General features: G+C 45.1%; 59 protein-coding genes, 2 pseudogenes and 1 riboswitch (1 of these 62 running past the window's edge). Of the genes and pseudogenes, 41 read left to right on the top strand and 20 right to left on the bottom strand.

From position 1 onward, the window contains the following. Positions 1-617, top strand: partial view of a hypothetical protein gene (locus ABT56_RS19665; protein WP_047880619.1) — the 3' portion only. The gene continues 550 nt to the left of window position 1, outside the view; only the last 617 of its 1,167 coding nucleotides appear in the window; its start codon lies beyond the left edge, outside the window; its stop codon occupies positions 615-617. 268 nt (positions 618-885) lie between these two features. Then, complete coding sequence (locus tag ABT56_RS19660) at positions 886-1,917, top strand: DUF1176 domain-containing protein (protein ID WP_047880618.1); 1,032 nt, start codon at positions 886-888, stop codon at positions 1,915-1,917. A 91-nt stretch (positions 1,918-2,008) separates the two neighbouring features. On the opposite strand, the gene ABT56_RS19655 is transcribed toward ABT56_RS19660, so the two are convergent. Next, a complete protein-coding gene (locus ABT56_RS19655; RefSeq protein ID WP_047880617.1) occupies positions 2,009-3,397 on the bottom strand; it encodes an MATE family efflux transporter in 1,389 nt (462 codons plus the stop codon). An 85-nt stretch (positions 3,398-3,482) separates the two neighbouring features. Here ABT56_RS19655 and ABT56_RS19650 point away from each other — a divergent pair, with 85 nt between their 5' ends. Continuing rightward, positions 3,483-4,388 (top strand): AraC family transcriptional regulator, encoded by a 906-nt coding sequence (locus ABT56_RS19650; protein ID WP_047880616.1) that lies wholly within the window; start codon positions 3,483-3,485, stop codon positions 4,386-4,388. Between the two features lie 60 nt (positions 4,389-4,448). Here ABT56_RS19650 and ABT56_RS19645 read toward each other — a convergent pair whose 3' ends face one another. Next, positions 4,449-4,799 carry a hypothetical protein gene (locus ABT56_RS19645; RefSeq protein WP_047880615.1) on the bottom strand — a complete coding sequence of 117 codons (351 nt, stop codon included), beginning with the start codon at positions 4,797-4,799 and terminating at the stop codon, positions 4,449-4,451. 366 nt (positions 4,800-5,165) lie between these two features. Between ABT56_RS19645 and ABT56_RS19640 the strand changes: the two genes are divergently transcribed. Beyond that, positions 5,166-7,187, top strand: coding sequence for an alpha-amylase family glycosyl hydrolase (locus ABT56_RS19640; protein ID WP_047880614.1), 2,022 nt, complete (start codon positions 5,166-5,168; stop codon positions 7,185-7,187). 100 nt (positions 7,188-7,287) lie between these two features. Beyond that, entirely contained in the window at positions 7,288-7,623 is a 336-nt protein-coding gene (gene cutA / locus ABT56_RS19635; RefSeq protein ID WP_047880613.1) for a divalent-cation tolerance protein CutA, read from the top strand. Between the two features lie 56 nt (positions 7,624-7,679). Here cutA and ABT56_RS19630 read toward each other — a convergent pair whose 3' ends face one another. Next, positions 7,680-8,528: an enoyl-CoA hydratase/isomerase family protein gene (locus ABT56_RS19630; protein WP_047880704.1), complete on the bottom strand. Its 849-nt coding sequence runs from the start codon at positions 8,526-8,528 to the stop codon at positions 7,680-7,682. A 395-nt stretch (positions 8,529-8,923) separates the two neighbouring features. On the opposite strand from ABT56_RS19630, the gene ABT56_RS19625 reads away from it, so the two are divergent. The 13 genes and pseudogenes from ABT56_RS19625 (at position 8,924) to ABT56_RS19570 (ending at position 19,482) form a co-directional block, all read left to right on the top strand. Beyond that, entirely contained in the window at positions 8,924-9,406 is a 483-nt protein-coding gene (locus ABT56_RS19625) for a GNAT family N-acetyltransferase (protein ID WP_047880612.1), read from the top strand. A 23-nt stretch (positions 9,407-9,429) separates the two neighbouring features. After that, positions 9,430-9,594: pseudogene (locus ABT56_RS23745) on the top strand (DMT family transporter); the annotation flags it as partial. Between the two features lie 206 nt (positions 9,595-9,800). Beyond that, positions 9,801-10,748, top strand: a complete 948-nt coding sequence (locus ABT56_RS19620) for a YbgA family protein (RefSeq protein ID WP_047880611.1) — start codon at positions 9,801-9,803, stop codon at positions 10,746-10,748. Beyond that, the gene (locus tag ABT56_RS19615) at positions 10,738-11,568 is read left to right on the top strand and encodes a MerR family transcriptional regulator (RefSeq protein ID WP_053062580.1); all 831 of its coding nucleotides are present in this window, start codon (positions 10,738-10,740) and stop codon (positions 11,566-11,568) included. The genes ABT56_RS19620 and ABT56_RS19615 overlap by 11 nt, the downstream gene beginning before the upstream one ends. Continuing rightward, positions 11,565-13,037, top strand: coding sequence for a deoxyribodipyrimidine photo-lyase (gene phrB / locus ABT56_RS19610; protein ID WP_047880610.1), 1,473 nt, complete (start codon positions 11,565-11,567; stop codon positions 13,035-13,037). Before ABT56_RS19615 ends, phrB begins: the two co-directional genes overlap by 4 nt. Before the next feature lie 47 nt (positions 13,038-13,084). Further along, complete coding sequence (locus ABT56_RS19605; RefSeq protein WP_047880609.1) at positions 13,085-13,516, top strand: nuclear transport factor 2 family protein; 432 nt, start codon at positions 13,085-13,087, stop codon at positions 13,514-13,516. 1 nt (position 13,517) lies between these two features. Next, a complete protein-coding gene (locus ABT56_RS19600) occupies positions 13,518-14,288 on the top strand; it encodes an SDR family NAD(P)-dependent oxidoreductase (protein WP_240478362.1) in 771 nt (256 codons plus the stop codon). Next, positions 14,285-15,589, top strand: coding sequence for an NAD(P)/FAD-dependent oxidoreductase (locus ABT56_RS19595; protein WP_047880608.1), 1,305 nt, complete (start codon positions 14,285-14,287; stop codon positions 15,587-15,589). Before ABT56_RS19600 ends, ABT56_RS19595 begins: the two co-directional genes overlap by 4 nt. Before the next feature lie 3 nt (positions 15,590-15,592). Continuing rightward, on the top strand, positions 15,593-16,393 hold the full coding sequence (locus ABT56_RS19590; protein ID WP_047880607.1) for a DUF1365 domain-containing protein: 801 nt from the start codon (positions 15,593-15,595) through the stop codon (positions 16,391-16,393). Positions 16,394-16,479: 86 nt separating this feature from the next. Continuing rightward, positions 16,480-17,718: an SAM-dependent methyltransferase gene (locus ABT56_RS19585; protein WP_047880606.1), complete on the top strand. Its 1,239-nt coding sequence runs from the start codon at positions 16,480-16,482 to the stop codon at positions 17,716-17,718. Between the two features lie 55 nt (positions 17,719-17,773). Beyond that, positions 17,774-18,415, top strand: coding sequence for a DUF2878 domain-containing protein (locus ABT56_RS19580; protein WP_053062579.1), 642 nt, complete (start codon positions 17,774-17,776; stop codon positions 18,413-18,415). Then, positions 18,393-18,926: a chalcone isomerase family protein gene (locus tag ABT56_RS19575; protein WP_053062578.1), complete on the top strand. Its 534-nt coding sequence runs from the start codon at positions 18,393-18,395 to the stop codon at positions 18,924-18,926. Before ABT56_RS19580 ends, ABT56_RS19575 begins: the two co-directional genes overlap by 23 nt. Positions 18,927-18,942: 16 nt before the next feature. Next, on the top strand, positions 18,943-19,482 hold the full coding sequence (locus ABT56_RS19570) for a DUF3833 domain-containing protein (RefSeq protein WP_047880605.1): 540 nt from the start codon (positions 18,943-18,945) through the stop codon (positions 19,480-19,482). A gap of 32 nt (positions 19,483-19,514) precedes the next feature. On the opposite strand, the gene ABT56_RS19565 is transcribed toward ABT56_RS19570, so the two are convergent. Next, positions 19,515-21,254 (bottom strand): DUF2813 domain-containing protein, encoded by a 1,740-nt coding sequence (locus tag ABT56_RS19565; RefSeq protein WP_047880604.1) that lies wholly within the window; start codon positions 21,252-21,254, stop codon positions 19,515-19,517. A gap of 247 nt (positions 21,255-21,501) precedes the next feature. Here ABT56_RS19565 and ABT56_RS19560 point away from each other — a divergent pair, with 247 nt between their 5' ends. Continuing rightward, a complete protein-coding gene (locus ABT56_RS19560; RefSeq protein WP_047880603.1) occupies positions 21,502-21,894 on the top strand; it encodes a VOC family protein in 393 nt (130 codons plus the stop codon). A 117-nt stretch (positions 21,895-22,011) separates the two neighbouring features. On the opposite strand, the gene ABT56_RS24090 is transcribed toward ABT56_RS19560, so the two are convergent. Together ABT56_RS24090 and ABT56_RS19550 are read right to left on the bottom strand one after the other, a co-directional pair. Continuing rightward, positions 22,012-22,791, bottom strand: a complete 780-nt coding sequence (locus ABT56_RS24090) for a hypothetical protein (protein ID WP_157037927.1) — start codon at positions 22,789-22,791, stop codon at positions 22,012-22,014. Between the two features lie 66 nt (positions 22,792-22,857). After that, positions 22,858-23,385 carry a CbrC family protein gene (locus ABT56_RS19550; RefSeq protein WP_047880601.1) on the bottom strand — a complete coding sequence of 176 codons (528 nt, stop codon included), beginning with the start codon at positions 23,383-23,385 and terminating at the stop codon, positions 22,858-22,860. A 357-nt stretch (positions 23,386-23,742) separates the two neighbouring features. On the opposite strand from ABT56_RS19550, the gene ABT56_RS19545 reads away from it, so the two are divergent. Next, positions 23,743-25,500, top strand: a complete 1,758-nt coding sequence (locus ABT56_RS19545) for a bifunctional metallophosphatase/5'-nucleotidase (RefSeq protein WP_047880600.1) — start codon at positions 23,743-23,745, stop codon at positions 25,498-25,500. 200 nt (positions 25,501-25,700) lie between these two features. On the opposite strand, the gene ribB is transcribed toward ABT56_RS19545, so the two are convergent. Together ribB and ABT56_RS19535 are read right to left on the bottom strand one after the other, a co-directional pair. Then, entirely contained in the window at positions 25,701-26,378 is a 678-nt protein-coding gene (ribB, locus tag ABT56_RS19540; protein WP_047880599.1) for a 3,4-dihydroxy-2-butanone-4-phosphate synthase, read from the bottom strand. Between the two features lie 177 nt (positions 26,379-26,555). Then, a riboswitch (FMN riboswitch) is annotated at positions 26,556-26,724 on the bottom strand. A 138-nt stretch (positions 26,725-26,862) separates the two neighbouring features. Then, on the bottom strand, positions 26,863-27,822 hold the full coding sequence (locus ABT56_RS19535; protein WP_047880598.1) for a hypothetical protein: 960 nt from the start codon (positions 27,820-27,822) through the stop codon (positions 26,863-26,865). Between the two features lie 327 nt (positions 27,823-28,149). On the opposite strand from ABT56_RS19535, the gene ABT56_RS19530 reads away from it, so the two are divergent. From ABT56_RS19530 to ABT56_RS19485, 10 genes are all read left to right on the top strand, one after another. After that, on the top strand, positions 28,150-28,332 hold the full coding sequence (locus ABT56_RS19530; protein ID WP_047880597.1) for a hypothetical protein: 183 nt from the start codon (positions 28,150-28,152) through the stop codon (positions 28,330-28,332). Between the two features lie 158 nt (positions 28,333-28,490). Continuing rightward, positions 28,491-28,772 carry an HlyU family transcriptional regulator gene (locus ABT56_RS19525; RefSeq protein WP_047880596.1) on the top strand — a complete coding sequence of 94 codons (282 nt, stop codon included), beginning with the start codon at positions 28,491-28,493 and terminating at the stop codon, positions 28,770-28,772. Positions 28,773-29,197: 425 nt separating this feature from the next. After that, a complete protein-coding gene (gene pntA, locus ABT56_RS19520) occupies positions 29,198-30,754 on the top strand; it encodes a Re/Si-specific NAD(P)(+) transhydrogenase subunit alpha (RefSeq protein WP_047880595.1) in 1,557 nt (518 codons plus the stop codon). Positions 30,755-30,766: 12 nt separating this feature from the next. Then, positions 30,767-32,164 carry a Re/Si-specific NAD(P)(+) transhydrogenase subunit beta gene (gene pntB, locus ABT56_RS19515; protein WP_047880594.1) on the top strand — a complete coding sequence of 466 codons (1,398 nt, stop codon included), beginning with the start codon at positions 30,767-30,769 and terminating at the stop codon, positions 32,162-32,164. 176 nt (positions 32,165-32,340) lie between these two features. Continuing rightward, a complete protein-coding gene (gene vxrA, locus ABT56_RS19510) occupies positions 32,341-33,780 on the top strand; it encodes a sensor histidine kinase VxrA (RefSeq protein WP_047880593.1) in 1,440 nt (479 codons plus the stop codon). Further along, positions 33,755-34,417 (top strand): response regulator transcription factor, encoded by a 663-nt coding sequence (locus ABT56_RS19505; RefSeq protein WP_047880592.1) that lies wholly within the window; start codon positions 33,755-33,757, stop codon positions 34,415-34,417. Before vxrA ends, ABT56_RS19505 begins: the two co-directional genes overlap by 26 nt. A gap of 31 nt (positions 34,418-34,448) precedes the next feature. After that, a complete protein-coding gene (locus tag ABT56_RS19500; RefSeq protein ID WP_053062577.1) occupies positions 34,449-35,294 on the top strand; it encodes a DUF2861 family protein in 846 nt (281 codons plus the stop codon). 257 nt (positions 35,295-35,551) lie between these two features. Further along, complete coding sequence (locus tag ABT56_RS19495) at positions 35,552-36,772, top strand: NnrS family protein (protein WP_240478361.1); 1,221 nt, start codon at positions 35,552-35,554, stop codon at positions 36,770-36,772. 92 nt (positions 36,773-36,864) lie between these two features. Beyond that, positions 36,865-37,050 carry a YoaH family protein gene (locus ABT56_RS19490; RefSeq protein WP_047880590.1) on the top strand — a complete coding sequence of 62 codons (186 nt, stop codon included), beginning with the start codon at positions 36,865-36,867 and terminating at the stop codon, positions 37,048-37,050. A gap of 193 nt (positions 37,051-37,243) precedes the next feature. Continuing rightward, on the top strand, positions 37,244-37,762 hold the full coding sequence (locus ABT56_RS19485; protein ID WP_047880589.1) for an HD domain-containing protein: 519 nt from the start codon (positions 37,244-37,246) through the stop codon (positions 37,760-37,762). 82 nt (positions 37,763-37,844) lie between these two features. Here the strand turns inward: ABT56_RS19485 and nadE are convergent, their stop codons facing one another. Continuing rightward, on the bottom strand, positions 37,845-38,681 hold the full coding sequence (gene nadE / locus ABT56_RS19480) for an ammonia-dependent NAD(+) synthetase (RefSeq protein WP_047880588.1): 837 nt from the start codon (positions 38,679-38,681) through the stop codon (positions 37,845-37,847). A 181-nt stretch (positions 38,682-38,862) separates the two neighbouring features. Between nadE and ABT56_RS19475 the strand changes: the two genes are divergently transcribed. Both ABT56_RS19475 and ABT56_RS23415 read left to right on the top strand, forming a co-directional pair. Continuing rightward, positions 38,863-39,387 carry a nicotinate-nicotinamide nucleotide adenylyltransferase gene (locus ABT56_RS19475; RefSeq protein WP_047880587.1) on the top strand — a complete coding sequence of 175 codons (525 nt, stop codon included), beginning with the start codon at positions 38,863-38,865 and terminating at the stop codon, positions 39,385-39,387. Between the two features lie 20 nt (positions 39,388-39,407). Further along, a complete protein-coding gene (locus tag ABT56_RS23415; RefSeq protein WP_157037925.1) occupies positions 39,408-39,908 on the top strand; it encodes a hypothetical protein in 501 nt (166 codons plus the stop codon). Positions 39,909-39,981: 73 nt separating this feature from the next. Here ABT56_RS23415 and ABT56_RS19465 read toward each other — a convergent pair whose 3' ends face one another. Further along, positions 39,982-40,683, bottom strand: a complete 702-nt coding sequence (locus ABT56_RS19465) for a hypothetical protein (protein ID WP_047880586.1) — start codon at positions 40,681-40,683, stop codon at positions 39,982-39,984. Positions 40,684-40,956: 273 nt separating this feature from the next. Between ABT56_RS19465 and ABT56_RS19460 the strand changes: the two genes are divergently transcribed. After that, complete coding sequence (locus ABT56_RS19460) at positions 40,957-42,069, top strand: 1-acyl-sn-glycerol-3-phosphate acyltransferase (RefSeq protein ID WP_047880585.1); 1,113 nt, start codon at positions 40,957-40,959, stop codon at positions 42,067-42,069. Between the two features lie 21 nt (positions 42,070-42,090). On the opposite strand, the gene ABT56_RS19455 is transcribed toward ABT56_RS19460, so the two are convergent. Then, positions 42,091-42,645: an OmpA family protein gene (locus tag ABT56_RS19455; RefSeq protein ID WP_047880584.1), complete on the bottom strand. Its 555-nt coding sequence runs from the start codon at positions 42,643-42,645 to the stop codon at positions 42,091-42,093. 112 nt (positions 42,646-42,757) lie between these two features. Continuing rightward, the gene (locus ABT56_RS19450; protein WP_047880583.1) at positions 42,758-43,690 is read right to left on the bottom strand and encodes a LysR family transcriptional regulator; all 933 of its coding nucleotides are present in this window, start codon (positions 43,688-43,690) and stop codon (positions 42,758-42,760) included. A gap of 224 nt (positions 43,691-43,914) precedes the next feature. Here ABT56_RS19450 and chrA point away from each other — a divergent pair, with 224 nt between their 5' ends. Next, positions 43,915-45,060, top strand: a complete 1,146-nt coding sequence (chrA, locus tag ABT56_RS19445; RefSeq protein WP_047880582.1) for a chromate efflux transporter — start codon at positions 43,915-43,917, stop codon at positions 45,058-45,060. A gap of 300 nt (positions 45,061-45,360) precedes the next feature. Then, on the top strand, positions 45,361-45,660 hold the full coding sequence (locus ABT56_RS19440; protein WP_047880581.1) for a hypothetical protein: 300 nt from the start codon (positions 45,361-45,363) through the stop codon (positions 45,658-45,660). Positions 45,661-45,701: 41 nt separating this feature from the next. Here the strand turns inward: ABT56_RS19440 and ABT56_RS19435 are convergent, their stop codons facing one another. The 4 genes from ABT56_RS19435 to ABT56_RS19420 all read right to left on the bottom strand — a co-directional run bounded on the left by ABT56_RS19435 (position 45,702) and on the right by ABT56_RS19420 (position 48,898). Beyond that, positions 45,702-46,241: a YceB family lipoprotein gene (locus ABT56_RS19435; RefSeq protein ID WP_047880580.1), complete on the bottom strand. Its 540-nt coding sequence runs from the start codon at positions 46,239-46,241 to the stop codon at positions 45,702-45,704. A gap of 150 nt (positions 46,242-46,391) precedes the next feature. Further along, positions 46,392-46,622, bottom strand: a complete 231-nt coding sequence (locus tag ABT56_RS19430) for a hypothetical protein (RefSeq protein ID WP_205626107.1) — start codon at positions 46,620-46,622, stop codon at positions 46,392-46,394. A 240-nt stretch (positions 46,623-46,862) separates the two neighbouring features. Next, positions 46,863-47,738, bottom strand: coding sequence for an RNA polymerase sigma factor RpoS (gene rpoS / locus ABT56_RS19425; protein ID WP_047880578.1), 876 nt, complete (start codon positions 47,736-47,738; stop codon positions 46,863-46,865). A 452-nt stretch (positions 47,739-48,190) separates the two neighbouring features. Continuing rightward, complete coding sequence (locus ABT56_RS19420; RefSeq protein WP_240478360.1) at positions 48,191-48,898, bottom strand: class I SAM-dependent methyltransferase; 708 nt, start codon at positions 48,896-48,898, stop codon at positions 48,191-48,193. A gap of 1,403 nt (positions 48,899-50,301) precedes the next feature. Between ABT56_RS19420 and ABT56_RS19415 the strand changes: the two genes are divergently transcribed. The 4 genes from ABT56_RS19415 to ABT56_RS23410 are packed head-to-tail and all read left to right on the top strand — an operon-like array spanning position 50,302 to position 52,470. Beyond that, positions 50,302-50,841 (top strand): hypothetical protein, encoded by a 540-nt coding sequence (locus ABT56_RS19415; RefSeq protein WP_047880576.1) that lies wholly within the window; start codon positions 50,302-50,304, stop codon positions 50,839-50,841. Positions 50,842-50,886: 45 nt separating this feature from the next. Further along, the gene (locus ABT56_RS19410; RefSeq protein WP_047880575.1) at positions 50,887-51,534 is read left to right on the top strand and encodes a glutathione S-transferase family protein; all 648 of its coding nucleotides are present in this window, start codon (positions 50,887-50,889) and stop codon (positions 51,532-51,534) included. Between the two features lie 57 nt (positions 51,535-51,591). Then, a complete protein-coding gene (locus tag ABT56_RS24605) occupies positions 51,592-51,714 on the top strand; it encodes a hypothetical protein (protein ID WP_276203191.1) in 123 nt (40 codons plus the stop codon). A gap of 15 nt (positions 51,715-51,729) precedes the next feature. Next, positions 51,730-52,470 (top strand): alpha/beta hydrolase family protein, encoded by a 741-nt coding sequence (locus ABT56_RS23410; RefSeq protein WP_053062575.1) that lies wholly within the window; start codon positions 51,730-51,732, stop codon positions 52,468-52,470. 59 nt (positions 52,471-52,529) lie between these two features. On the opposite strand, the gene ABT56_RS19400 is transcribed toward ABT56_RS23410, so the two are convergent. From ABT56_RS19400 to ABT56_RS19390, 3 genes are all read right to left on the bottom strand, one after another. After that, positions 52,530-53,918 carry a tyrosine-type recombinase/integrase gene (locus ABT56_RS19400; protein ID WP_169753952.1) on the bottom strand — a complete coding sequence of 463 codons (1,389 nt, stop codon included), beginning with the start codon at positions 53,916-53,918 and terminating at the stop codon, positions 52,530-52,532. A gap of 998 nt (positions 53,919-54,916) precedes the next feature. Continuing rightward, positions 54,917-55,222, bottom strand: a complete 306-nt coding sequence (locus ABT56_RS19395) for a hypothetical protein (RefSeq protein WP_047880573.1) — start codon at positions 55,220-55,222, stop codon at positions 54,917-54,919. A gap of 119 nt (positions 55,223-55,341) precedes the next feature. After that, a complete protein-coding gene (locus ABT56_RS19390; protein ID WP_047880572.1) occupies positions 55,342-55,752 on the bottom strand; it encodes a hypothetical protein in 411 nt (136 codons plus the stop codon). Positions 55,753-56,333: 581 nt separating this feature from the next. On the opposite strand from ABT56_RS19390, the gene ABT56_RS24085 reads away from it, so the two are divergent. Together ABT56_RS24085 and ABT56_RS19385 are read left to right on the top strand one after the other, a co-directional pair. Further along, positions 56,334-56,678, top strand: a complete 345-nt coding sequence (locus ABT56_RS24085) for a hypothetical protein (protein WP_157037924.1) — start codon at positions 56,334-56,336, stop codon at positions 56,676-56,678. 132 nt (positions 56,679-56,810) lie between these two features. After that, on the top strand, positions 56,811-57,092 hold the full coding sequence (locus ABT56_RS19385) for a hypothetical protein (RefSeq protein WP_047880571.1): 282 nt from the start codon (positions 56,811-56,813) through the stop codon (positions 57,090-57,092). A gap of 179 nt (positions 57,093-57,271) precedes the next feature. Here ABT56_RS19385 and ABT56_RS24270 read toward each other — a convergent pair. After that, a pseudogene (locus tag ABT56_RS24270) lies at positions 57,272-57,671 on the bottom strand (transposase family protein); the annotation flags it as partial.

Raw genomic sequence — 57,671 nt, 5'->3', positions numbered from 1 at the left:
ATCTCCATAAATGGAATATTCCAGCGAATGCCGGGGCCGTGATTGGTTACTCGGTTGTGATTACGGCCTTATGCGAATGGTTCTATCTCTCTACGGATGTGCATTTCGAGGTGCTCCTGCCTGCATTTGTTTTGGGCTGTATGATGCGATCTCAGCATGAGTCAGCTAAAGACCAAAAAATATCAACGGTCATCGCCTGCATGTTCATGGTATTGGTTGGTTTAAGTTTGCCGCAGATCTTCGGCAGTGTAACTGTGGGTGAAACAAGCAGTATCACAAGCGCCATGCCTGCAATGGGGATGGGGGAAATTGTATTCCACGTGTTGATGATTTCTATCGTTTCTAATATAGGCAAGATGTTCCCGCTGCTTTGTTACCGCAGCGAAGCAACCGTGAAAGAGCGATTGGCGTTGTCAATTGGCATGTGGCCAAGGGGCGAGGTAGGGGCTGGGGTACTGATGATCAGTATTGGTTACGGCTTCGGTGGCCCGATTGTCACGATCAGTATGTTGTCCCTTGCATTGAATCTTGTTTTAACAGGGTTCTTTATTGTGATGGTTCGTAATCTGATCTTTAGTGAAAATAAAGGAGAAGCGTATGCGAGATCGAGAGCTTAAGATTCTAGCGGCGGTAATTGTAATATTTTTGATTTCTTTGGTCGTAGGTCGTACTGCTGTTGCTTGAATAATGGTAGAGAAAGCTGGTAAGGATAAAGGATATTCTTGCCAGCTTTTGATGTATTTATACGCCAAAATGAGAGAGATAGTTTTGGTTTTAATGAGAACGTATTTTTACTATTAAGTGACTATTTTGCATTTAATTAGCTGATCTGAAAGATCTAACTTGCTAGAATCACGTTAAATTAACATGAGTAGTTTAACAACAATGAAGTTATTACATTCAGCGACTCTGGCTCTGTGTATTGGAGCTAGTTCGGCAGCTGCGTTTGATGGTGAAAACTTTTATCATAAAGATTGGGTGCTTACTTGTGATAATACGGGAACATGTCGAGCCGCAGGTTATGCAGAAGAAGAAAGTGAGAATCCGATAGCGGTGATGTTTACCCGTAATGCAGGTGCAGCAACACCAGTTACGGCTAAATTCTATATTGGGGCTTATAGCGAATCTGAACCCAAACAGATAAATTTATATATTGATGGTACCGAAATGGGGCCTATCGATATGAAACATGAAGGCAAGTTGAGTGAGATGCAGGTACACGCCCTGCTTTCTGTTGTGACGAAAGATGCGGTGATAGAGTTTGGTGATGCTAAAACTCGGTGGGAACTGTCTGGGAGCGGGGCGAGTGCAATATTCCGGAAGATGGATGAGTACCAAGGTCGTCAAAGTACGCCGTTTGCTATCGTGACGAAAGGCTATCGACCAGAGTCGCAGGTATTGCCGGCTGAACCGGCCCCCGTTGTTGTAAACCGGGCAATGAAAGGTGAGCTCAAGTCAATTGAGGTGGGTTCTCCGTTATATACCAAGATGCTGCCATTGTTGCGCGCCGGTTTTGATAACGATGAGGGTGACTTTGAATGCCCAAGTCTGTTTGAGGAATCCCCGGAAATCAGCATGGTGCAAATTACGCCTGAGCAAAAAATTTACGCGGCATCGTGTTGGATGGCAGCATACAACTGGGCGATGGCTTATTGGTTGGTGAACGACAATACACCTGACAAACCCTTGCTATTGCCGGTTGATGGCAATGAGTATATTGACGGTACAATCACCGCAACGCATAAAGGACGAGGCATTGGTGATTGTTGGAGTGCGAATAGCTGGGTGTTTGATGGCAAGCAGATGGTTCATACCAAAGACATGCATACCGGTATTTGTCGCTTGATTGTTGGCGGGGTTGATCCCATGCCGACCAAGGTGTCGACGGTTATTTCACCTGCCGAAGCAGAAAACTAATTATTATCGCTTTTCCAGAGAGAAAGAGTTGATACTTTCGTATTAGAAGGAAAAAGGCTGACGAGGTTTGTCGCCAGCCTTTTGGTTGTGATTATGCGCAGGTTGCTGGTTGGGGTTGGATCGTTAAGTTATTGAGCCAGCGTTTTTTCAGGTAACGATTAAAACAAAGGCCTAATTTAACGACTTCTTCAGTCAGTATGGTGAAGTAAACCCAGCCAAAGTCCCAATGGCCAACGAACGCGCCATAAGCTGTTAGCGGAATGCCGACCATCCACATCGCGATGAAATCCATACGCAGACAAAACAAGTTTTCCCCGCCAGAACGCAAAATCCCGTTGATGATGATCATATTGAGCATTTTCAATGTGATCCCTATGCTCATGACAACCATTGCTGGTTGGGCATAAGGGCGCAGACTGCTGCTATCGAGGTTTAGCCATGCCAAGACGAATTGATGGTTGAGGTACAGGCATAAACTCATACCCAAGCCGATGATCACGACGAATTTCAAGAAAAACCGAGTCATGGCCTGAGCCGTGTCGAACTCATCTCTGCCAAGAGATTGGCCGATCAATACCGAACAAGCGACGGATATGCCCATGAAGGTGGCATACAGCAAAGATTCGAATGGGCCAATCATACTGAATACAGCCAGTTCTGTGGTACCCATATGGCCAAAGATGATTTGGTAGGTCAGGGTACCCAGCGCCCATAGCAGCGTGTTCAGTGACTGCGGGATCGCCAGCTTGCGGTAGGTCATCCATAAGGTCTGGTGGCGGCGGATAGATTCGCTGGTCAGTAGCCAGTGACGGCGTTTGCTCAGCACTACCCACATCATTACAACCTGTGCAAATCGAGCAATCGTGGTCGCCAATGCCGCACCGGCCACCCCCATTGCCGGAAAGCCCAGATAGCCTTTGATCAAAATGAAGTTAAGGCAGATGTTGATGGCAATGGTAATAGCGCCTAGCACTAATGGAGTCATTGCATCACCACTTGAGCGCATGCTTGATTCTGCGGTAATGATGATATGGGTCAAAATCAAAACAGGAAAACTGTACCAAAGGTATTGCGCACCTTGGTTGATCACCGCAAAATCATTAGTCTGTAATTGCATGATTTGCGAGGCAAATACAGTAATTGCAAAGGTAACCGGTACCATGATGGCCAAGCCGAATTTCATGGCCTGCAATGTGACGGTTTTTGCGTGTACTTTGTCATAGCGTCCCCAGTATTGGGAAACTAGCACACCATTGGCGGAAGCGAGTCCTGCCATGATCATAATGGCGACAAAGTGCCATTTTGAGGCAATACCCACCGCAGCGGTAGCTGATTGACCATAGTCACTGACCATTAGGACATCGGCAAGCGCCAAAATAGACACAAGCGCACTTTGAATTGCAACGGGAAATGCCAGCTTGGCAACACGTGAGAACATCCTTTCTGGTAGCGCGTTTTGTTGGGTTGTGTTTGTTGTCATTGATTAGCCCTCAAGTGAACTGCCAGCTGGTGGAAATCAGCATGGATTTGCCGGGCAACTATAGCGAAGCAGGGAATGAATCGACATGTTAAAAATCCCAGAAAACCTGTGCGAATCGGTCACGCTGGGTATTAGGCTAGAAATACCGATTACCCATTGGCAAGAGGTTGTTTATCTAGCTGAAGCGTGCAAGGAACGTTTTCTTACTCAGTCTGAATTGCCGGAATTAACTGAGAATGAGTTTTTTATGGCGGGTTTGGCTGATTTGGCCGAAGGCTACGAGATAGAGCGGGTTGCCACCGACTCACATACGCTCATTTTTACACTGGATGGAATGGGAAAACTCACAACGAGCCAGCGGGAATACGCTTTGTTGCCCGGCACGTTGGCTGTATTGCCTGCGGGCTTACCGTTTCGGTTTGAGCTGGCAGAGCCTGGTGGACTATGGAAAATGGCCTGGGTACTGTTGCAAGACAGCAAAAAATGGCAGCCTATCGCTGTTGGTGGTCAGCGGGTAGAGCATAGCTATCAGTGCGAGCGGGTATGGTCTGTAATGAATTTACTTCACAGCGAAGTGGGAGGTCGGGCGAGTTACCGAAAACTCTTTGCGAGTGAATTGTCACGTCTGTTGCTGGGAACAACCTCATTGGCCCCTTCGAATTCGCAGTTACGGGTACAAAGTCTGTTTAATGAAGTTGAATCACAGCTGCATTTGAACTGGACCGTGAAAGGTATTGCAGAGCGCTGCTTTTTAAGTACCGAACAGCTTAACCGAATAACCCGCCAGTTATACGGCTGTTCCACCCAGCAGCGCTTGATTATGCTGCGAATGGAAAAAGCAGTCGATTTGCTTTGCTATAAGGAATGGTCGGTCAGTATGGTGGCCCAGCGATTGGGTTATCAGGACCCATTCAATTTTACCCATCGCTTTCGTCATTATCACGGCTGCTCGCCCCGCGAATACCGTAAAAGGCTATTTGCTGACAGTTAAACGAAAAACAGCGGCATCTTTGCCGCTGTTTGTGTATAGCTAAAGCGAGAAGCTTATTGCTTAGCTGCGTTTTGGCTGCTGGTAAGTACGGCCAGCGGCTTGGTATACGTCTTTGGCTTTGATTTCGAATTGGTCGTAGAAGAACCATGCAACGAATTTGATCACGTCATCACCGACGTTCATGATCCACTCGGCGTATTCTTCTTCTTCGCCGTTGTCATTTTCTTGCATTGAAACGTGGTAGATACGTTGCTCGCCTTCAATTTCAGCTAGTTGGAACTGACCGGCTAGTGAGTTGGCAGCTTCTACGATAGCTTCGTCTTCTTGTTGTTTTAGCAGGGCAAGTGCTTCTGGCAGGCCTGCTGTCTCGCATAGTGATTTAACGAGTGTTTCAAATTCATCGTGTAGCATTGTGTGACCTTCATACGGTGCATGATTTTCGGCTATTGTAGCGGCAAATTATAAATTTGTATGTAGTCGCACATTTTTTATTCTTTGCTGGAAGGATGAGCTAAGAGTTTGAATATGCTAACGGTTTGCGGAAAAGAAAACTGTTAGGCCCTGATGGATATTTTGCGTCTTGTCGCGTTTGGTAGGGATGTTTTCCCTAGATACATTTTCCGGTCTTTGGTTCGGACTTTCTACGCCCCTAATCTCCACCCCCTTGGCAATAAATGGGGGAGGGTCTGATGGCGGGGTATCAAGCATATGCTTGCTGGGTTACCTCTCTACAATACCTTAGAAAAAATACAACGAGGAGATTGCAACGTGAAACGGATGCTTCCCAGCCTACTGGCCCTAGCTATTACAACCACCTTATCTGCATGTAGCCATACCGAACCGAACCCGTCAGAAAATACAGGACAGTTAGCCGCTGGCAGCTATGCCTGTGATCCCGTAGTGGCAGAGAAATCAGATAACCTTCGTATTTATCAAGTCATGGTCGAGAGTTTTGTTGATGGTGATCCGGCAAGAGGTCATGGAACGGGTTATGGAACCAGCCATCACAATGGTGATTTGCAGGGGATTATCGATTCGCTGGATTATATTGAATCGCTTGGGATGAATGCCATCTGGCTAACCCCTATTTTTGACTCTGTACCGGTTGATGGTCAGGATCATTGGGCAGATCGTCTGGACGCAACTGGGTATTTTGCCACGAATTATTTTGCCATTGATCCTCGGTTCGGCACGATGGAGCAAGCTCGCCAGTTGGTGGAAGAAGCCCATGCTCGTGGGTTATATGTGTTTTTCGACGGTGTGTTTGGCCACCATAAAGGAAATGTCATGCCGTCGCCGCAGGGGCGCTTGCCTGTCGGCAAGAGCAACCCGGTGAGCTATCCTGATAGCCTGCCGTTTTACCAAGAAGTGGCAACCTATTGGATTAACGAGCTGAAGATTGATGGTTGGCGATTGGATCAGGCTTATCAAGTACCGACTGATGCATGGGAAGTGGTTCGTAAAAGAGTCGATGAGGCATCCAAGGCGGTGACTTATACCAACAACAAGGGTGAGTTGGTCAATCCGTTAGGCTACATGGTGGCCGAAATTTGGAATAACGAAAATACCATTACCGAAACAGGCTATGGGACGGATTCGCGTCCGGCGCTGTGTTCGGCATTTGATTTCCCTGTCCGTTACCGTGTTGTTGAGACATTCGCGGTCAATGAAAACGCCATTGGTGGTAAAGGCGGCCAGTGGCTTGACGAAGGGATGAGGCTGCATAGCCTGTATCCGTCTCACGCCAAGCCGAATCTAATGCTGGGTAATCATGATCTAGTGCGTTTTGGCGATTTGCTGCAACGCGGCAATATTGCATCACCGGAACAGCCAGAATATTGGCAGCGCCATAAGGCTGCGATTTCTTTCTTGGCGGCCTATACCGGGCCTGTAACGCTCTACTATGGTGATGAGATTGGTGATCAGCTTGAAGGCTATGCGGCCAAGGTCAAGGAGGATTGTGCGGTAAGGGGACTTTGCGATGATCACGTTGCCAGAACCAGTGCCAATATCGATGGGGTGACAACGTCACTTAGTGCCGAGCAGGCGGATCTTAAGCGTTATGTCACCGCTGTTATGTCGCTGCGAGCTAAGCACCCGGCATTGTACAGTGGTGAGCGTGTCAACGTGCTTGCCAATGATAGTGTCTATGTTGATCACAAACAGGCAGAGAATGAAGCGCTGATTTATATGGTCAGCACAACTGACCAACCAGAGACTATAGCTCTTCAGCAGGCCGAAATTGGCTCTAAGGGGACATTGGTTGACTTGTTAACTGGCGAAGCATTTGTGGCGGATAATGGTCAATATTCAATTCCATTATCAGGCTATGCTGCACGTTTCTTGCATATTGTTACTCCGACGGCTGAGGGCGTGGTACCGCGTGAGGCTGCGGTGGTATCGCTAACAGGCCAAGGTTTCTTGGCTCAATGTGATAACCCGACCGTTGATGAAGCAGGACCGGTTGACGACACATTGTATGTGGTGGGTGATTTTGCCGATGCTGGATGGTCACACAAATCTCAACGGGCTTACCAATATAAAGGTAACAATACCTATCAGGTTGTTGTCGACGAGAAAGCCGGGGCATACCGGATGCAATATGCGACGAAAAGTTGGTCACCACAGTTTACCGCTGAAGGGTTAGCATTAACACCGGGTCAGGCTGGTAAGCTAGTGAAAGGCGGTTATGGGAAAGACACCGCAGTAACTTTGCCGGAGGCGGGGCGCTATGTATGGAGTCTTACATTTAGTGATAGCGGTGCACCACAGCAGGTGATGGTTTCTAAGTGCCAATAAATAGCGGTAATGAATTATTGATCTCGAAATAGATGGCGAGATAATAATATAAGAATCAAGGGAGCGAATGCTCCCTTTTTGTTGGCCGAGGGAAAAGTCTATGGAAAATGTGTCGCCATACTGCGTGGTGTTGACCACGTATGCTGATGAGAATGTTGGCAAGGCAATGATTACATCATTATTGGAGAAAAGACTCGCTGCTTGTATTCAGGTGCAGTCAATCGACAGCTATTACCACTGGCAAGGTGAGGTTGCCTGTGATCAGGAAAAATTGGTCATCATCAAAACAACCTGTGATGCCTATCAGGCCGTTGAAGCGGATATTCTCGCCAACCACAATTATGACACCCCACAAATTGTTCAGTTGCCTATTACGGCGGGCTATCAGGATTATTTGACGTGGATTGGCACCGAGTGTGCTGGGAAAATATCATAACCTCAAGGAAGGCAACGTAAGGGTTGCCTTCGTCTATGGCTAAGAGGGAGATAAGGTTAGTCTTTGACATTCTGAATATCGATAACCAGTTTTTCCCAGTTGTGCTGATTGTCCATATCAAATTGGGCACCTTGGGCATCTGCGTATGCAAAGCGCTTTATTGCAGGAGTTTTGCTAGTGGCCTGATAGAGCCAGTATGCCTCTGCCTTTAAGGCTTCATCAATCGGTTTATCGATGGACTCATAAACCGTTTGCTTACAGGCATTAATGGATTCTGCGGGAAATTGGGCAATACGCTTAGCAAGATTTTCCACATAAGGGCCGATTTCGTCAGCCTCTAGGGCTTTATTGATAGTACCGTAGGCCTCGGCTTCTTCTGCGGTAAAATCCCGCGCGCTGAGAATAATTTCAAGGGCGCGTCCTAACCCTACTTGTCTTGCCATTCTTGATGCACCTCCGCCACAAGGAAGGATGCCCATACCCACTTCCATTTGCATGAATTTGTATTTGCCTTTGACTGCGAAGCGCATGTCGCAGGCTAGGGCAAATTCGTGGCCCCCGCCGCGTGCGTAACCTTCGATTTTTGCAATGGTTGCTTGTGGTAGGCGGCTTATGCGTTCCAGTACCGCTTGTAAATCGAGCAAACAGGCCTCTTCTCGTGAGACGGCATCCATCGACATGTCTTTTAATAAATCGGTGTCGTAATGGCAGACCCATATATCAGGATGGGCAGATTGGAAAACCACGACTTTGACATTACGGTCGCGTTCTAGACGTAATGCCAGACTGTTTAGGTCAGCCAGCATCTCTTGGCCTTGCACATTGACTGGTGGAAAGTCGATGGTCACCCAGGCTACACCATCAAGTATATCTACGTTGAAGGTTGTAAAGTTCTTGTACGCCATTTTTCCATCCTCTAGTTGGCTGTTTTGCAGACGTGCGACGCGCATAGCGTTGTCACTCTGAATACTGATTTAGCCTAGTTGAAGAGTGGGGAATGGGTTATATGGAAAGGTAAAAACTAAAGGTTGAAATGACTGAGAGTTGGTTGCTGGCAAGATAGAATGAATGATTTCAGTCTGTTGATGGTACGTTAGTAAAGCAGAGTTTAAATTGTTGGTTTATTCTCCTTGATTTTATGCATGAATATTTAGAATCAAGTGATTAGACTTGTAGTCGGTCAGCGAGTAATAGTGAATAAAAGATATTATTGTATTGATATCTTTTATATAACTTATTGATATTAAATTATTTTTAGGATTGCGCCTATCTGGGTGTCAAGCGTGATTGAGCGAGAGGGATAAGAGTAGTGATTAGGCCCATAAAGAAAGAAGATGATGCCATTGTGTGCGATATCATCAAACAAGTCGGGGCGGAGTATGGTGCGATTGGTGAAGGTTTTGGCCCTTCTGATCCCGAAGTACTGTGCATGAGCCAACATTATGGCAATTTTTCCAGAAGTCAGTATTTAGTTGCACTTGTTGAAGGCAAGGTTGTGGGCGGCTGTGGTATTGCGTCATTCAGTGGTAGTCAAAGTACTTGTGAGCTGAAGAAGTTGTTTATTTTGCCAGAAGGTCGGGGGCTCGGGTTGGGCCGTAGACTTGCCACGCAATGCCTTGAGTTTGCTAAGGCAGAGGGCTTTGAACGGTGTTACCTCGATACCTTGAAAAGTATGACATCAGCAATTGCGCTGTATGACGCATTGGGCTTTGTTCATCTTGATGGGCCATTGTTAGGTACGGAGCATAATGGATGTGATGTTTGGATGTTAAAGGAACTGTGAATAGTATTTGGTGAGGGAAAACCATGGGATACATCTATTTGGCAATAGCTATCATACCGGAGGTTATCGCGACGGGGTCACTGAAATTATCGGAGGGTTTTTCAAAATTTACGCCAAGCATCGTGGTGATTGTCGGCTATGGTATTGCTTTTTATTTTTTGTCATTGGTGCTTCTACCAATAGTTATATGATTTCTCTTCTGTTTTAATCGTTCTTATCGTATTTGACTCATTTTATCGCATGTGCAAATGGCTGTTTATGTCTACTTACTAGTTAGAAAATAAGTACATTTGTGCGCCATATCACTTTGTACAAAAAAAATTTTTGTACAAAGTGATCTTTATGCCTAACCTAATTGTACAAGAGATGTATTTTGTACAAGGTGAGGTGGAGCATGGCAATTCAAGTAGGGATCAGTGCATGTGTACTTGGTGAGCGAGTACGTTTTGACGGCGGCCACAAGCAGAATCGGTTTGTGGTCGATGAGTTGTCTAATTATGTGACGTTTAAGCCCGTATGTCCTGAAGTTGGTATTGGGATGACAGTGCCACGACCTGTTATTCGCCTTTTACAACTGCCTTCCGGTGAAGAACGCTTGGTGGAAACTAAGCGGCAAGATATTGATCACACCGATAAAATGAATGCATTCACCGATAAAATAGTCGGGCAGTTTGATGAACTGTGTGGTTATGTCGTCTGTGCGAAATCGCCAACATGTGGTATGGAGCGGGTCAAACTCCATATTGCAAACAACAATACGGTCCCTGGGGGAACTGTTGGGGTTTATACCAAACGCCTAATGGCCAAAATGCCTTGGTTACCTGTTGAAGAAGACGGTCGGCTGAATGATCCTGTGCTTCGTGAGAATTTTGTTTTTCGCATTTTCACACTGAATGATTTCTATAAAAGTGTGCGTGACAACCTTTCTGCCAAAGCGTTCGTCGAGTTTCATTCTCGCTATAAGCTAGTTTTGATGGCGCATAGCCCATCTGCTTATAAGTCATTAGGACAGATGGTCGCCAATATTAAAGATTGGGATCTTGATGACTTTTATTACGAATACCGTCAGTTGTTCATGGATGCGGTTAAAGAGCGGGCTAGCAGAAAGAACAAGACCAATGTCTTGATGCATTTACAAGGTTATTTCAAACGTTCGCTGACCAAAGAGCAAAAAGCCGAACTGGCCGAGCTTATCGACAGTTACCGTTCTGGTAATCAGCCTATTTTGGCGCCAATGGCACTGATTAAACACTACTTGCGCGAATACCCAGATCCCTATCTACAAATCCAAACATTTATTGACCCATATCCAGAGGAGTTAAAACTGCGTTATGGACTCTGAAAAAGCCTTTTATGCGATTAAAGATGTGTCTGAAATTACAGGCGTAAATTCTGTCACATTACGAGCCTGGCAGAGGCGGTATGGCTTGCTAAATCCCAAGCGTACCGAAAAAGGGCATCGTTTGTATTCAGAGCAAGATATTGCCCAGATAAGACATATCCTTAGTTGGCTTGATAAAGGTGTAGCAATAAGCAAGGTAAGGCCGCTCTTGGAACAGTCGCTTAGTAGTGATTTCGATGGGGGCGACCATGATAGTGATAATGATGTTGAACAGGCACTGCAGTTGCTGGCTAATCTCGATGCTCAGGCCTTGGATCGGCTGCTTGCCCAGCAGATGAAAGAATACCCGCTGGATGTTTTTGAGCAGCGTATTGCTGCGAAGATTGAAGCTGTTATTGCGCAGGAAGAAAATCCTCTCGCTAACATTCAGCTTTCGCTATGGCGAGGTATTTTGAGTGAACGGTGTATGGCGGTGTCATCGGGGGCCCGTCGGCGAAATAAGCGACCTTGTTTGCTGGTGAGTTTTGATCCTGTGCCTAGTTACAGATTATGGATCCGTCTGCTTAAGTTGGTTGAGTCTGGTTACAACGTCACAATACTAACGTCATTATCAGGAAAAATATTGGCTTTGCAGAGTTTGCTTAATCAATGGAAAACGCCCTTGCTGGTTGTTGATGGTGACAACAAGTTAACCCGAGAAACATTACAGCAATTGGTGCAATGGACGGAGTCTGGTCAAACGGAATTGTCACTGAGCGGAAGTATTTGCTCTATTCACCCTGAATTAATGAATGATCCTAGCTTGGAGGTTGAACAATGAGTGGAACCGGAATTATTTGGTTCAGGGCTGACTTGCGGTTAGTAGACAACACGGCATTACTCGCAGCTCGTGAGCAATGTGAGAATTTGGTGGCTGTATATTTACCAACACCGATGCAATGGCATGAACACCATGTAGCTCCAATTCAAGTTGATCTTATTCATCGCCGTTTAGCGGTATTGAAAGATTTATTGGCAGATTTAAATATTCCATTAGTGGTACGTGAAGTCGCTGATTTTTCAGATGTACCGTTGGCGATTACACAGTTAGCAGGTGAATCTGGTGCCCATAGCGTTTTTTGCAACAAGCAGTATGAGAATGATGAGCAGCTAAGGGATAAAAACGTCAAAAATGCACTTTCACCCTTGAATATTCAATTTCATTGTTTCGATGATAGTTGCATCGTTAATCCTGGTGACGTTGTCACTCAGGCTGGTGAGGCTTTTAAGGTCTTCACGCCATTTCGCAAAGCATGGTTGAGTTATTTGTACCGTGCGGGTCTTCAGGTGCAGCCGCCACCAGCGAAAGTCGATAGCAATGCGTTGATGACGCTGTCTGATGGTGATATTCCAACCTTTACCTATCCAAAGGTGAACAGTATTGATTGGCCCGTCGACGAAGAGGCGATCCGCCAGCGTCTGCTGACATTCTGTGAAACTAAAGTGGCACTATACCACCAACAAAGGGATATTCCGTCTATCGATGGGACAAGTTGTCTTTCCCCTTACTTGGCCACGGGGTGCTTGTCAGCGCGGCAGTGTCTATCGGTGCTGTTGAACTATGCGCCAAATTGTTTGATATCTCCTGATAGCGGTGGTTTTGCTTGGCTTAATGAGTTGGTATGGCGTGAGTTTTACCGTCATTTGCTGGTGGCTTATCCGAAGCTGGGTAGAAATCAGCCTTTTGTCTCTTGGACTAACAATGTGCTGTGGCGTGAATCCGATGAGTATTTGCAGGCGTGGCAGCAGGGACGTACGGGATACCCAATTGTCGATGCGGCGATGCGTCAGTTGAAAGCAACAGGATGGATGCACAATCGACTTAGAATGATAACGGCTAGTTTTTTGACTAAGGATTTGTTGATCGACTGGCGGGCTGGAGAGCGGTGGTTCATGTCTCATCTTATTGACGGGGACTTTGCATCTAATAATGGTGGTTGGCAGTGGGCGGCATCGACAGGGACCGATGCACAGCCGTATTTTCGGGTATTCAATCCGACGACTCAGGGAGAACGGTTTGATCCTAAAGGGGAATTTATCCGTACATGGGTGCATGAGTTAAAAGACGTACCGGATAAATATATCCATACTCCGCATTTATGGCCGGAGGCTGCCCGTAACAATGACCCAGTGTTGTTCGACTCGCCGGTTTGTTTGGACTATCCGTTGCCAATTGTTGATCACAAGGCTGCGAGAGTATGCACTATCGAAGTGTTTAGGATAGCGAAAGAGATGGCTGATCGGATTTAGAAGACTTTGGCTTGTGATAGCACAAATGCAATAGCAAGGAGCAAAGAATGTCGTATCAACCCAAGGAGCTAACGGAAAAATTTGTTCAGGCGTACCGTTCGTTGAGTAAGGAAAATGTTGCCATGCTTGAGGATGTTTACCACCAGGATGTGGTATTTGAAGATCCCGCACATCGAATGGAAGGTTGGCAAAATCTCGAAGGCTACTTTGACCGTCTTTTTGAGAATGTGAGTAGCTGCGCATTTGATATTCACGAAACAGTTGAGCAAGGTAATGTCGCCTATGTTCAATGGACGATGCATTTTAGCCATCCTCGAATCAGCAATGGGGAAATACGACAGGTAAAAGGGTGTTCGCGATTGGAGTTTGCCGAAGGAAAAGTGCAGTGCCATCGCGATTACTTTGATATGGGTGAGATGATTTATGAGGGTATTCCGTTACTTGGTAATGTAGTGCGTCATTTGAAGGCGAGGTTATGACATGGTTGGAATGGGCTCGGAACAACAAGTAGCTAATGGAACTAATTCAGTATTGATCACTGGAGCCAGTTCGGGGATAGGACGTCAGTTGGCGTTGGATTACGCCCAGGAAGGCTGGCAGGTTTATGCCTGCGGTCAGAGTTCCGAGCGGCTGGCATTATTAGAAGCCGAATCCAACCGGATCACGACACTTCGCTTTGATGTTTCTGATGGTGAGCAAGTCGCAACGGCGTTGGCGGAACTGGATCCTTTGCCCTCGGTGTTGATCCTCAATGCCGGTACTTGTGAATACATTAACCATGGCCAAATAGATGTTGCCTTGTTTCGTCGTGTATTTGAAACCAATGTGTTTGGCTTGCTCAATTGTATCGAGGCCATGCAGGATCGATTTAATGCATCGACCCATTTGGTATTGGTGGGTTCGACGGCTTCCTATTTACCGTTGCCTCGTGCTGAGGCTTATGGTGCATCCAAAGCGGCATTGGCCTATATCGCTAAAACGCTAGATATAGATTTGGCGGCTAAAAGCGTGACGGTGTCACTAGTTAGCCCTGGTTTTGTCAAAACACCATTAACGGATAAGAACGATTTTGCAATGCCGATGTTGGTGTCGCCTGAGTATGCATCGGAAAAGATTCGCCGCGGCATTAAGGCAAAGAAAAAAGAGATTCATTTTCCGCCCAAGTTCAGCCTTTTTCTTAAATCACTCGCGCTGTTGCCGTTGTCATGGCAATTGGCTGCTGTTAAACGACTTACAGGGAAGACCGTATGAAAATAGCGATCATAGGAACAGGGATATCTGGATTGACCTGTGCCCATTATCTACATAAGCATCATGATATTACGGTGTATGAAGCTAACGACTATGTTGGGGGACATACCGCAACGGTCGATGTTAACGTACCAAGTGGCAAGTATGCAGTAGATACCGGGTTTATTGTCTTCAATGACCGTACCTATCCAAATTTCGAACGTTTGATGGCAGAGATTGGCATTGCAGGCCTGCCTACTGAAATGAGTTTTAGTGTTCATAATGATGCTACTGGGCTGGAGTACAACGGTCACAATTTGGCCTCGATGTTCGCCCAGAAGCGCAATTTGGTAAATCCATTATTCTACCGATTTATTTATGACATTCTGCGTTTCAATAAATTGGCCAACAAGGTTGATTTGGCAACAGAACAGTCCCGGACACTGGGGGATTTTTTAAGTCGCAATCAATTCAATGACTATTTCAGTGAAAATTATATTTTGCCCATGGGGGCAGCCATCTGGTCTTCGACGTTGTCCGATATGCGTGGCTTCCCGTTGGAATTCTTTATTCGTTTCTTCCGTAACCACGGATTACTTGAAGTGACTAACCGACCGCAGTGGTACGTGATACCCGGCGGGTCTCGCGAGTATGTCAAAAAGTTGATCATGCCATTCAAAGATAAGATCCGCCTGTCTAGCCCAGTTACGGGCGTGCAGCGCCTGCATGGTCAGATAGGGGTAACGTCGGCGGGAGAGATGGAGTGTTACGACCAAGTGATCTTTGCCACTCATAGCGATCAGGCTTTGAAGATCTTGGTCGATCCCAATGAACACGAGAATGCGGTATTAGGCAACATGACTTATCAGAACAATGAAGTCGTGTTGCATACGGATACCACTATGCTGCCGCAGTCGCGAGCGGCTTGGGCATCTTGGAATTATTATCTTGATGCTGGTCAGCAGCGTGATAAGAAGCTATCTAGCGTTACCTACAACATGAATATCCTCCAAGATATTGAATCGAAAGAGACTTTCTGTGTCACGCTAAATCAGACTGAGGCTATTGATCCGGCCAAAATTTTACGGCGTTTTGTCTATGCCCATCCAGTCTTTACCTCTGAGAGTATGTTGGCCCAGCAATCGCGAGATTTGATCAACGGAAAATCGGGGATCTGGTATTGCGGTGCGTATTGGTATAACGGGTTTCATGAGGATGGGGTGCGCAGCGCACTGGATGTCGTAAATGGTTTGCGTACTTTGGCTGATACACCTCAGGCCGATCTTGCTGTTACTTCTGAGCTTCAACGGCAACAAGGCTGAGTTATGAGCGATCTAAGTGAAATGAATAGTGCGTTGTTTGTCGGAAGCGTGCGCCACCGTCGATTCAGTCCAGTGAAACACGGCTTTAGCTACCCAATGTTCATGCCGATGGTTGATCTTGATGAGTTGCCCCAGCTCGAGCGAAAGGTAATAGGCTTTGGTACCCGCTGGTGGCATTTTGCTCGTTGGCGAGCAGCAGACTATATGGCTGTTGACGGGGCGGCTGTATCGGCACTTGAAGTAAAACAGCGAGTGAAAGAGATGGTTGCCCGTTTGACCGGCGAACAGATAGAAGGGCGAATAACGTTGTTGTGTCAGCTACGCTATGCCGGTATCTATTTCAGTCCGCTCAATCTCTATTACCTTTATGATGAAACGAATACTTGGCGTTGGGTATTGGCTGAGGTAAGTAATACCCCGTGGAATGAGCGGCATTACTATGCCATCCCTGCAACAGACCAGTGGCCCGAACAATATTGGCAGCAGAGCAAGCAATTTCACGTATCTCCTTTTAATCCTATGACACAGCGCTATCAGTGGAACTTGCAGCCACCTGGACGGCGACTACTGGTACATCTTGATATTTGTGATCGAGCAGATGGTAGCAAAGTACTTGATGCGACCATGGCGATGAAGCATTCGTCTTTCACCACCGATCAGTTGGCGCGTCTATTGCTTGCCACACCGATACAAACGGTAAAAATATTGGTTGGCATTTACTGGCAGGCGTTGAAACTTTGGCTCAAGAAAGTGCCGTTTTATGGTCATCCGGATAGTGTGGTGGATTCGAGCAAAAAAACATAAGACGAGCGATAAGAGATAATAGATAGGCTCTAATAGATAGATTCGGGCGAGCAACCTGAAGAACAACAAAAGCAAAGGGTGATGTTATGTTTAAGAGTGAAGCGGATCGTTCAGGGAAGTGGGTGACGCAAACTGAGCAGGTCGCTAGGCGAGTCGTGTTTGGTTTCTTGGCATATATCCAAGGCGCGGGACTCACCATTGTGGAAAAAGACCGAGATACGCATTTTTTCGGCGACAGGGAAGCTGCTTGCCAAGCCCAACTTATTGTCAATGAATCTGCATTTTATCGTCGGGTCCTTAATGGCGGCAGTATCGCCGCCGGTGAAGCTTACATGGATGGCTGGTGGGATTCGCCAGATCTTACTCAGGTTGTCAGAGTGATTGCGATGAACTTGCCTATGCTTGACAAGCTGGAGCAGAAGGTCAGCTGGTTGGGGGCGATCAAGGATAAATGGCTGCATTGGTCACGCCGAAACAGCAAGGAAGCCGCCAAACAAAATATTCTGGCCCATTATGATTTGGGCAACGATTTTTATCGCACATTTCTGGATCCGAGCATGCTTTACTCCGCGGGGATCTATGCGACACAAGATACGACCTTGGCTGATGCCCAGTATGCCAAAGTCGACCGCCTGTGCCAGTTACTTAATTTGAGCGAGCAAGACCATTTGCTAGAAATTGGTACGGGTTGGGGGGCATTGGCTATTCATGCGGCCAAGCATTATGGCTGTCAGGTAACCACTACCACTATTTCAGATGAACAGTATGCATGGGCCAAAGCGCGGGTTGAAGAAGAAGGCTTGCAGGATCGAATTACCCTGTTGCTCAGTGATTATCGTGATCTGGAAGGGAAGTACGACAAGATAGTGTCTGTCGAAATGGTTGAGGCTGTGGGGAAGGAATATCTGACGACCTATTTGAAGAAATGCCAGTCTTTACTCAAACCTGATGGCTTATTGGCGCTTCAAGCCATCACGATTGCCGATCAACGTTATGATAGCTATAGCAAAGGGGTGGATTTCATACAGAAACATATTTTCCCCGGTGGTTTTCTTCCTTCAGTCAATGTGCTTTCCAGCCAGTTTACCCAACATACAGATTTTGTTATTCGGGACTTGAAAGATATCGGGCTGGATTATGCGCGTACCTTGTCAGATTGGCACCAAGGGTTTAATCGCAGTATTGAAATGTTGAAACAACAAGGCTTTGATGATCGATTTATCCGTATGTGGCGTTATTACTTATGTTACTGCGAAGGTGGCTTCCTTGAGAGAACGATAAGTACAGTTCAACTTGTAGCCAGCCGAAGCCAGTGGCGTAGTTAGGGCAAGGCAGGACACAGCCTGTAAAGACGAACCCAATAACGAGGCGTAACCAACGATGGCAGGCTATTCATTCCGAGATCAACAGGTTGAAGCATCGCATGCGAATAGTCAGTCGCCAAAGGCGCAAGGCTCTGTTGCTACTTCACCCATCCTATCAGAAACGGCGACATCATCAGTATTGAGCACCAAGGCTGTGGTTGTTCTTGGCCTTGTATTCAACCTCTACTGGGCAGCTGCCGTTTTGGGGCAATCACAATGGGTGGTTGCTTTGGTGATTATGTTGGTAACCGCGTGGGCACTGTTTCCCGGCAGCGCACGTTTTTCGTTGCTTCTCGGCGGGATAGGTATCGGGATGGATTTTATGCTGATCCAAGCCGGGGTTTTGGCGTTTGATGCGGAAGGAATGCCCTTGTGGTTAGTACTGCTATGGCTGGGTTTTGCGTCATTTGTCTGGATTATGCGTAGTCGGTTGCTTGTTATGCCGTATTGGCTGCTTGGACTGATTGGTTCGCTTGGCGGAGCAATGAGTTATTTGGCTGGCTATCGATTTGATGCGGCGTCTTTGCCATACGGTATTGAGCTAAGTGGTCTTGTCCTTTTACTGTGCTGGGGGCTGTTTACCTTCGTCGCTATAGGCTTACTAACAACGGTTAACCGTCTATTCGGAGGGCGATATGCAAAACCATTCCGTTTTTAAATCATATAAATCAGCCCTTCTTGGGATTGTGGTTGCCGGGCTAATGGGTGTCAGTAATAGTGCATTTGCATCAACGCCGTGGCAGTCATGGCCGGCGGTGGGCGAGGCACAACTAAAGTGGGGGCCGTGGGTTATTTACGATTCAGAATTGCGCACACCCAACGGAACCTATCGTAATGATGGATTACCTCTGGCCTTGGTGATCAAATACCAGCGTAACATTGATAACGATGATCTTATTGATGCAACCGATGATCAGTGGGTTCATCTCGGGATCACCAAATTCAAACGCGATAAATGGCTGCGTAAATTAGCGACAATTTGGCCGGATGTTCGCAAGGGGGATAGGCTTATTTTCGTCTATGACGGCCAACAAGGTACATTCTACCGTGATAATCGGCAGATTGGGATTGTGAAGGATCATGAAATGGCACGCTCATTTGTTCATATCTGGTTGTCACCGCAAACGGCCTATCCAGACATTCGCAACCAACTGATAGGCAGACGCTAGTTGCTTTGGAGACGGCATGGCAAGATTGAGCAGACCCATCTTGATATCTTTGGTGTTTATTATGGGATTATTCGGGTGCACGGCATCGATAGAGGATTATCAAGGCACGAAGCCTGATTTTGATTTATTTGGATATTTTGACGGTCGAGTCAAGGCATGGGGAATGCTGCAAGACCGGAGCGGTAAGCAAACCCGGCGGTTCAATGTCGATATTGTCGGAGCAGTTGATGGAAATGTTCTGACGTTAACAGAAGATTTCGTCTTTGATGACGGAGAGCAACAACGTCGGATTTGGGTGATCACCCATCAGGGAAATGGGCGCTATAGCGGTACAGCTGATGACGTTATAGGAGAGGCTCAAGGTAAGATTATCGGGAACGCTCTTAATTGGCGTTATGTACTCAGAGTGCCGGTTGGTGATAGTAGCTATGACATCACATTCAATGATTGGATGTATCTGCAAGACGAAACCCACTTGTTCAATACTGCAGAAATGACCAAGTGGGGTTTTCATGTCGGTCAGGTAACATTGTTTTTTGAAAAGCAGGATAAATAGGTGTTACCGGTATTAATTTGTATTGGTTTTAACTAGATCTGACTGACTCCGCGAGACATAGCAACCACACGTTTTAGAACCCAGCGTAATAGTAACGGAATCACATCGATATCATGCTCGTCAATGTAAGCAATCATTGCAAGAGCGACATCCGGTTTTGCTTGACGCTTAAGTGCCCGATGAATGATTTTCTTCGGGCTAACAGGAGAGTGCTCCGGAATGCCGGCCAAACTTCGGAATAATGACTCGAAGCCGTTGAAAAACAAGAAATGTTCAATATCAGCCTTAGGTAACAAGGTGATCCTATGGCGTTCTGATTCGTTACCCAGCATTCGTCTTGCAGTATCCGCGTATTTTTTCCCTGCCATATCACCATCGGCAATCATGTGCCATTCAATCCCAAGGTTGCGGGCAACTTTGATTAGCGGGCGCAATCCACTTTGTGCGAATTCGATAATTTGAACCCCTTCTGCGGCAAGGTTATAGCCACAGAGGCGAGCCAGTTCATTGAATAACCATACTTCGGTTTCGCCTTCAACTAATAGCCATGCTCTTGCAAAAAGTGCGCTTGGGCGGTGAAGCCGAATATGAAAGGCAACGCGTCTGGCTTCATCTTTACCCAGAACTTGTGGATTAAGGCTGTAGACCAGTGTTTTGTTCGGGTGGCGGATCAGCTTTTTGACGCTATCAATAGGTACAACAGAGCAGAGATCTGGACTGTTGGTCGTAAGGATCTTTTGCATCGGCATGTTAACGATAAAGCTCCACGCCTGATGGAGAAACGTGGGGTGAAGTCGGCCTTCCGGATCTTCTAGGATCATGATTGGGCGGCTGATCCGTTTCAGTTCAACCGGGCCTCGAGCGCGGATGAAGGCATTGAGCAGCCCCATTAGGATTAAGCGCCCTTGTTTGCTCATTTCTCGTTGGCTGAGTTGTTCGAGCGGATTGACCGCATATTGAGCCCTTTCCGGAAAGTGGGCCCGATCAAAGTGGCGGGGCTGGCTTTGTGGCGTAAAGGCAAAATAGTGATCGACCAGAGAACGCAGGGCATTGATGCTGCTTTTTATCTCAGCTTGGCTAACATGGCCGGGTTTGGTCATTAATCGGCGGCAGGTATTATCGAGTCGCCGTTGGATACGTACATTTTCGGCCTGTTTTTTTTCAGCAGCTTGTTTTTCTAGGGATAGCTGTTCGTGCCCGTTACCGTTTTTGCCATTACTCTTGCTATCGGCTTTGTCGTGAGAGTGGGTAGGCGATTTATGCTGGTGGCTGTAGTCGCGAAGCCGCCGGGCATCACGGATACGTACGACAGGGTGAAGGATCATGAGCTGTTTGGCGAGTTTGTCGGTATCGTCACATGGGATCCTGTCGCCTTTGGTATCTAGAAAGTAGCGTTCGGTGATTATTCTATCACCCTCAATTGTACTGGCGATTCGGTAGTATAGTGCTTTGGTTTCGGCGTGGGTGGATTGCCACATTCGGCTAAAACTGCGGTAACGGCGCGCTTTGTGTTCACCGGGATAGTCTTCTTGCCAGTAGAGTACGATTTGCAACTGGTGCATTTTTGCATGGCCAGCACTGTAGTCGATATGAAAGTCGTCAAAGTGAAAGTTATGGAAAGAGGCATCCGGAGACAGTGCAATATCCAGCGCGTCGAGCAGTGAGGATTTCCCCCAAGCATTCTCACCAATCAAAACAGTCAGTGCGTCCAGAGAAAGAGAGAGACGTTTTATACCCCGAAAGCCGGATATTTCAATTCGTTCTAGCTGCATATATACCTCACTCGCCTGTAACCTTGTTTAAGCCTACAGTACAAAGCGGCGTTGAATCACATTCAGTATCACATTATTGAAAATGAAAGGGTTTTGGATACATGGGACGAGACGATAGCGCGTGGTGGAACTGCTTGTTGCAGTAACAGGGAGTTGCTATAGTCTGCGAACTAAAATTCGCAGTATCCCGGTGTGCGTGTAGCTGTTTTATGGTACCGCTCGGGTATGTTCAACCTGGAGATGTCAGATGGCTAAGATCATTCATTCTATGGTACGTGTGGGCGACCTAGATAAATCATTGAAGTTTTACAAGGAAGCATTGGATCTGGATGTTGCAGAGCGTCTCGATTTCGACGGTTTCAGCTTGGTATATCTACGAAACGAAGAGAACGATATGGAGCTCGAGCTGACGTGGAACGAAGGGACTGAGTCCTATACCCACGGAAGCGGTTATGGCCATATTGCCGTAGCCGTTGACGACCTAGAAGCCGAGCATACGAAATTGGCCGGTTTGGGGTATGAACCAGCAGAAATCAAAGAATTCTTCCGTGAAGGTCAACTGTTGGCCAAATTCTTCTTTGTTGTTGACCCTGATGGCTACAAAATTGAGTTCCTTCAGCGTCATGGGCGTTATCAGTAAGCCGAGGCGTGCTGAATAAGAAAGAAAAAAGCCATCCAATTTCAGTTGGGTGGCTTTTTTCTAGATGATTGACGCTGAGTTGGCTGGTTTCGGTAATATTCTTATTTGGTAATAGCGCTATTTGCAATATTTCACATCAGCCTGGTAGAAAAAGGCCTTGACGTTGTTATAGCCCAAGCTGAATGCATTTTTTTCGCTATTTGCTTTCTGGATACTTCTTAAATCCAAGGATGTCATCAGCATTAGGTTATCAATACTTTCGATACTCTCCACGTTGTAGTCTGATGTTCGCTGAAGAAAATCAAACTGGTTGAATAGCCATATTCGCTCTTCGCCATCGCGTCGCCATTGTTCTTTTTTCACATCATAGATTGACACTGAGTAGTGGTAGTCGTGTTTTTGCTTGCTTATTAGTTGGTAGGGGAAATGCTTGATGGCTTTATTGTTGCTAAATGGAGCAGGTTCGCTTGGCGGCCATTTTTCCTGAGGGCTTGGGGAGCTAACGTAAGGCTTTTCTGGCTGATCATTGAAATATCGATAGTAGCTTGCTGCCATTTCGCCAGAAACGGTACGGATTGTTTTGTCAAATAGTGAATCATTTTGTAGGTATGCGAGTAGTCCTGGGTCGTTTTTCTTTATACAGACAAAATAGTCATATATAGGAAACGAGGAGAGTTCATATATCCGCCGAGTATCCAAGTCTACCTTTTCGTAACGGGGAATGGGTTTAACACTTGCTGTTACTGTGATTGGGACGAGTAATAGCAATAATATCAGCCGTGATGGGCTCATGGTGTATCCTCCCGGTGGGCCATATTCCAATGGATATGAAACAACAATAGACCCAAGGAGGATAACGCCGGATAGAATATCTTCGGTTGTTGATGCCAACCACATACAAGGGAGAGGCTTTCAGTCGCACGGAGTAGAAATCGTGCGAGAGGGCAAGGTTATTTGCTCGGGCTATGAGAAGTCTATTGAGTAGATAAATTTTCCACATATAGGGCATTTGAATTTATAGATGGCAGGATCACCACCTTTTTCATAATGCTGAACGATCGCTTCCCATAATTTTTCATCCAGCATCTGTTCGGTGAGAAATTGCTGCAAACTGTCATTGTCCCATTTTTCTAGTTCATGTTTTTCTGCATCGCCATGAAATTCACAGGCAGTATCGCAATGTGTCTGCCAAATCTCCTGTTGCCAAGAAACGAATCCCGGCGTTCTTTCGCAGATTTCAATAATAAGCGCCATTGGAATGCCAGCTTCGAGCAGCGGATAATCGTCGACGAAAGAACCATCATATTTTTTAGCGGCAGATCCGTCTGATATACACCACGGGCAAATATCCGTGACATTGTCACGTGAATAGAAACTCGCGGTGTAGATATATCCTCGCGCTTTACCGCAACATTGGCAGGCTTTGTCGCTTTTCTTAATCGCGCCAGTGGCAATGGGATCGGGATGAAATCTGAATTGAGGTAGTGTCATGGGTGGTATTCTGCTTATTGGTAAGAGGGAACAGATCTGGGTAAAGACGGGAGATAGGATACTGGATACGTCTAGCTTTGTTAAGCTGGAGTCATCTGATAACCATCACTGTCTTGATGCAATGTAAGATTTAATTTCAAGAGGAAACCTGAGTTTTGTCATGATGTGTTGTATGATGAAATCTCAATACCTAGAAACGTCATGTTTTCTTCTTAGTAAGTTCGTATTAACCAGCGAGAAGATCTGTTTTTCGAAGTTATTCGAGGTATTAGCGTAGATTCGAGTTGGCTTCCCCGCACAATGTGCTGGAGGGGGAAGTGAACTAGCATTTTAGGATAATGGAGTACTTTCAGCATTATGACACACCATCGTCCAGCGAAGTTAACGATCGCCCATATTAACGACACGCATTCACATTTCGAGCCGTCGTCGATCTCACTACAGTTGCCCAGCGACGTCATTGAACCAGAGATGTCGGTATATGCCAGTTGTGGTGGATTCTCTCGCGTTTCTTCAGCTGTAAAGGATATTCAGCGCCAAGCTTTGTTGCAGTCACGGAGCTTTGTCTTTCTCCATGCCGGTGACTGTTTTCAGGGCACACTGTATTTCTCCCTGTATAAGGGGGTAGCTAATGCCGAGTTGCTCAATGCGATAGGCATTGATGCGATGGCTCTTGGTAACCATGAGTTGGACATGGGCAATGAGCCTGTCGCTGATTTCATGGATCAAGTTAACTTTCCGCTGCTTGCCGGCAATTGGGATCTTTCCGGTGAGCTGGTGGGTAAAGCTAACCCGCTATCACGTAAAAACAATGTATTGGCATATGATGCCGAGCAGCAATGTGCCAGATCTTGGATACACGATGTAGAGGGTGAACCCGTAGCGGTGTTTGGTCTGGCCATTGAGAATATGGCTGGTATTGCCAATCCGGATCCGGATACGTTTTTCCACAATGTTACCGATGTTGCCAAGCGAACCGTAACCGCCTTGCACCGTGCCGGCATTAATAAAATTATTGTACTTAGTCACCTAGGTTATGAGCGTGATTTGGAATTGGCCGAAGAGGTCGATGGTATCGGTGCGATTATTGGTGGCCACAGCCATACAATGCAGGGTGATTTTACTAACCTTGGTTACGGCGTCACTGATTCTTATGCCCGTATGGTCAAAGGGACTTGCGTCGTACAGGCGGGCTGTAATGCATTGGCCTTAGGTCAGCTGCATATTGATTTTGCCGCAGACGGTAGCGTTGAGTCTGTATCGGGGACAAACCAGCTCTTGCTGGGACGGCAGTTCACTCTGGACGCCAGCAGAAGCGAGCACCTTGATGTGCTGAGCCACGATAAAGTGAAAGCCTATCTTAAACAGCAGCCAAATGTTCGATTCTGTATTAAAGATCCCTATATCGAAAATATTCTCAACGAGGAATACCGGCCTGCCGTACGTAAGCTACAAACAGAACATATTGCCGATGTTATGAGCCCATTGCGTCATACGCGCATTCCCGATGCCAAAGGGGCAAGTCAGATCGCGCCGCATGTCGTTGACAGTTTTGTCTGGCAGGGTCGCCAGTTAGGCTTTGCGGTTGACTTTGGTATTCATAATGCTGGTGGCGTGCGCTCATCGTTGAATCCCGGGCCGCTGACCGCCGCAGACATTTCTGGCCGGTTGTTGCCGTTTGCCATCGGCTTGATGGTTTATCCGGTAACTGGCGCGCAAGTAAGGGCGGCGCTTGAAGGTGCGATCGATAATGCCATCGATAATGGCGTTGAAGGCACGGGGGACGGAAGTTACCCTTATACATCCCACTTACGCTTTGTCTATCGCTGCTGTGCAGCACAAGGCCAGCGGATTGAGCAGCTAGAGTATCTTGTTGGCTCGGAGTGGCGGGAGGTTGACGATGGTGCGACATATCTTTCGGTATCGTCGGGCTACACGGCCACAGGCAAAGAGGGCTATCATGCTTTGCTCAATGGGGAAGAGCCTCAACCCCTGAATGTCACAATGGCAGAGGCATTTTCTGCCTATGCGGCTCACAAGCAGCAATTAGATGTTCCACCAGCCAATCTGTCGCAGTTTATTCCTTGTGTGTGTCACGAGGAAGGGGTCGCTTAAGCCCATTACCATTAATAGACAGGAACTAGAAAAACCGCCGGTAGTTGATGCTATCGGCGGTTTTTATATTAGACATTTTTATCTTGAGCCTTTTTATTTTGCTCATTTTTATTCTAAGAGAGCAAAGGTGAATGCTAAGGATGAAAAAAGCCGGGTGTGCGGCCCGGCTTGTTATAAGATTCCCGTTGTGTGCCTATGGCTTATGCCGTAAGGCTATTGTCGCTTTCGCTGTTGGCCACTTCGTTGGCAATGCGGTAAGCAGCAAGATCTTCAATGGTCAGTACGGGCATATTATGTGTTTCGCCGAACGTGATGACTTCAGGAAGGCGAGCCATAGTGCCATCTGGGTTGGTTAGCTCACAAAGCACACCATAAGGTTTGTAGCCAGCCAAACGCATCAAATCGATAGTCGCTTCGGTGTGGCCGCGGCGGGCAAGAACACCGTCAGGGTTTGCTTTTAGCGGGAAAACGTGGCCTGGACGGTTGATGTCAGAAGGCTTGGCTCCGTCGGCGATGGCTGTTTTGATTGTTGTAACGCGGTCAGCGGCAGATACGCCGGTAGTTACGCCCTTGGCTGCCTCGATAGTGACGGTGAAGCCTGTTTGGTTGGCACTGGTGTTGTTTTCCACCATCATAGGCAATTCAAGCTGCTGGCAGCGTTCTTCGGTCAGGCATAGGCAAACAATACCTGAACACTCACGGATCATCAGCGCCATTTGCTCGGCGGTAAGGGTTTCTGCAGCATAAATGATATCGCCTTCATTTTCGCGATCTTCATCATCAACAACAAGAACACCACGGCCTTCACGAAGGGCGGCAAGGCCAGCTTCAACGCGTTCGAATGCATTACCGTAAGGTGAGAGTAGAGACTGATTCATGGTAAAAAACTCCAAATACAATATCGTTACCAGAATCAGGGCATGGAATGTCAGCAAAAGCGGCTGCTATCAGCAAATATGCAGATGCAGTACGGTATTCGAAAAACAGCCGATACGACACCGCCTGCAAATAATGCAAGCTGAGCGTATACCGGTGTTATAAACACAGATTATCGCTGAAATCCTCTTTCATCCGGACTATAACCGTCGGCTCTGGAATCAAACATGGCATGACCGTGTTCTGGACCAGATCTGCTGACCTTGCAATATCAACTGCAAGCGCTCGCGGGCTTTCCCTGTTGGGACTACCGCCGGTGGGGAGTTTCACCCCGCCCTGAGAATTCTTTGCGACTATAGGAAATTCCAGAAAGCCGTGCAAGGTAATTAATTAAATTATGGATAATTATTTGATGCCAGGCGCCGATTGTCCGATTTGTATCCGGTATAAAGCACGAGAGTGCTGCTTATTGTCGATAAGTCGGTGTCATTGTTTTGTGTTGTCGCTTTGCAGTGGGTTGCGCGGTGGGTTGGGAGTATCGGGTAGTCTTATTGCTAGCCAGCGGACAAACAAGGGGAATGCATATGTTGTCGGCTGGATAGCACCAAGTAGGATCAAGAAATCGGGCCCAAGGTAAGTACCTGCAATGGTGAATGTCAGTAATACATTGCGATTGCCGGTGGTGATGGCTGCCAGTAATGCAGCTTGTTTTCCTTGTTTTGCATAACAGATTAAACCTGTGAGGAAGAACATTCCGCATAGTATTAATCCGATTCCGAAATACTGTAGGGCATCAAAGGCGGATTGGTCGAAGATCTTGCGAAAGGGCTCGATAAGGCCGAATGGGAAGGCAAAGACGAGCAGTATGGTTATATGAGCGAGTTTACCGTGAACGCGTTTGAGGGTCTCAGCTGGGACAAGGCGGTAAACACAGGCCGATAGCAACATCGGACTGACAATAAAGACAACCAAGCGAATAGCATAACTATGAACGTCAAGGGCGAAGCTATCATCGCTAAACAACCATAGGTTAACGTAGATAATAGCTGGCATCAGCAGCGTTGTGGCTATTGTCATCGCCATTGCTTCTAGCGCATCCAGTCCGATGGAGCGTGCGATTGCTGGCGTGGCAAATAGCGATCCAGTTGCGGCGACACCTGCGACGGCCAATAGCATGGTATCTGATGAGCCCAATAGCGTAGCTATGCTGCAACTTATTAATGTCATCCCTGCGCTATGAAAGAGAGCAAAGCCCCATACCTGAGTTGTGGCGAGTCGTTTGATTAAGGTTTTTTGATCTATTCCCAATAGCGTGAACAGCATCAGGAAAAACAAGATATAAGGGAGAAACGGAAACATTGCTGCTGCAGCGTTGGGCAGCATAAAACCGGCGAACGCTGAGGCAATCAATAAGCTGGATGAATGTCGGGTAATCATACTGAGCATAAATGTGATTACTCTTGAATTTCCGCAATACAGTAAGTGTTAATCCATTGTTACCCTTGATGGAATAGTAAAGCAAGTAAAACCAGTATTATGCAAGTCATGGTTATTTATGCATTAAGTGTGCTGTTTGGTGCATGAATTTTCATTACAAAGGCGTTGTTTGTTGTTATTTTGTGATTGCTACATTTTGCATAAGAAAATCTAATTTTGTTGCTGAAATATTGTCAGTTCTGCGTGTGATTTGAGCGAGTTAAAATAATAGCCAGTTGATAAAGCACTTAGGCTCGATGCCAATTCACATTGGCCAGAAAATACAGAGAGGCAGTCATGGCACAGGCAATGAATTTTGACACACCAGTTGTTATGGATAAAAAAGCCTATGCAGTTAGCGTCAAAGGACTGATTGCTCACGCATTGGATATTTTGTTCAGCGTAAAGAAAACCCCATCATATTGTGACGTTAAGGATCTACCGGTCCATTTGCAAAAAGATATCGGCGTCTATCGCTAATTCCGCTGAACCTAAGCAACATACAAAGACGCTGGTCTTGGCCGGCGTTTTTTGCATTGAAAAGAGTCACAAAACAAAATGCGTCGTTAAGGGTAGTTTACTTTCCTGTGAATATGGCATGATGTACGCGATATAGATGATTGATTGGAGATGCCATTGTGGGATTTTTCTCAAAGCTCTTTGGTTTTGTAAAATCTGAACCGGAAATCGTGAATGTAGAGGCTGTCGAGTACGAAGGTTATTTGATATACCCAGAGCCTAAGTCAGAAGGCGGGCAATACCGTATAGCCGGACGTATTTGCAAGCAATTGGACGGTGAACTGAAGACCCATGTTTTCATTCGTTCGGATCTGATGGGTTCGAAGCAGGATGCCGAAACTTTCATGATTAACAAAGCTAAAATGTTCATCGATCAGAACGGCGACAGCATGTTCCGATAACCGCTACATTGAGCATGGTCTCCCAAGTCATGCTTGATACTTGGGATGATCACATCGTCAAGGAATGATGATGGAAACTGAAATGGCCACATCCCCAACGCAGCATTCCCCATCAATATTGTCATTCCTTGTGATTCAAACGTTCGTTTATCTAATTAGATCACTGTTTTTGGTTGTTTATAAGGACAGAATATAAATATTAGTGATTTGTGTATGTTTTTATGCATAGGTTGTTAATTCTCTTTGTGGTTTGACCTCTGATCAGGCGTTTGAAACGTTATTTATTTACAGTTAGCTGGCAACATTTGCTGTGAATAACAGAGCGCGAATAGAATTATTTTGTATTTTTCCTACAAAAGGCTTGATATTACGCGTCTGGTTGGATAAAAAATTGTTACTTATTTGCCAAAATTTAGGGAATAATGATGCAAATTGGTGTACCTCGAGAAATACTCGCTAACGAGACGCGAGTAGCTGCAACGCCGAAAACGGTAGAGCAGTTGTTAAAAATGGGCTTCAGTGTTGCGGTTGAGCGCAATGCGGGTCTGCTTGCCAGTTTTGATGATGCCGCTTATGAAGCTGCTGGTGCCACTGTGGTATCAACGGAAGAAGTGTGGGCGTCTGATCTGATTTTTAAAGTTAATGCACCGCAGGTCAATGAGGAAACCGGCGTTGATGAGTTCGACCTGATCAAAGAAGGGGCGAGTCTGGTGAGCTTCATCTGGCCTGCACAAAATGCAGACTTGCTTGAAAAGCTCTCTACCAAGAATATTAACGTCATGGCGATGGACTCGGTGCCACGTATTTCTCGTGCTCAGGCGCTAGATGCACTAAGTTCGATGGCAAATATCGCGGGTTACCGTGCCGTTGTTGAAGCTGCCCATGAGTTCGGCCGTTTCTTCACCGGCCAGATCACCGCGGCGGGTAAAGTGCCACCAGCCAAGGTAATGGTAGCTGGTGCTGGTGTTGCTGGTTTGGCTGCAATCGGTGCGGCAGGTAGCCTTGGTGCGATTGTTCGGGCCTTTGACGTACGACCTGAAGTAAAAGAGCAGGTAGAGTCAATGGGTGCTGAGTTTCTTGAAGTTGATTTCAAGGAAGATACAAGCACTGGCGATGGCTACGCCAAAGAGATGTCAGACGAATTCAACAAAGCTGCTGAGCGTCTTTATGCTGAGCAGGCCAAAGATGTTGATATCATTATCACCACGGCTCTGATCCCAGGGCGTCCAGCACCGAAGCTGATCACCAAAGAAATGGTCGACAGCATGAAGGCGGGTAGTGTCATTGTTGATCTGGCCGCTGCCAATGGTGGTAACTGTGCTTACACCGAGGCTGACAAAGTTGTTTTGACGGAGAACGGTGTCAAGATTATCGGTTATACCGATATGGTTGGTCGTCTACCTACTCAGTCTTCCCAGCTCTATGGAACCAACCTCGTCAACCTGACCAAACTGCTGTGCAAAGAGAAAGACGGTAATATTAATATCGATTTCGATGATGAAGTATTGCGTGGTCTGACAGTGATCAAAGAGGGCGAGGTAACATGGCCAGCTCCACCGATCAAGGTATCTGCTGCCCCTGCTCAAGCTGCGCCTGCGGTTGAAGCTCCTGCCAAGAAAGAAGAAGTCCCTGCCTCTCCGGCCAAGAAATACGGCCTGATGGCGGCGGGTGTGGCTGCGTTTGGCTGGATTGCCTCTGTGGCACCGGCTGCGTTCCTTTCTCACTTCACGGTATTTGTTTTGGCATGTGTGGTCGGTTACTACGTTGTATGGAACGTAACACACGCTTTGCATACACCACTGATGTCTGTGACAAACGCAATCTCAGGCATTATCGTCGTGGGTGCACTCCTGCAAATAGGCCAGGGTAACGGTGCCGTTACTGCCTTATCTTTTGTTGCTGTACTCATTGCGAGCATAAATATCTTCGGTGGCTTTACGGTTACCAAGCGTATGCTCGAAATGTTCCGCAAAGATAAATAATAGGAGTAACTCATGTCTGCAGGATTAGTACAAGCGGCATACATTGTTGCTGCGTTATTTTTCATCTTAAGTCTCGCGGGACTGTCTAAACAAGAATCAGCGAGAAACGGTAACTACTACGGTATTGCGGGTATGGCGATTGCGCTTATTGCGACAATCTTCAGTCCGAGTGCCGAGGGTTTTGCGTGGGTCATCATCGCGATGGTGATCGGTGGTGGTATTGGTATCCACTACGCGAAGAAAGTAGAAATGACCGAAATGCCGGAACTGGTAGCTATCCTTCACAGCTTTGTGGGTATGGCTGCGGTACTGGTTGGTTATAACAGCTATCTCGAGCCACCTGCACCCGTGTCGACAGATCTTGCCGGTATCCATGCTGAGCACGTTATCCACATGGTGGAGGTGTTCCTTGGTGTCTTCATCGGTGCGGTTACTTTTACCGGTTCTATCGTGGCATTTGGCAAACTGCGTGGTGTGATCTCTTCATCACCGCTGAACCTGCCTCATAAGCACAAAATGAACTTGGCGGCCGTTGTTGTGTCTGCGCTTCTTATGATCTACTTCGTCAAGGCTGACGGCAGTATGTTCGCGCTGATTGTCATGACGCTGATTGCTTTTGCGTTCGGTTATCACTTGGTGGCTTCCATCGGTGGTGCGGATATGCCGGTTGTCGTGTCTATGCTGAACTCATACTCGGGTTGGGCAGCGGCAGCAGCGGGTTTCATGCTGGCAAACGATCTGTTGATTGTTACTGGCGCACTGGTTGGCTCGTCAGGTGCGATCCTGTCTTACATTATGTGTAAGGCGATGAACCGCTCGTTTGTTAGTGTGATTGCTGGTGGCTTCGGTCAGGAAGTTGTGATCTCTAGCGACGAGGAGCAGGGCGAGCATCAGGAAGCCTCAGCAGAAGAAGTGGCGGAAATGCTAAAAGACGCCCGCTCGGTGATTATTACCCCGGGATACGGCATGGCAGTTGCCCAGGCTCAGTACCCAGTTCATGAAATTACCGACAAGCTGCGTAAGAAAGGTGTGAATGTGCGTTTTGGTATTCACCCAGTTGCTGGTCGTCTGCCGGGTCACATGAATGTCTTGTTGGCAGAAGCCAAGGTACCTTACGATATCGTATTGGAAATGGACGAAATCAATGACGATTTCTCCGAAACTGATGTGGTGCTGGTTATTGGTGCTAACGATACCGTGAACCCAGCGGCGTTGGATGATCCGAATAGCCCTATCGCGGGGATGCCAGTTCTGGAAGTGTGGAACGCCAAGCACGTTATCGTGTTCAAGCGTTCAATGAACACCGGTTATGCCGGCGTTCAGAACCCGTTGTTCTTCAAAGAGAACTCTCAGATGCTATTTGGTGATGCCAAAGATAGCTGCTTGAGTATTCTGGAGCATTTGGACTAGATCCACATCGATAAATAGCGGCAAAAGTTGAACAGCCAGTAGGATAACCTGCTGGCTGTTTTTTTATATTTATCAATAGGGAAAACTATGACACGAAGAGGTTTTTTGCTCACTTTATCTTCACTCGAATGACAATTTCATGACAATGTAAGGATATTGGGTGATACACTGGCGCCATGAAAAAATACGTCCTATTCCTATCGCTGCTTCTGTCGGGGCTGCAGCCAGCGTGGGCTGAAAATTTGCCCGAGCGTTTGAGTGCGGTTCGTGCCGAGCTTTTGGCGAGCGAACCGGTAGCGACGTATGATTTCCGCCAGCTTCAAAGCCAATTCCCCACGCCTTTGCTGATACCGACAACGCTGTTGCCGCAGTCGGCTAAATACCCGCTCAAGTCACTGCGCCGTCTTTATCAGGGGTCACTGACCTGCAAGGGGCCTTGGCCGGTCACCCCATTGTTGACACAGCCTCTCGTGTTTACTCGTGCATTGTGTAACAACACGGTGTTGCCTGTCGGTTGGTTTGCCCGTGCGGGTTACATTCACCCCGGTGGCGGGAGCTATGCGGCCCGTTATTTGGCGGTACATCCTGATATGGAACAACAACTCGCTCGTTTCCTGCATGTTCAGGAGCGCGAACTGGCACCGACCAATACGGCATTGGGACGCTTGCAGAGGATGAGCCCCGATGAGGTAGCGGTATACATTGCCGGTGCCGAAGCGTTTGTCTCTAACGGCGAGCTTTGGATACGCAATGGCAATGAGTACCATATTTATGATCAGCCCGTGTGGTCACAGGCAATGGGTAAGTTCGATGTGAACTTTACCCGCCTGAAACACGATGGTTTTTGTATTCTTAAAAGTGGCAATATTTGCTGGGCCGAGGAAGACCAATCACACCTGACATCCTACCTGCTGGTAGGATTGTTGGTCGTCAATATTGGTTTGCTGGTGGGATGGGGGTTCTATCGTTGGCGTATTCGCCGTAGGGCGATGCAAGAGCGGATGTTGGTACTGCAAATCCTGACACATGAACTGCGTACACCGATAGCCAGCTTGGCTATGACAGTAGAGGGATTCCGACGACATTTTGATGCATTGCCAGAAAGTCTATATGATGAATTCAGACGCCTGACAGAAGATTCCCGGCGCTTGCGGCAACTTGCCGAGGCCAGTAAGGATTATTTGCAGGCAAATCAACAGGAACTCAGCGTTTCGCATGTCGAATCGTTCAATGAGTGGGTGGAATACCTCAGCGAGCCTTATGAAGTGACATTAGAGCTGGCTCAAGATCGTCCTGTTGATGTCAATGTATATTGGTTGGGCACCTGTATTGATAACTTGTTATCGAATGCCCATAAGTACGGCGTGAAGCCGGTAAAATTAACCTCATCGTTCGATTCTGGAAAACTGATTGTAAGAGTTTCAGATAATGGACCGCTCAGTCATAAAGACTGGGCAAGATTAAGAAAGCCCTTTGTGAGTGAAAAAGGCTTGGGGCTTGGACTTACAATCGTCGAATCGATGATCCGAAGAATGGGTGGGCGAATGAAGCTAGTTGGCCCGCCGACAACGTTTATATTGGAGATACCTTGTGAATCAGACTCTGCTTCTGGTTGAAGATGATCGTAACCTCGCTGATGGTTTACTCGAAAGTTTAAAAGAAGCTGGCTACCATTGCCTTTACGCAGACTGCGCAAGCAAAGTTGCAGATCTTTGGTCTGGTGCCGATCTGGTGATTCTTGACCGCCAGCTTCCGGAGGGGGATTCCCTTAGCTACCTGAGCCAATGGCTGGATATTAAGCATGTTCCCGTTATTCTGTTGACTGCTATGGTGTCTATTTCAGACAAGGTCACGGGGTTGGAGTCAGGGGCAAAAGACTACCTGACCAAACCGTTTGCCGAGGAAGAGCTATTGGCGCGCGTGCGTTTGCATCTGCGTGATGGTGCGCCCGAGAAAGTCGCTGCGAATATCGTCAAGGTCGGCGGTATACAGATTGATCTAGATAGTCGCGAAGTTCGCAATGGTGATGAGAGCGTGGTACTGACCCGCACTGAATTTGAACTGTTGGTATTTTTGGCCAAACATGCCGGTCGGGTGTTTACCCGTGACGAGTTGCTTGATCAGGTATGGGGTTATAACCATTACCCAACAACCCGAACGGTAGATACCCATATACTGCAATTGCGCCAGAAGCTCTCTGGTATTGAGATTGAAACCTTACGCGGTGTCGGCTACCGCATGAAGTCTGCGTAGTCACATGCCAAGGATACCGGTTGTTTTCTCCATGCTGCTGTTGAACTCGGTGTTGTGTATACCGAGTGTGCAGGCAGCATGGTTTCCACAACAAGATGTATTGACGGTTGCCCATCAGAAATTGCTTGAAGGTAGTAGTGCCGAGAGTTTCGATGCAATGATTCAGGCTTGGCAAGGAAAGCCGACTGAAGAGCAAGAAGCCAATCTCAACGCATTGCTTAACTTGGCCGTGACTGAGGATTGTGGGCGTAGTCTGGATGCCACGCGTTTTCCGGCCTGGTTGAAGTCACTTACCGTTCAGCGCGAGATGATCCAAAATCAATCTCAGGTTTTGCCTAAGTTGGCTATTACGGGAACATCGTCAAAGCAAATCAAACATATTGATTTTATCCGTTGGCCGCAGGAGAAGGTACTGTCGGCCTCGCCGGGTAGACTCTCTGGGGATTACTTCTCTATTGAGACTAAGCGGTTGGAAAAAGCCAGCAGTGCAGGCTTGTATCAATTGATCATTAATACCGGGGACGGAGAGGAATTCAAGGAGTGGGTTATCCTGTCTCCGCCCAAGCGCAAGCAGTGGATCAACTGGGTAGATAGCCGTACATGGCGGATAGAGAAAAATGGTCTTCCAGACAAGGCTTGCCCGACACCGATATTGTCGATGAATATATACGATCTTAATGATACCTCCTGGACGCCGCTATGGACCGAAAACGTAGATGGCAGGTTGCCGACGAGCTTGCCAGAGGTGGACTTGCCAGATGGTCGCTATTGGCTCAGTGTTGGAATCATAGAGAGTCGCTGGCAAGGAGAGCTATCGGTTCTGGATATCCAGAGCATTACCCGACCCGTTGATCATACCGGTGACAGTTTCAAGTAACTCGTTGTCGATTTTCTCAGAAGATAGCCATAGAACATGAAGGCCCATTAAGGGCCTTTTTTTGTTTTTTCCCTCTGCAACATGGTGTTAGTGCCATGCTATTACTAAGTCAGCGCTATAGAGAGACAACAAGAGACAAACAACATAAGTTGTATTTCAATTGCATCTTTAAAGGTGTATTATTAATGCATCTTTAAAGTAGACGTATTGCCATGCTGGGTATTTGAGTAGTAGCAGGCAGTATGAGGAAGCAAAATATGATGCAGATTTTAGATCAGGAGAAAGAGCAGCGTATCGTGCCGCTGTTTCGTCTTGGCTTTCGTCCTTTCTTTCTGGCGGCAAGCATGCTTACGGTTGTCTCTATGGGGTTGTGGGGGCTGTTCTGGCTGGGTTATACCCAAGCATCTCAGTGGATGTACGGTAATCCTATATGGTGGCATAGCCATGAAATGCTGTTTGGTTTCACTGGGGCCATTATTATTGGTTTTTTGCTTACCGCAGTACAGAATTGGACAGGGGCACCGGGTGTCAGGGGATGGCAGCTGGCCGGTATTTTCGCCTGTTGGCTGGTGGCGCGCATAGCGATGATGCTCGCCAGTCCGCATTGGGTATGGATGGCATTTGATTTGCTGTGGATGCCGTTAGCCGCATATTGCCTCGGTAAGCCCATTGTATTACGACGTCAGTGGAACAACCTTTTCTTCGTTCCTATGTTATTGCTACTGACTGGGGTGAACGCCATGTTCCATATGCAGGTGCTTGGTTGGCTGACAGTCTCGACTCGGAGTATTGCATTGGTTGCGGTGATGGCAATCAGTTTGGTTGTATTGATTGTTGGGGGAAGGGTTATTCCGTTCTTTACATGGCGGGGAACCCAGAGCGAGCAAATTACGCGAGTTAAGTGGATCGAGGTGTCGTCGCTGGTGAGCAGCTGGTTGGTGTTGCTCGCTTTACTGCTGGTGCCTTTTGCCGGTGGTTGGCAGCACAGCATGGAGAGGCAGCTATTGCCGGTGTTGTTGGTGGTCACGGCAATGCTGCATTTAGTACGCTTTGCCCGTTGGCGTAGCTTGTCTACTTGTCGTGTACCTTTGCTGTGGCTGCTTCATATTGCTTATTTGGCAATGGTGATCGGCTTGTTCATGTTTGCTGTCTACTTTGCTGGTGGGGCGGTAGAGTACAGTATTGCGCTGCATGTACTGACGATAGGTGGCATTGGCGGTATGGTATTGGCGATGATTGCCCGGGTATCGTTAGGACATACGGGGCGGGAGCTGAAAGTCGGGCCTATGATGGTTATGGCGTTTTGGGCACTGGTTATGGCGCTTTTGGCTCGAACCTTGTTTATTGTCATGATGCCAGAGATGAGAATAGCCGGTTACGGGGTGTCTGCATTGCTATGGGCGTCAGCCTATGGGGTATTTAGTTATGTTTACTATCCGGTACTGACGCAACCGCGTGTTGATGGCCGCCCGGGGTAGGGAAAGGATAGGGTTAGGTTAAAAAATTAACGGGTGACAAGATAGCGTAAACTACCTACACTGTGAGCCCGTTTTTTTCGAGTTGAACCATTATGTTTGGTAATTCACCTACGTTGACACACGCGCAGCAGCAAGAAGCCGCTGAAAAGATCCACGAACTAATGGCGCAGGGTATTAGTAGTGGCGAGGCTATCATGATGGTCGCGAACGCGATTCGTGAAGCAGAAGCGCAAAAAACGCAGCAACAAGCAGCAGCTGAAGACGACGCAGAAGAATAATAGGCTTTTTGTTTGTTGGATTTTCGGTAGCTTACCGAATTTAAAGGCACCTACGCGGTGCCTTTTTTATTTTTCGTGTGTTAAATCGCATAAGTTTCATACAATTCCAGTAGAATTCAATATGCTGAAATAGAATTTTGTAGTTCCATATCTTAAGGATGATATGGTTGTTTACCATCTGGTAGGGGGAAGGATGAATAACCGTTACCTAAAGGCTCGTACCTTGGCACGGGCAAAGCATGGTCGCCAAATGTATGGTGATGTGCCGTATTACGTCCACCTTGAGGCTGTTTCCCGGTTGGCAAGCCCTTTTGGTACCGATGCTATGATAGTGGCACAGCTTCATGACGTTCTTGAGGATACTGAAACATCGGTTGATGAGTTGGTCGCTGATTTCGGTTTTGTTATTGCCGATGCCATTAGTTATATCTCTGATGGCAAGTTGGCGGATCGGGCTAAGCGCAAATCGCAAGTGAATCAGCGGTTAGCTAATCTGGATATCAATGAAGAAGCCGCACGACTTGCGTTGATAGTCAAATCGTGCGACCGGCTTGCCAATGTACGGGCAAGCCTGACCAGTCCAGAGGCCTATTACCAACAGTATCAAGCTGAACATCCGGCTTTCAAAGCGGCGGTATATCGCAAAGGATTGTGTGAGGCGATTTGGTGGGAGCTTGATACCTTAATAGAGCGTAAACGATCTTCTTGGTAAGCTCTTAGTGAAAGTTGATGCTAGCAATAATAAAAAAGGGCTGCGAGAGCCCTTTTTTGTTAAGAGTGGTATTCAGCGCTTATTACGCTTCATCATAAATAGTCGGAATAGGCTTGCGTTTGTGCTGGGTAGCCTTGTAGATACCCACTAGGCGATCCGTTACATGCTGTTCAACGGGCTTGCCTTCGAGGAAGTCATCGATCTGATCATAACTTACCTGTAGCGCGTCCTCATCGGCCTTCTGCGGCGCTAACTCTTCTAAATCGGCGGTAGGTACTTTCTTGACTAATAGCTCAGGAGCACCCAGCTTAGCGGCAATTTGACGTACCTGACGTTTGTTTAGACCAAACAGCGGCGCAAGATCACACGCGCCGTCACCGAATTTGGTATAGAAGCCGGTGATATTCTCTGCAGAATGGTCCGTACCTAGTACTAGGGCGCCAACAAGCCCTGCAATTTCGTATTGGGCAATCATACGGGCACGCGCTTTGACGTTGCCTTTGACGAAATCCACGGTTGCTTCGTTCTGAGGGATAAGTCCTGTCCCATCAAGCGCATCTAGCGTACTGGCATGTAGACCATCGACGCCATCTTTGATATTGACGCTTACTGAGTGGCTTGGCTGAATAAAGGCGAGAGCCTGCTGCGCTTCATCTTCATCCTGCTGCTCGCCATAAGGCAGACGAACGGCAATGAACTGATAGGCTTCGGTATCTTCTTTGCTATTGAGGTCCTGTACGGCGAGTTGGGCGAGACGACCACAAGTTGTTGAGTCAACACCACCACTAATACCCAGCACCAGCGATTTGCATCCAGATTGCTTGAGTTTCTTTTGAATGAACGCGATACGTCGCTCAATCTCAAAATCAACGTCAATTGTTGGCAATACGCGCATTTCCTCGCGAATAAGCTGTTCCATAATGTTGCATCCTCCGGGCATGCCCAAATTGTAACCATATAGCGTTGTTTAAAGCATAATTTCAATGAAATGCATTAAACCTTTGGCAAAATCATGCGATAACTCTTGCTAGGGATCAATCTTCTTTCAGAAATAAAGTTGAAATAGCATAAAATCAGAATAAAAAAGGGACATACCAGTTATGACTGCATCAGTTGCTGTATTTGGTAGCGCATTCAATCCACCCAGTTTGGGGCACCTTTCAGTGCTTGAAAGACTGACTCATTTTGATCAAGTGCTTCTCCTGCCTAGTTATACGCATGCTTGGGGAAAAAAGATGCTTGATTATGATGTTCGCTGTGAGCTGGTGGCAGCATTTATCGAGGATTCTCAGCTCAATAATGTGACCTTGTCACGGATTGAGCAGAAGATTGCCAATGGTAATGATCCGGTGACGACTTATGCGGTGCTAGATAACCTGCAACGGAAAATGCCTGATGCAAATATCACTTTTATTGTTGGTCCTGATAATTTTCTGAATTTTAGCAAGTTTTATCGGTCAGATGAGATAATGAAACGCTGGCAGGTGCTAGCGTGTCCGGAAACGGTTCCGATTCGGTCGACCGCTATTCGAGATGCAATTGTCAATAGTTGTGATATCTCACATTTAACGACGCCAAAAGTGGCTAAGTTAATTATGAATAAGGCGTTATACCAAACGTCTTAGGGATCATTGTAAGGTGAAACGTGTTATTGGTGTCATTGCTTATAGTCGGCATGACGTTTGGGGCTACATCAGCATTTGCTTCGTCATGTTTAGATTTGCCAGAAAAAGAAAGTTCGGTTGTTTGTTCGGCGCAAAAGATTGATGCAACTGATCATTATTCAGCGTCTGATTCGTTGCGACTGAGACAAGATAGTTATATTGATTGGAAGGCTGATCAATATAACGATGGTCGGTTTTGGCAGGGCTGGGTAGGTGAGAACAACTCACCGGTTTTACATTCTCAAAACAGCTCTAGTTTTTATGGTTTAGGATTTTGGCAACCTTCCCGTTATGCAGATCAGGCACTCAGCATTGAAGATATCGATGATGCCAAAGAGTGGCTGAAGAGCTACGGGTTACAAATGAGCCTTGGGTTCGGTGGGGATGACGGCGTATCACCACGTTTTCGATTTGACTACCGTTGGCATGAAGATAGAGACCTTGACGATATTTATCTTCAGGTCGAAATACCATTCCAATAGAGGAATACAAAAAGCGACGCTATTTAGCGTCGCTTTTTACTATCTAATACTTTTTACTATCTAATAAAAGGGCCTAGGCTTGGCTTAGTGGTTTGCCAAGAATTGGCTCAGCCATCGCTGAGAGGAGCTCAACGGGAGTATTAAGGCTTTGTGCAATTTGCCCAGCCTTGCGGCCTGAGCGTGATAGCTTGATAGCTTCTCGCATAAGTAGACATGAAACCAGCTCATTGTGAGTGAATCCTAGGTATTCACATACCGAGTCAATATCTGTGATGGTGTCACCGGAGAGTAGTTTCGCCAGCTTTTCCTCATCGTGTTTGGCAAGGCCTGGGCTGGTGGATTTTGTATGTACTTTCATACCGTAGATCTGATCGGCAAGTACACGTAGTAAGTTGCCGGTTTTTCCAGCCATTGCGAGTTCATTGCCTTTGCGAGCTAATGTTGCCAGTTCACTACATACAGCAGTGATTAGCGGCGTCGCATTGAAGTAACCTGCATCTCGGCAAAGTTGCGGCTGGTGGTTGGCTGCTGCAAGTAAACGGGCAGAAAAAGAAACTTTATAGTATTCCGAGCCTGGCAGCACGGTAACGGCGTGGAGGCAATCGAAAGGAATATAGAAACCGCCGCCTGCTTTTACTGCAAATTCGTTTTTGCCTAAACGAATAAATGCACAGCCCTTGGTAACGAGCAGCATGTATGAGCATTGGCTCTTGCGTCGTGAGCCAACGTCAAGAAATGTCTGTTGAATATGGGAAAAGTCGATAGCCTGTTTCATAGTGATTCTCTTTCGAAGTAGCGGCGACATATTCTTCTGTTTTGCAGTATGGGTCAACTAACAGAAGACCTAAACCGAAAAATTGCTGTTTTTTTGAGTAGAAACGGTGTTGATGCAGCAGATTTCATAGCTTATATCAGGTAGAGTACAGGCTCATGCCTTGAATTGATCTGGTAAGACCTCCAACCATGTCTTTTATGTGGGCTTTTACGTTGGGTAATAGGAATAAAGTGCGTAAAATGGCACGGTTTTTCCATATGATGAAGCATAATTGTGCAAGCTGATAACGATATTTATAAAGAAATTCGCCCTTACAATGACGATGAAGTCAATGGGGCGATTAAGCGTCTGGTTAATGACAAAGAATTTATCAATGCAATTCTGAACTATCGCTTTCCGCAACTCTCAGGTGCGTTTGGTTGGTTGTTGACTCCTCTCATTAAGCATTTCTTGATTCGTAAATGGTCAAACGTTAATTCTGTCGCTGATGTTCAGCGTCAAGTTGCCAAGTATATGCATGGAACAATCAACCATTCATGTGATGGTGTTACCTATAGTGGGCTTGAGAAGCTAGATCCGGCCAAATCTTACCTTTTTGTTTCTAACCACCGTGATATTGCGATGGATCCTGCGATGGTTAACTGGTGTTTGTTCAATAACGGTTTTGAGACGGTTCGTATTGCAATCGGTGATAACTTATTGAAAAAGCCGTGTGCAACAGAGCTGATGAGGCTTAATAAGAGCTTTATCGTAAAGCGCTCTGTTAAGGCTCCGCGTGAAATGCTTAAGGCATTGTCTTTGCTTTCTAGCTACATTCGCCATTCACTGGAAACGGGTAATTCGATTTGGATTGCCCAGAAAGAAGGGCGAGCCAAAGACGGCAATGACAAAACAGATCCAGCCATTCTAAAAATGTTTCATGTGGAAGGTCGCAAGCGTAAAGTTGAATTTGGCGATTATATGGCTGAATTGAATATCGTGCCTGTGGCAATTTCTTATGAGAATGACCCGTGTGATTTGGCCAAAGCCAAAGAGTTGTATCAAAAGCAATCGCAGGGTAGTTATGAAAAAGGTGAATTTGAAGATATCGAAAGCATCATCCAAGGGATCGTTGGCCATAAGCGGCGTATCCATGTCAGCTTTGGTGATGTGATTCAGCCTGGATTCGCGACACCTGATGCGTTGGCTGAAGAGATTGATCGTCAGATCACCACAAACTATAAATTGTTTCCGGTCAATTATGTTGCCGCTGATCTTGAAGATGAATCAGTCACTGAAGATGAGAAGCAACGCTTTGCCGATAAATTGGCAGGTTTGCCACTAGGCGTCGCTGATATTCTCAAGCAAATGTACGCACTACCAGCGCGTAAAAAGCTTAACCTATAGTGTTTTGAGAAGGCTTTGCCTTTAAAATTTAGGTTCATTGTGGGGGCTAAGTGTCCTCACAATGGCCTTTGGTGAGATCACATCTACTCGTCTGTTCTGCCCATTTCCTTCCATAGGCTCACTGCTGCCAGCAGAAACGACTTGGATCCGTTCTTCATCAATCCCAAATACTGACGCTATGTAAATTGCGACGCTGAACGCCCGTTCGTAAGAAATCGCAATATTGTCATCTTCATCCGCGAAATCATCACCATGACCAACAATGATCACGTGTCTGTCGGGGTGTTGCCGAAGGCTAACCGCAATGGGATCGATAAGTAACTGAGTACTGGAGTCAAGTTCGAAATTGTTAGGCTCGAAATAGAGTGTTGTGCTCATCTCCGTTACTTCTGTGAGCATCACTTTGGCATCGGGTATGTTGCTGTCTTTAACTGTTTCCGACGAAGGTTGCTGGAGTGAAGGGGGATCTGTTGTGACGTTGTCACTGTTGTTGTCATTGCTGCACGCCGTTAGTATTACAATGACACTAACGGCGGCAAAATGTTTAATCCAACGACCTAATCGAAGCCCAGACATACCGGTTACCGCCTATGCGCGTTACACTGTCATCTTATAGGTTTAGTTGATCTGGTCGCGATAACAACTGCAGTATTGAGATGGACGCCGAGGGTAAAGCCGGTTTTAGCACTTAAGGCGCGATAACCTCAGGGGTATACGGGCGATAAGGAGGCTGTGCCATTCGCTCTGACATAAAGTCGATAAACGAACGAACTTTAGGAGCCAAGTATTTTCGCCGAGGGTAGACGGCATAGATCGGCAATTCGACATCTGCTTTCCATTCAGGCAGCAACTGCACTAATTGTCCTGTATTCAGTTCGTCCGTCATGAGATATGTAGCCAAATAGGCAACGCCTAAACCTGATTTAGCTGCATCAAGAACGGCTGGCGCGTTATCGATACGATAGTTTCCGCGAGCGCGTACCGATTGATGCACCCCGTCTCGGGTAAACTCCCAATTGATATATTTGCGCTCTCGGCTTTGGTAGGTAATGCAGTTGTGCTGGCGGAGATCGCCCGGTACCTGCGGGGCTCCGTTAGCGGCAATATATGCCGGCGATGCAACCACAACGAAATGACAATTCGACAAGCGACGCGCAACCATGCCTTCGGGTGGGTGTTCGTGAATTGCAATCCAGCAATCAAAGCCTTCTTCGAGGAGGTTAGGGCGATGGTCGAATAAGCTCACTTCCAATTCAAGCCCAGGGTATTGCTTTTGAAAATCAGCCAAAGCGGATGTGATATGGTGATTGCCAAATGACTGCGCAATACCAACTCGAAGTACCCCTTTGATTTCATTGCGGTAACCTGCCACTAAGGCTTCCGCCTCATTGACGGTATCAAGCAACTGCTGGCCGTATTCGGCATATTGTAAGCCGATATCAGTTAGCGCAACGGCTCGGGTGCTACGTTGAACCAGCTGGCAACCTAATCGTTCTTCCAAATAACGAATTTGTTTACTGACTTGAGATTTAGAAATACCAAGGCGCTCTGCGGCACGGGTGAAGTTCTGTTCATGACCAACGGTGGCCAAGATAACCATCTGTTGCAGATTTTCAAGCATAAGAATAACCAATCTTTGATGACCGCAAGATTATACCATTGATTATTGCAGTGTTACCTCCTGATGCAGGATTGTGGGTCTTCTTCACGTGTCATATCAAGGAAAGCAAGAGTTAATGGGATGCCACAAGTATTAATTGAATCGATATTAAGCATTAAAACCAACGATTTTATTAATTTTGCTGTCGGGATTATGATGAAATCCTCATTTGGAGGTTTTATTTTATGCTTAACGTATTGTGGCAATTTTTTACATTAGGTCTTTACAGTTTTGGCGGACCTGCTGCCCATATTGGTTATTTTCAGAGGGAGTTTGTTCAAAACAAGAAGTGGCTAACGGATACTGATTTCAACCAAGCTGTTGCCCTATGTCAGTTTTTACCCGGTCCTGCGAGTAGCCAGCTAGGTATGTATATAGGTTATAAAAAAGCCGGTTATATCGGTGCAATGGCGGCATTTGTCGGATTCACATTTCCCTCGTTCCTATTGCTTACATTTCTAGCTATTGGTAATCAGCATTACAACGATGTGGCTATTATCGATACCGTTATCCAGGCGGCAAAGCTATTGGCTGTTGTGGTTGTCGCGGATGCATTGTGGGGAATGGCAAAGAAAAACCTGACTAGTGTGCTAACTATATCGGCAGCAGGGCTAACGGGGGTATGGGTTTTCTTTAGTACGGGGCTGCTCGGGCAGATTCTGCCGATCCTCGTTGCTGCGTTGGTTGGTTTTCTTCTGTCGTTTCGACGTACGGAGTCGAGGGCGGTTGCTAACGCTGAACCGATTCGACCTAACATTTTCTTATTTACGGCGTTTGGTCTTCTTTTGTTGGTTTTGCCTCTTATAGGCAGTCAAAACGAATTCCTGACTTTGTTTAATGTATTTTATCAAGCGGGTAGCTTTGTTTTCGGGGGCGGGCATGTGGTATTGCCGTTGCTTGAGCCTATGCTAGAGGGGATGGTGACACCCGATACATTTTTGAGTGCTTATGCATCGGCGCAGTTGGTACCAGGTCCGATGTTTACAATGGCAAGTTATCTTGGGGCATCGGCGATTACCGATTCACCCGTGCTTGGCAGTCTAGTTGCAACCATTGGGGTTTTCTTGCCGGGGGCATTGTTGTTGTTTGCTTTTTTACCGGCATGGAGTGCGCTGTTTAGTCACGAGAAGTTAAAATCAGCCGTGATGTTGGTGAACGCATCTGTCGTAGGCTTGTTAGCCAGTGCACTGGTAAAACCGGTAATGATCAGTGCAATTGGAACAGTCTGGGATGTTCTCGCTGTTATTGTTGGCTTCTATTTGTTGAAATACCGTAATACGCCAGTATGGCTGTTGATTATGTTCTTTATTGCTTATCGTGTTGTTATTTAGTTTTGTTACTGATTTATCGGTTGAAATGCGGCTAAGTGCCGCATTTTTTTATATCTTTGATATCACCTCGATATCCTTCTTTAGGAGATAACGCATTGGCATCTAATGCACTATAACTTTATGATTGGTTATAGATATCTAATTCATTAAAAAATATAAGAATAGGCTAGTTTAGGTGCAAACGACTGCTCGTATCTTGCTGAATAATATAACTATTTATTACAGCTTAACAACGTGGTTAAGGTAGAGTTAAGTCAGGAGGGGTAGAGTTATAGCATATTCCACTCAATATAAGATGCCATGGACTTTAAAAAGAAAGTTCGTCCTAACTTAACGAACTATGACGTTATAGAAATCGTTCAGTATGAGCTTCAGCAGGCTGAAAAGCGGCTTTTCCGCCGTACTCTTGCACTCATTTTTACTGCCGTAATCAGCATGATGTTATTTATTGTTGTCTTTGTGAGTGCGCAGGAGCATATGGTTAAAGACCTGGCTGCAGGAGCGATGCGCAAGGCTTTTGAAGCAGAGAAGGCGATACATATAATTGACGAAGCGGCCGGCACAAATTTTCTTGAGCAATCACAAAGTGTAGCCGATTAAGCAAAGGGGGATACAAGAGCCCCCCTCGCATTGCGATACGGCTACATTTGAACGACCAGCGTGTGATTCTTGATCAAAAGCTCAGGTCGTGCTGTCTTTAATGCGGCTTGTTTGAAATCGTCCTCGTTTAGACGATAAACAGGGCGTGTAAGCAGGAACTGGCCGACCATTTCAACAATAGGGCTGAGTAGTGCTTTTGTCGGTACGTTTAAGTTGTTAGGTTGGATATCAAGATTTTCGACTTCCAGGTTTTTTAGGAAGATCGCGCCTTCGTCCTTATCATAGTACGGGATGGCGCTGAAATTCACGTTCAGGGCAAGCTCTTGGCTAGGTTGATTGTAGATGGTTACTTTAGCCTTTGATTTCGCATCTAAGTTGATTCGATCAGCCGATACGCGGCCTATGCCAACCGTTATATCATTGAATTTGATATTGGCATAGGCAACTCCCTTGATACCTACTGTGCGCTCAACTTTTGTTTTTTTATCAAGATAGCTTTGGATATCTCCTTCCGTGACGCTGTAACTAGCGCATGAGCAAAGTAAGACTGGAATAATTAGGGTAGTTAGGATACGAGACATCTTCTTCACGAAAAATCACTCTATTTCAGGGTTTGTTAATAGAGTATCTTTGATTTCAGAATCGATGTTTGGTTCATGATTGAGACAAATATTTTGATGTAGTATCAATCAGAATGAGCATCACTTATTTCACGTCAGCCTCGCTAGGGACTACAAGCAGTATTTGAATTCATCTTTGTAGAGTTCATGCAATTTATCTTGGTATTTTCGACCTTTTTTTAAGCTGTAGCCACCACGCATTTTTTTCTGGATTTTTTCTATTTTTTCTTTTGTTTTGACGCATTGTTGTTTGCGTTTTTTTATCTTGTTCGCTTCAGCAAAATTTGGGACAAGTAGAATGGTAACCATCATAGTGACAAGCCAATAGCGTTTTTTCATCATATTTATCCATTTTGTGAATAGTGTTAAGACTATATAGATTTATTATGCATGGGTACGAATTGAACTATGCTGTTTGCGAAGAACTCTATGGCTAGGGTGAAAGAGTAAATTCTTATTTACTTCAGATATTGATGAGAGAGGCCATTATTTTTTTGATACAAGAGATTGGATCTGGCTGGGTTGTTATATGGGAACAAAAAAAGCACCAGACGGTGCTTTTTTGTATTGCGTATCGCTTGGTTAAGCGGTTTCAGCAAATAAGACTTCAATATTGTAATTTTCACGACTTAGTACATTCTTAAGTTTCTTCAGTGAGCTTACTTGTAGCTGACGAATACGTTCTCGTGTGAGGCCGACTTCATCGGCAACTTGCTGAAGCGTTTGTGCTTCATAACCCATGAGACCAAAGCGACGACACAGAATTTCACGATCACGCGCATTGAGTGTTTCGAGCATTGATACAGCCAGTCGGCTGATATCAGCTCGATTCAGTTCATTGTCAGGTTCATTGCTATCATTATCGGCAATGAATGCAGACATAGTCTGCGAGTTTGAGTTATCACTGATCTGCTGATCGATAGAAACGACAGGAGCATCATAGGCAAGTACACTTGAAATCTCATCGACACTACGATCAAGTTTCTCTGCTACTTCTTCGTGAGTAGGCTCTTGATTATTATGCTTTTGTAGTTGTTTATGTGTTCGTAATATCGTATTTATTTCTTTGGACACATGAACAGGGAGTCGGATTGTACGTGCCTGATTATGAATAGCACGTTCTATAGTCTGTTTGATCCACCATGTTGCGTAGGTCGAAAAACGGAATCCACGCTCAGGGTCAAATTTCTCTACTGCGGTAATTAATCCGATATTGCCTTCATCGATAAGGTCGCTGAGTAGCATACCGCTACTGCGATATTTTTTTGCGATGCTAACAACGAGTCGTAAATTACTTTCGATCATTTTTGCTTTAGCAATCTCATCGCCACGTAGGCTTTTACGACTGTAGAATATTTCTTCGTGTTTAGTAAGCAGTGGTTTGTGCGCAATTTCTTGAAGATACAGATGAATGACATCAGCATCAAAACCATGTACTTCGTGCGATTTGATATCCATATCTTTACCCCTAATTGATAACACCAAGCAAATGTTGTTCTTTTGTATATTTATGTTACACAATCACACTATCACGATCGTGTTGCATATACCATTACGGAATTATCAAATTTAGGATAAAAACGATAATCTCTTGAAATGAACCTTTGACAAAGTTGATATCTATGAAATGTTATATTTAAGCGGGTTAAAATTCTGAAATATTGATATAGATCGGCTGAAATTACTGTAGTTGTTACTATTATCAGTACAAGCTGTCTATAAAGATGGACTATTTTCACTGAAAAAATGTGACTTTGCTCGATAATTATTATCTAGAATAAAGTCGATGTGTCACTTTTTTGACATGAATTTATAGATATATTTTGTTACATACGACAAAAAAATGAGGGGTAGAGCAAGCCATATGCCCAATGGTTATATGGCTTGGAAGGTTTTGTGTGACAAAGATGCTAAAATTTTATGGCTTTGATGAAAAGGAAGATGGGCTGTTTCTTCAATTGCAGATAGCGCTCAAGGTCTTTATCTTTAACACTCTCTGCAACTTCTCCTTCTTTTATTAGAGCAATATGAAAGCCCGCGTGTAAAAGAGACTGCGATATATCTGTTAGCGAACGGCGATAGAAACTCACTTCAACTGGAACACCAATAGTATCCCAACTCTGATGGATCAATTCTGTTGCGTAGTAGTCACCCGTGGGTGAATCTTCAAAATCAAGCCAGGGGTGGTGAGTCGAAAAAACCAAATAGCCACTAGGCTTAAGAACGCGACTAACTTCTTTAAAAAATGATTCAATATCATGAAGATAATGAAGAGTTAGTGGACAAATTGCGAAATCATAGCTGGCATTTGACTCTTGCGGTAAGCCGAGTGATAAATCTTGCTGATATGCATTTAATAATGCTGAGTTTTGCACGCGTTGTTTTAAGATTTCGAGCATAGCAGGAGATGTATCGACGGCAGTCACTTTTGCTGCACCTTTCTCGAATAGGTATTGAGTGTAAGGCCCTGAACCACAGCCTAAATCAAGAACGTGCTTGCCTGATATATCATCGAGCATGGATTGTAGAGTAGGGCGATCTATGTGTGCATTGTAGATATTGTCTGCTATTGCTTCATCGTAACTTGATGCGTGTTCACCATACATTTTGCTGTTCATTTTAAAAGTCCGCAATCTATCTGTAGATGCGCAGTATTATATACTCAAGCAGCCTAGTGGTAATACGCTCTTGAGCATTTCTTGTTCTCTCTTAGTTGCGCAATAGCCTCAGACTTTTTTCGCATTTTTTTCTGTTGGTGTTTCGAAGATACGTCGTATTTAGACTGTATATCACTCATCATTTGAACGTAGGTATCACAGGGCAAATGGGCATACTGACGTTTATACTGTTTTACACTTGCACCCCATGATATCGGTGATATTAACAAAGATAAGATGATTAATAAGAGTGATGTGCGCATAAGACACCTTCTTTTTATTCGATTATTTTCTTTTTTATTGTTACAGAATCAGTACTAAAGTATCGATGTGTAATTTGGTTATCCATTGGGTTTACTTGATTTTTTAGAAGTGGTTCACAGGTAATTCTTAGCAGTGAAGCTATTGGTATAAACTATATCGAGAGCGCATCTATATATTTCATGTCTAATCATGAAATCATATCAAAAATTTGTTGGCAAAGAGAATTTACTTTACCAGATATTACCGTAACAGCTTGGTTTTTTTACCTTTTTAATAAAGTTTTATTATTGATAATAGCGCGACATGACTCAGGTTATTGATGTTGAAATTACTGATACAAATAATTTAATTTGAGACCTAGACCTAATTTGTGTCAAAAGTGGAAGTTTTCTGATGATCCACTTGCTACAACATTCTCATGACGAAACATCATGAAGAGGTTGATATGATTGAAGAGAAAAAATTAGACGACGAGCCATGCCCAGTATGTAATCAGTGCGATGAGTACTTAGTATTGGATGAACGAGATACCGTGATTTGTCTATGTGGTGCTATTCTAAAACAACCTACATACCATTAACGATATACCAAAGATATTCAGATGAAGGACTTAGAACGCTCTCAGCATAGTCTATTTCAGGATGAAAAATACCTGCATAGATTGTGCTGAGTAAATCTATTTGAAGCTCTGTGTTTTTCCAATCATGCCCCGCAGAAAATCGAATTTATTTTCTGGAATCTTTTTGTTGAGTGAATGGATAATGTTCTATGTGAATGAAAAAAAGCGACCTAGTTGTTGACATGGTGTTTATAACAATAGAACCAATCTAGGCCGCAAAAACAAATGTTAGAGCTAGTTCTGACTAACCTACGTAAACAAATTCAATGTGAAAATACTCAACAGTACAAATGCGGTTGTAACCGCATAAGTCCGCGGCTAAATCATGAAGGATTTATTTTTCTTCCACACATATCACAGATATGCAGTATTCAAACAGAAAATATGCGCAATAGGTCACCTATGGTGAGATGATTGTTTGCAAAGAAAAGTTTCTGATAAGTATTAAACGATAGGGAAAAGAAACGTCACAAGGAATGATATGAAGAAAATAGTGATTACTTTATTTTTGTCGATGTTAAGTGTGATGTCATCAGCCAGCGATTTGGGGCCTGTAGAGATGCTCGACGGGAAAGTATTAATGTTGACGCCCTATAAATTTAAAGAGATGAGCGATGAACAAATTAAGGCTCATTTTGGTTCGAAATCACAAAGGCCAGATGAAGTATTAAGCAACGAATCAGGCGATGTGATGCTGATGTATAGCTACACGCAAGATCCCATTAGCTCTAAGTACTTCCGTTATCAACATCGTTCTCTTTCCAAGAAAGTACACAAAGGTATGCCGCCAGGATCAAAATGGATAAGAGATCAGGTTATAGAGCAAAATGGTAATGATTTTATTGTCATGGAGTTTATTCTTCCGACAATAGGCAATCGTATGTCACAACATCTTATAGTATATGGTGCATCGGTAAATGAACGTTTTTTGACAATTCATTTTACTACCAGTATCGAATTAGCAGATGAATGGCTACCAAAAGGGAAAGAGATGATGGAATCGATCTTCATATTAAAGTAGAGTGAAAGTTCTATGTGTTTTGAAGGACTTAAATGGGAATTAAGTATGTATCAGCTTTACTACTATCCGAATAACGCAAGTTTGGCTCCGCATTTTTTTCTTCATCATATGCGACTTGACTATGATCTTGTTTTAGTTGATAAAAAATCAAATTGGCATAAATCACCCGAATATCTGAAACTAAATCCGGCAGGGCGGATTCCAACGTTGGTTGATAATGGCCAGCCTATTTTCGAAAGCGCTGCTATTTGTATCCACCTCTGTGAGCAACATCCTGAGTATCAATTAATCCCCCCACTGGGATCTCCCAAAAGACCATTGTTTTATCAGTGGCTGGCATTCTTGAATAATACATTGCAACCACAACTGATGGTTCGCTATTACCCGCATCGTAATATAAAGGATGAGCAAAGCATACCGGCACTTATTGCGGCACAAGACGAGCGTATAGCCGAATCACTATCAATCATAGATGACCAACTTGCTGACAATGTATATCTGCTTGGCAGCGAGATCTCAGCCTGTGACTTCTTTTTGTTTATGCTTGCTGAATGGTCATTACCTGTTGCGAGATCGCCGCTTACATTCCCACACTTGGCTGGGTATTTAAAACGTATGTGTGAACATTCAACAGTAAAAGCCGTATGCGAAATTGAAGGGATGGATCTGACACCATTCAAGGCTGAAATTTAATGATAGGAAAAACGTATGGAAACATGCGGTAAGTGCCGCCATTTTTCACGTACTAAAATGAGTACGAAAGATCTATGCGGTGCATGGGAAATGCCAACAACCGCCAAACGGGAAGCTTGTGGCTTTTATATCCCCAAGGTAACAAGCAAAGAAAAGCGTGCTGATACGATAGCCAACTAAGTAGAGAGGTTAAACGTGCCGGGTGAATTTGTTGAACTTAAGGTTGATGAACAAACCACAATTGCCAAAATCTATCAGAAGGGAGGAGGTAAACCTTGCTCTCTAGTTATAGCTATTCATGGTGATTGTCCCACTGGACCTGCCTCGTATCAGAATACTTTTGCCAGAATGATTGCGGATAACGCGAACCATGTTATTGCTGTCGGTTTACTTCGGCCTGGTTATAAAGATGGGCAAGGGCATAAATCAAGCGGTCGGCGTGGTTTTACCGTTGGCGATAATTACGATCGAAAAAGAATCCAACAGTTAGCCAACGCCATAGAGCTACTCAAACAACGTTTTAATCCGGCAAAGGTCATAATTGCTGGCCATTCAGGTGGTGCAGCTATAACGGGAAAGCTAATTGCTTACTATCCGGATATTGCTCATTCGGCGATTATCGTATCGTGCCCATCAGACATAAACCCCTGGCGTAGGGATATGTTGAGATATTTAAAGTATCCACTATTCTGGGGAAAATTGAAGAGAACCTCACCGATAGAGTTAACTCAATATATTTCTGATCGCACTGATATTCATGTTATTTGTGGTAGTGATGATCCGGTCACGAAACCATATCTGAGCGTCAATTATGTTAATAAACTGAAAGAGCACAATAAGACTGTGAAGTACGATGAAATTACTGGCGACCACGATATTTTCCTTAATGAGTTTGTGATTTCTTCGGTACTACAGAAAATTGAGCAGAACGAGTAAATCCCATTAACTCATTAAAGCCGATACTCACCAACATCAGTGACAACGTCACGAAATTACTAAATTCGCCTTACAATAGTTTGTCTTAACGACTCTTCACCACGTTGGTCATAACGCTGTGTTGTGGATAGAGAACTATGGCCAAGTACTTGGCTGACAGAGAGCAAGTCGAAATTTTGGCTAAGCAAATTTGTCGCCAATGAATGTCGAAAATCATGCGGAGAGATAGTCCGATGAAATCCATGTTGGCTTAACCATTTACAAATATCATTGATTGTTTGGGTGCTGATCTTCTTTCCTGTGGGTACTTTGGATTTTGAAATCCCGCAGAAAATGGGTTCTTTCGCAATATTCGTATCGGTAGTCATAATGCTATTGCGCACCGATAACCAATTATTGAGTTTTTTGATCATCTCACCATTTTGATCAAAATAGATATTACGCTCTTTGTTACCCTTACCGATAATATTAATACAGCCACGGCTCCAATCGATGCATCCCATAGACAGCGATATAATTTCAGAACGACGTAAACCGGTTTCATACAAGACTGAAAAGATTGCTTGATCTCGTATGGCGCGAACTGGGTTAGGGTGGGTGCTAGCAATATTCAGTATCTTATCGAGATCTTGATAGCTGATATATCGCCCCGATGTTTTTCGTGAGCCTCTTGGAAGTTTGATGGCCTTGATTCTCTGTAAGCGCTCAACAGTAATATTCTCTGCTAACCAATGGTGTTCGGCCACACCTCTGATCATTCGAAACAAATTGTCTGCGGTAGCGGGGCTGTAGTCTCTTTCTTTTTCACCGTTCAAAATTACACCCTGATCAAGGTATTCACTAATCGTTGCCTTAACGACGGGGGCCGTGAGCAAGCCATCCCAATCAAAACGGTGGATGCACGAAGTAATACAAAAAGTGCTAAAACCTTCTAGCGCCTGATGAGCGGTTAGGCTTATCTCATCCTCACTTATAACAGGAGTAAAAGCGGGCATTGATTCAGGTAGCCAGCCGTATTCTAGTGGTTCAATGCTATCAAGATCTGATTTCGATAACTGACTAACAGATTGTGCCCATTGGCTTTCAGTAAGATAGCCAGCATTTATCGCCGCCCGAGCAACAGCATGGATACCTTCAATAACAGGGGTTAAATGCATATTGAGGTAAGGTTGTTCCACATCGACTCTACGACCAGTATAAAACGCTTTTTGTTGTGCTTTGTATCGAAGAAAACCAGCGATAGCCCGCTGGGTCAAATTCGGGTCGGTTAGCAGAACGAGCCAATCCATTTTGTTTACCGAACCACCAATGAGAAATCGACAAAACCGCTCAAGCATAAATCGGGCATTTGCCCGGCCGCCGGTCGTATTGGTCGCCGCCAACGAGTTGATATAACTCAGTGCCGGATTGGATACGGCTTCATGAATACGACTGATATGACGACCCACTGCAGAGCCAGTTTTAAGCGATGCCGGGAGTTGGTAATTATTATAGAGCGCTGACATAAAATAATGAGGAATATATTATCTGCTATAAGAGATATTATATAAGATAATATTCTCATGTAATAGATAAAATACATAATTAAGCTAAAACAGAATAGGGCTTAATTAATTGAAGATTAAAGCCAAATAAACAATATTCAATTTTAGCCATAACAGAGAATATAAGATCATGACTATGAGGTTAGCTACTCATTTTGAGTTTTGTTTATTATGGTGCTATTTAGGCACATTTCTTCTTATACAATGGGACACCAACAGAGTTCGCGTGAGTGCCAGATTGCACAAGATGAAAATTGTGTGGTTGCCACAACTTCCTATTAATGCACGACACTTCGATCTTTGTTTGTATCTCTTAAGATCAATCAAGCGATCATGACAGATCACGCGATCTTTCAGGTATGCTGAGTCAGTTTGAAATGTAAAACTGCCCAACGCCGAGAGGTAAAGCGATTGAGTCGATTGACAAAACTCGTTAGGCATATTTTTATACTCAACAACGTCGTCTGTGTAACTTGCCAGTAGAACTAATCTCTCTGTTTTACAATAAACATCTGTTGAGTTTATTTATAAGCCAAAATCATCCACACAAACTACCAATAAAATCCTAAATGATAAAAGTGTGACGGTGTCACAAGTGGGTTATCGGGATGTGATTTGGTTGATTTTGTATCGATGTGGTTGAAACATCCTCACAAGAAGTGCAACTCACTGCGCTGGAATAGGGGATGTTTTAATATGAGGTGATTATAGAAGTGTATGAATGTACATAGCTATTGGTGTGTTTTGTTATAAGTCACTGTTTTAATGGTATTTTATCAAGATATCTCAGTTACTGTTGCAAACAGTGTAAAAATATAAAACCACTATAAACTTAACAGCTTCAATCTAATAGCCATACGGAAAAATGATAATTTGGCGGGCAGTTAAGATGACTTGCTATGTTATGCCTCGTATTGATCCGAATCACTGCTTAAACGAGCCAAAACTTGTTCCCAAGATTCATAGCATGAAGTTATCGGGTAAGGCGCTTGCTCTGACCTGCCTGACCAAGTTAGATGAATAATATAAAACTTACCCTCGGAAGTAATAAGTATTTCATCTTGATCCTCTCTCTTTGCTAATAGCTCAATACTAGACTTAATCCAATCAACATTTTGATCAGAGAATTCAGTTATTAATTCAGAGACTAATGATTCTGCGTGGCGAGTAGGAAATTCTTTGATATCACACCAAGGCTCTTTGTACATTTTAACTCCTAAGGTATAGCGCCGGGCATAAGGTGCGCCATAATAAATTCACCAGCGCACTATATTCCATGCAAAAACTGCTGAGTATAACCAGTCATCTTGATGCCTTTAGGCACAACTCACAAGTCTATACCGCACTCTTTCTGAATGATTTTCTTTGCTAAAACTGTTACATCTTTGAACTGATTCATTGAACCATATTGACTGTAATACGGCTTTACTTGGTCACATGAACCACGGATTGATAATGCTAGCCGTAAAAAAGCAACTGAATCACTTGGATCCATATCCAACTGCTTAAGAGCTACTTCCATTGCATCATCTAAATGATGGTTTAAATAATATTGCTCATACTGTTTTGAAAGTAAATGATATCCTGCCGTAACATCTTCTCCGTCAGATGCTACTACCGAAAAAGACGCAAAACAAATTATGGCACCACTAAGAATCTCAAACCACTTGGTACTTTTGCCAAGAAGTCTTTTCATTAACCAGGATGAATTGTTGAACAACCAGCTGAACATTTCCATGTAGTCTTATATTCCCTGTGTATAAACAGAGTCACTCATAGTTCTTACCTCATCAAAAAACATTTTTGTCTAGGCAATGATAATACGCAAGCGACAGTATATAGAAATCAAAAGATATTGCCCACCAGGCCAAAGATCTGTCTATCAAACCGATCGGATCCGCTTGGGGATGCGATAACGGCAAATACCCCAAACCGCTAAAAGTGGTGTACGAGGAAGTGGCCGAGCATACCAGCACTGCCGGAAAAGCTGCTAGGTATCACTGCAAAATCTTGAGGCTAGTGTGCAAGTTCGGGTTGCACTGCATCAATATGTTCCAGCGTGGGCAGGAAGTATCGAAAACTATCATTGATAACTGCCAATTTTTGCCTGTGTGATGATGCAAAAGGCCGAGCTGAGGCAATCACCAAACTCAAAAAGCTCGAGTACATCTTGTAGGATGGTAAGGCGTGGAAGGAGGGAGTTATTTGTTGGTAAAGTTGTTATCGCAGCCAATATCACATAATTCATAAATAACTCTTTATGTAAATGTAATTTCACACAAAATGGTAGTTCTTAATTGTACATAGCGTGAGATTAAAATGACTTATAAGAATGTTTCGATAATGTGTTTTTTGTGCATGTTAGCTGGATGTTCAGCTCCTACATTAAAATTAGTAAATCACGTTGGTCCAGTGACATATGGTGATAATTTTGAATATAGCTCTAAAGATACAGGAAATAGCCTGACGGTTGTTGCTTTTCGAAGTGTTCATAGATTCATCCCAAATACAAAAGCTGATTACCAAGAATGCGCTGATATTTTAAATCTAGTTGCTAATAAGCCAATACCAGTATCATGGGATAACGTTAATATTACTGCACATGAATACAATGGAATAAGTGGCATTTCAAACACAACATGTAGTTATATATTTGACAAATAGAATTATGAGCAATGTCACATAATTAATATCTTTTTAAAGCTGTTCTATCAATAATAAATCACTCATAAATTTAATGATTTACAAGGGGGGCTTCGGATGTGATCTTGTTCTTTTAATACAGAGGATTTGACTGTGAATACGTTAGAAAATTATCTAGATAAAGATATGTTACTTGTGAAGTTAAACTTCTGGACTCCAGCACGAAGCACACCTGAAATAGCCCATAGAGAAGTTGAATATTATATTTCAATTTTTGTTGACTTAAAGGATAAATTTAAAGAAGTCGAAGGCATTTACTGCACTCTTATTGATTTTGAAAGGGTATTTAGTGATGTAAATGTTGATATTGAAGTTAGAACTAAATTATCAAAATTGCTTAAGCATAAATTGAGAGAACAAATAAATATGCTTTAGACCATATTTCCTAAAGCCCGCAAGTCTGTAGGATTAACGGGCTTTTTTCGTTTGCCTTGCTGGTTGCGGGTGCTGTGGTCTGGACATCGAACAACGTTGATGCCGTTGAAGACGAAATCGGGTAAGAGGGCGAGATGGAATTTGATTCACCCAACGGATCAATGGGATAGGTAACCTTAAGTCTGTGACTTTGAGAGTTTTCTTGGTTCTTGCCACGCAAATATATCATCGATTTCGCTGGGCGATTCACGTACTGCCCGGTGCATGTCCTTGGGATAACGCGCCGGTTTGGCAAAGTGCTGGTTGAAATCAGCGATGAAGTCGGGGAGCCATGCATTCGCTTGCTCGATAGTATCGATTCTTCTTTAACTAAGCGATCATGTAAGGTTTTGTTGGCTCGCTCGACACGGCCTTTAGCTTGTGAACTGTTGGCACAAATAAGCTCGATATTACGGTCTTGAAGAACTCGACCAAATTGGGTGAGTCGGTCGGTTTGCGCATCACGCTTACTGACATGGAAAACAGCATGGCGATCGCTGTAAAACGCAGTCGGTTTACTATGTTGGTCAATATATTCAC

The sequence above is a fragment of the Photobacterium aquae genome (assembly GCF_001029445.1).
GTDB classification, from domain to species: Bacteria; Pseudomonadota; Gammaproteobacteria; order Enterobacterales; family Vibrionaceae; genus Photobacterium; species Photobacterium aquae.
This window is presented reverse-complemented; position numbering and strand designations above follow the sequence as displayed.

Coding starts and splice junctions, on each gene's coding strand:
- ABT56_RS19660 (WP_047880618.1), top strand. CDS start 886: ATGAAGTTATTACATTCAGCGACTCTGGCTCTGTGTATTGGAGCTAGT.
- ABT56_RS19655 (WP_047880617.1), bottom strand. CDS start 3,397: ATGACAACAAACACAACCCAACAAAACGCGCTACCAGAAAGGATGTTC.
- ABT56_RS19650 (WP_047880616.1), top strand. CDS start 3,483: ATGTTAAAAATCCCAGAAAACCTGTGCGAATCGGTCACGCTGGGTATT.
- ABT56_RS19645 (WP_047880615.1), bottom strand. CDS start 4,799: ATGCTACACGATGAATTTGAAACACTCGTTAAATCACTATGCGAGACA.
- ABT56_RS19640 (WP_047880614.1), top strand. CDS start 5,166: ATGCTTCCCAGCCTACTGGCCCTAGCTATTACAACCACCTTATCTGCA.
- cutA (WP_047880613.1), top strand. CDS start 7,288: ATGGAAAATGTGTCGCCATACTGCGTGGTGTTGACCACGTATGCTGAT.
- ABT56_RS19630 (WP_047880704.1), bottom strand. CDS start 8,528: ATGGCGTACAAGAACTTTACAACCTTCAACGTAGATATACTTGATGGT.
- ABT56_RS19620 (WP_047880611.1), top strand. CDS start 9,801: ATGGCAATTCAAGTAGGGATCAGTGCATGTGTACTTGGTGAGCGAGTA.
- ABT56_RS19615 (WP_053062580.1), top strand. CDS start 10,738: ATGGACTCTGAAAAAGCCTTTTATGCGATTAAAGATGTGTCTGAAATT.
- phrB (WP_047880610.1), top strand. CDS start 11,565: ATGAGTGGAACCGGAATTATTTGGTTCAGGGCTGACTTGCGGTTAGTA.
- ABT56_RS19605 (WP_047880609.1), top strand. CDS start 13,085: ATGTCGTATCAACCCAAGGAGCTAACGGAAAAATTTGTTCAGGCGTAC.
- ABT56_RS19600 (WP_240478362.1), top strand. CDS start 13,518: ATGGTTGGAATGGGCTCGGAACAACAAGTAGCTAATGGAACTAATTCA.
- ABT56_RS19595 (WP_047880608.1), top strand. CDS start 14,285: ATGAAAATAGCGATCATAGGAACAGGGATATCTGGATTGACCTGTGCC.
- ABT56_RS19590 (WP_047880607.1), top strand. CDS start 15,593: ATGAGCGATCTAAGTGAAATGAATAGTGCGTTGTTTGTCGGAAGCGTG.
- ABT56_RS19585 (WP_047880606.1), top strand. CDS start 16,480: ATGTTTAAGAGTGAAGCGGATCGTTCAGGGAAGTGGGTGACGCAAACT.
- ABT56_RS19580 (WP_053062579.1), top strand. CDS start 17,774: ATGGCAGGCTATTCATTCCGAGATCAACAGGTTGAAGCATCGCATGCG.
- ABT56_RS19575 (WP_053062578.1), top strand. CDS start 18,393: ATGCAAAACCATTCCGTTTTTAAATCATATAAATCAGCCCTTCTTGGG.
- ABT56_RS19570 (WP_047880605.1), top strand. CDS start 18,943: ATGGCAAGATTGAGCAGACCCATCTTGATATCTTTGGTGTTTATTATG.
- ABT56_RS19565 (WP_047880604.1), bottom strand. CDS start 21,254: ATGCAGCTAGAACGAATTGAAATATCCGGCTTTCGGGGTATAAAACGT.
- ABT56_RS19560 (WP_047880603.1), top strand. CDS start 21,502: ATGGCTAAGATCATTCATTCTATGGTACGTGTGGGCGACCTAGATAAA.
- ABT56_RS24090 (WP_157037927.1), bottom strand. CDS start 22,791: ATGTGGTTGGCATCAACAACCGAAGATATTCTATCCGGCGTTATCCTC.
- ABT56_RS19550 (WP_047880601.1), bottom strand. CDS start 23,385: ATGACACTACCTCAATTCAGATTTCATCCCGATCCCATTGCCACTGGC.
- ABT56_RS19545 (WP_047880600.1), top strand. CDS start 23,743: ATGACACACCATCGTCCAGCGAAGTTAACGATCGCCCATATTAACGAC.
- ribB (WP_047880599.1), bottom strand. CDS start 26,378: ATGAATCAGTCTCTACTCTCACCTTACGGTAATGCATTCGAACGCGTT.
- ABT56_RS19535 (WP_047880598.1), bottom strand. CDS start 27,822: ATGCTCAGTATGATTACCCGACATTCATCCAGCTTATTGATTGCCTCA.
- ABT56_RS19530 (WP_047880597.1), top strand. CDS start 28,150: ATGGCACAGGCAATGAATTTTGACACACCAGTTGTTATGGATAAAAAA.
- pntA (WP_047880595.1), top strand. CDS start 29,198: ATGCAAATTGGTGTACCTCGAGAAATACTCGCTAACGAGACGCGAGTA.
- pntB (WP_047880594.1), top strand. CDS start 30,767: ATGTCTGCAGGATTAGTACAAGCGGCATACATTGTTGCTGCGTTATTT.
- vxrA (WP_047880593.1), top strand. CDS start 32,341: ATGAAAAAATACGTCCTATTCCTATCGCTGCTTCTGTCGGGGCTGCAG.
- ABT56_RS19500 (WP_053062577.1), top strand. CDS start 34,449: ATGCTGCTGTTGAACTCGGTGTTGTGTATACCGAGTGTGCAGGCAGCA.
- ABT56_RS19495 (WP_240478361.1), top strand. CDS start 35,552: ATGATGCAGATTTTAGATCAGGAGAAAGAGCAGCGTATCGTGCCGCTG.
- ABT56_RS19490 (WP_047880590.1), top strand. CDS start 36,865: ATGTTTGGTAATTCACCTACGTTGACACACGCGCAGCAGCAAGAAGCC.
- ABT56_RS19485 (WP_047880589.1), top strand. CDS start 37,244: ATGAATAACCGTTACCTAAAGGCTCGTACCTTGGCACGGGCAAAGCAT.
- nadE (WP_047880588.1), bottom strand. CDS start 38,681: ATGGAACAGCTTATTCGCGAGGAAATGCGCGTATTGCCAACAATTGAC.
- ABT56_RS19475 (WP_047880587.1), top strand. CDS start 38,863: ATGACTGCATCAGTTGCTGTATTTGGTAGCGCATTCAATCCACCCAGT.
- ABT56_RS19465 (WP_047880586.1), bottom strand. CDS start 40,683: ATGAAACAGGCTATCGACTTTTCCCATATTCAACAGACATTTCTTGAC.
- ABT56_RS19455 (WP_047880584.1), bottom strand. CDS start 42,645: ATGTCTGGGCTTCGATTAGGTCGTTGGATTAAACATTTTGCCGCCGTT.
- ABT56_RS19450 (WP_047880583.1), bottom strand. CDS start 43,690: ATGCTTGAAAATCTGCAACAGATGGTTATCTTGGCCACCGTTGGTCAT.
- chrA (WP_047880582.1), top strand. CDS start 43,915: ATGCTTAACGTATTGTGGCAATTTTTTACATTAGGTCTTTACAGTTTT.
- ABT56_RS19440 (WP_047880581.1), top strand. CDS start 45,361: ATGGACTTTAAAAAGAAAGTTCGTCCTAACTTAACGAACTATGACGTT.
- ABT56_RS19435 (WP_047880580.1), bottom strand. CDS start 46,241: ATGTCTCGTATCCTAACTACCCTAATTATTCCAGTCTTACTTTGCTCA.
- ABT56_RS19430 (WP_205626107.1), bottom strand. CDS start 46,622: ATGATGAAAAAACGCTATTGGCTTGTCACTATGATGGTTACCATTCTA.
- rpoS (WP_047880578.1), bottom strand. CDS start 47,738: ATGGATATCAAATCGCACGAAGTACATGGTTTTGATGCTGATGTCATT.
- ABT56_RS19420 (WP_240478360.1), bottom strand. CDS start 48,898: ATGAACAGCAAAATGTATGGTGAACACGCATCAAGTTACGATGAAGCA.
- ABT56_RS19415 (WP_047880576.1), top strand. CDS start 50,302: ATGAAGAAAATAGTGATTACTTTATTTTTGTCGATGTTAAGTGTGATG.
- ABT56_RS19410 (WP_047880575.1), top strand. CDS start 50,887: ATGTATCAGCTTTACTACTATCCGAATAACGCAAGTTTGGCTCCGCAT.
- ABT56_RS24605 (WP_276203191.1), top strand. CDS start 51,592: ATGAGTACGAAAGATCTATGCGGTGCATGGGAAATGCCAACAACCGCC.
- ABT56_RS19395 (WP_047880573.1), bottom strand. CDS start 55,222: ATGTACAAAGAGCCTTGGTGTGATATCAAAGAATTTCCTACTCGCCAC.
- ABT56_RS19390 (WP_047880572.1), bottom strand. CDS start 55,752: ATGGAAATGTTCAGCTGGTTGTTCAACAATTCATCCTGGTTAATGAAA.
- ABT56_RS24085 (WP_157037924.1), top strand. CDS start 56,334: ATGACTTATAAGAATGTTTCGATAATGTGTTTTTTGTGCATGTTAGCT.